Origin of the sequence: Brasilonema octagenarum UFV-OR1 (assembly GCF_963888615.1) — a bacterium.
Classification (GTDB): Bacteria; Cyanobacteriota; Cyanobacteriia; order Cyanobacteriales; family Nostocaceae; genus Brasilonema; species Brasilonema sennae.
Genome location: NZ_CAWPKW010000266.1, coordinates 1 through 45421, shown reverse-complemented (window position 1 = coordinate 45421; position 45421 = coordinate 1). Strand labels below are relative to the sequence as shown.

39 protein-coding genes and 4 pseudogenes are annotated in these 45421 nt (G+C 45.1%); 8 read left to right on the top strand and 35 right to left on the bottom strand.

The genetic code is table 11. The annotated features are described in order from the left end of the window. Positions 1-332 precede the first annotated feature (332 nt). Positions 333-632 (top strand): ferredoxin, encoded by a 300-nt coding sequence (locus AC5590_RS22285; RefSeq protein WP_169265595.1) that lies wholly within the window; start codon positions 333-335, stop codon positions 630-632. A gap of 329 nt (positions 633-961) precedes the next feature. On the opposite strand, the gene AC5590_RS22280 is transcribed toward AC5590_RS22285, so the two are convergent. Then, on the bottom strand, positions 962-2632 hold the full coding sequence (locus AC5590_RS22280) for a hypothetical protein (RefSeq protein WP_169265594.1): 1671 nt from the start codon (positions 2630-2632) through the stop codon (positions 962-964). A gap of 5 nt (positions 2633-2637) precedes the next feature. Then, a complete protein-coding gene (locus AC5590_RS22275; protein WP_211178478.1) occupies positions 2638-4497 on the bottom strand; it encodes a CHAT domain-containing protein in 1860 nt (619 codons plus the stop codon). A 1014-nt stretch (positions 4498-5511) separates the two neighbouring features. On the opposite strand from AC5590_RS22275, the gene AC5590_RS22270 reads away from it, so the two are divergent. The 5 genes from AC5590_RS22270 to murD all read left to right on the top strand — a co-directional run bounded on the left by AC5590_RS22270 (position 5512) and on the right by murD (position 12718). Further along, positions 5512-7281, top strand: coding sequence for a group II intron reverse transcriptase/maturase (locus AC5590_RS22270; protein ID WP_169265593.1), 1770 nt, complete (start codon positions 5512-5514; stop codon positions 7279-7281). 251 nt (positions 7282-7532) lie between these two features. Beyond that, positions 7533-8276: a class I SAM-dependent methyltransferase gene (locus AC5590_RS22265; RefSeq protein ID WP_169265592.1), complete on the top strand. Its 744-nt coding sequence runs from the start codon at positions 7533-7535 to the stop codon at positions 8274-8276. A 149-nt stretch (positions 8277-8425) separates the two neighbouring features. Then, complete coding sequence (locus tag AC5590_RS22260; protein ID WP_169265591.1) at positions 8426-9004, top strand: Uma2 family endonuclease; 579 nt, start codon at positions 8426-8428, stop codon at positions 9002-9004. Positions 9005-9070: 66 nt separating this feature from the next. Beyond that, positions 9071-11221 carry a glycine--tRNA ligase subunit beta gene (gene glyS, locus AC5590_RS22255; protein ID WP_169265590.1) on the top strand — a complete coding sequence of 717 codons (2151 nt, stop codon included), beginning with the start codon at positions 9071-9073 and terminating at the stop codon, positions 11219-11221. Between the two features lie 81 nt (positions 11222-11302). Continuing rightward, positions 11303-12718, top strand: a complete 1416-nt coding sequence (murD, locus tag AC5590_RS22250; protein ID WP_169265598.1) for a UDP-N-acetylmuramoyl-L-alanine--D-glutamate ligase — start codon at positions 11303-11305, stop codon at positions 12716-12718. A gap of 30 nt (positions 12719-12748) precedes the next feature. Here murD and AC5590_RS22245 read toward each other — a convergent pair whose 3' ends face one another. Next, on the bottom strand, positions 12749-13807 hold the full coding sequence (locus AC5590_RS22245) for an EamA family transporter (protein WP_169265589.1): 1059 nt from the start codon (positions 13805-13807) through the stop codon (positions 12749-12751). A 206-nt stretch (positions 13808-14013) separates the two neighbouring features. On the opposite strand from AC5590_RS22245, the gene AC5590_RS22240 reads away from it, so the two are divergent. Further along, positions 14014-14406 (top strand): hypothetical protein, encoded by a 393-nt coding sequence (locus AC5590_RS22240; protein ID WP_169265588.1) that lies wholly within the window; start codon positions 14014-14016, stop codon positions 14404-14406. Positions 14407-14689: 283 nt separating this feature from the next. After that, positions 14690-15424, top strand: coding sequence for a DUF4079 domain-containing protein (locus AC5590_RS22235; protein ID WP_169265587.1), 735 nt, complete (start codon positions 14690-14692; stop codon positions 15422-15424). Positions 15425-15911: 487 nt separating this feature from the next. Here the strand turns inward: AC5590_RS22235 and AC5590_RS22230 are convergent, their stop codons facing one another. The 32 genes and pseudogenes from AC5590_RS22230 to AC5590_RS22075 form a co-directional block, all read right to left on the bottom strand. Then, the gene (locus tag AC5590_RS22230; RefSeq protein ID WP_246163070.1) at positions 15912-16277 is read right to left on the bottom strand and encodes a hypothetical protein; all 366 of its coding nucleotides are present in this window, start codon (positions 16275-16277) and stop codon (positions 15912-15914) included. A 74-nt stretch (positions 16278-16351) separates the two neighbouring features. Further along, positions 16352-17296, bottom strand: coding sequence for a zinc-binding dehydrogenase (locus AC5590_RS22225; RefSeq protein ID WP_169265586.1), 945 nt, complete (start codon positions 17294-17296; stop codon positions 16352-16354). A 58-nt stretch (positions 17297-17354) separates the two neighbouring features. Then, positions 17355-17921, bottom strand: a pseudogene (locus tag AC5590_RS22220) (SDR family oxidoreductase). Next, positions 17875-18186 (bottom strand): SDR family NAD(P)-dependent oxidoreductase, encoded by a 312-nt coding sequence (locus tag AC5590_RS22215; protein ID WP_318284402.1) that lies wholly within the window; start codon positions 18184-18186, stop codon positions 17875-17877. Before AC5590_RS22215 ends, AC5590_RS22220 begins: the two are co-directional and overlap by 47 nt. 165 nt (positions 18187-18351) lie before the next feature. After that, positions 18352-18945 (bottom strand): nuclear transport factor 2 family protein, encoded by a 594-nt coding sequence (locus tag AC5590_RS22210; RefSeq protein ID WP_169265585.1) that lies wholly within the window; start codon positions 18943-18945, stop codon positions 18352-18354. A 243-nt stretch (positions 18946-19188) separates the two neighbouring features. Beyond that, entirely contained in the window at positions 19189-19566 is a 378-nt protein-coding gene (locus AC5590_RS22205) for a nuclear transport factor 2 family protein (protein ID WP_169265584.1), read from the bottom strand. A 66-nt stretch (positions 19567-19632) separates the two neighbouring features. Next, a complete protein-coding gene (locus AC5590_RS22200) occupies positions 19633-20034 on the bottom strand; it encodes a RidA family protein (protein ID WP_169265583.1) in 402 nt (133 codons plus the stop codon). Positions 20035-20070: 36 nt separating this feature from the next. Then, a complete protein-coding gene (locus tag AC5590_RS22195) occupies positions 20071-20364 on the bottom strand; it encodes a hypothetical protein (RefSeq protein WP_169265582.1) in 294 nt (97 codons plus the stop codon). A gap of 119 nt (positions 20365-20483) precedes the next feature. Next, the gene (locus AC5590_RS22190) at positions 20484-21014 is read right to left on the bottom strand and encodes an SgcJ/EcaC family oxidoreductase (RefSeq protein ID WP_169265581.1); all 531 of its coding nucleotides are present in this window, start codon (positions 21012-21014) and stop codon (positions 20484-20486) included. 17 nt (positions 21015-21031) lie between these two features. Continuing rightward, positions 21032-21421 (bottom strand): cupin domain-containing protein, encoded by a 390-nt coding sequence (locus AC5590_RS22185; RefSeq protein ID WP_169265580.1) that lies wholly within the window; start codon positions 21419-21421, stop codon positions 21032-21034. A 51-nt stretch (positions 21422-21472) separates the two neighbouring features. Beyond that, a complete protein-coding gene (locus AC5590_RS22180; protein WP_211178477.1) occupies positions 21473-21667 on the bottom strand; it encodes a hypothetical protein in 195 nt (64 codons plus the stop codon). A 16-nt stretch (positions 21668-21683) separates the two neighbouring features. Continuing rightward, the gene (locus tag AC5590_RS22175; protein WP_169265579.1) at positions 21684-21959 is read right to left on the bottom strand and encodes a hypothetical protein; all 276 of its coding nucleotides are present in this window, start codon (positions 21957-21959) and stop codon (positions 21684-21686) included. A gap of 58 nt (positions 21960-22017) precedes the next feature. Next, positions 22018-23901 (bottom strand): amidohydrolase, encoded by a 1884-nt coding sequence (locus tag AC5590_RS22170; protein ID WP_169265578.1) that lies wholly within the window; start codon positions 23899-23901, stop codon positions 22018-22020. Between the two features lie 397 nt (positions 23902-24298). Beyond that, positions 24299-25036: a putative antibiotic biosynthesis monooxygenase gene (locus AC5590_RS22165; protein WP_246163067.1), complete on the bottom strand. Its 738-nt coding sequence runs from the start codon at positions 25034-25036 to the stop codon at positions 24299-24301. Positions 25037-25062: 26 nt separating this feature from the next. Beyond that, complete coding sequence (gene ycaC / locus AC5590_RS22160) at positions 25063-25683, bottom strand: isochorismate family cysteine hydrolase YcaC (protein ID WP_169265577.1); 621 nt, start codon at positions 25681-25683, stop codon at positions 25063-25065. A 162-nt stretch (positions 25684-25845) separates the two neighbouring features. Next, complete coding sequence (locus AC5590_RS22155) at positions 25846-26544, bottom strand: hydrolase (RefSeq protein WP_169265576.1); 699 nt, start codon at positions 26542-26544, stop codon at positions 25846-25848. Between the two features lie 58 nt (positions 26545-26602). Beyond that, positions 26603-27361, bottom strand: a complete 759-nt coding sequence (locus AC5590_RS22150) for an SDR family oxidoreductase (RefSeq protein ID WP_169265575.1) — start codon at positions 27359-27361, stop codon at positions 26603-26605. Positions 27362-27416: 55 nt separating this feature from the next. Next, the gene (locus AC5590_RS22145) at positions 27417-27824 is read right to left on the bottom strand and encodes a hypothetical protein (protein ID WP_169265574.1); all 408 of its coding nucleotides are present in this window, start codon (positions 27822-27824) and stop codon (positions 27417-27419) included. Then, complete coding sequence (locus tag AC5590_RS22140) at positions 27817-28710, bottom strand: pirin family protein (RefSeq protein ID WP_169265573.1); 894 nt, start codon at positions 28708-28710, stop codon at positions 27817-27819. Before AC5590_RS22140 ends, AC5590_RS22145 begins: the two co-directional genes overlap by 8 nt. A 275-nt stretch (positions 28711-28985) precedes the next feature. After that, complete coding sequence (locus tag AC5590_RS22135; RefSeq protein WP_169265572.1) at positions 28986-29954, bottom strand: zinc-dependent alcohol dehydrogenase family protein; 969 nt, start codon at positions 29952-29954, stop codon at positions 28986-28988. Between the two features lie 41 nt (positions 29955-29995). Continuing rightward, positions 29996-30364: pseudogene (locus AC5590_RS22130) on the bottom strand (SDR family NAD(P)-dependent oxidoreductase); the annotation flags it as partial. Positions 30365-30411: 47 nt separating this feature from the next. Beyond that, a complete protein-coding gene (locus AC5590_RS22125; protein WP_169265571.1) occupies positions 30412-31140 on the bottom strand; it encodes an alpha/beta fold hydrolase in 729 nt (242 codons plus the stop codon). Between the two features lie 108 nt (positions 31141-31248). After that, the gene (locus AC5590_RS22120; protein WP_169265570.1) at positions 31249-32019 is read right to left on the bottom strand and encodes an SDR family oxidoreductase; all 771 of its coding nucleotides are present in this window, start codon (positions 32017-32019) and stop codon (positions 31249-31251) included. After that, a complete protein-coding gene (locus tag AC5590_RS22115; protein WP_169265569.1) occupies positions 32016-32198 on the bottom strand; it encodes a hypothetical protein in 183 nt (60 codons plus the stop codon). The genes AC5590_RS22120 and AC5590_RS22115 overlap by 4 nt, the downstream gene beginning before the upstream one ends. Before the next feature lie 203 nt (positions 32199-32401). Beyond that, complete coding sequence (locus AC5590_RS22110) at positions 32402-32959, bottom strand: DsbA family protein (RefSeq protein ID WP_169265568.1); 558 nt, start codon at positions 32957-32959, stop codon at positions 32402-32404. Positions 32960-33180: 221 nt separating this feature from the next. After that, positions 33181-33261: pseudogene (locus tag AC5590_RS22105) on the bottom strand (DNA-binding response regulator); the annotation flags it as partial. 218 nt (positions 33262-33479) lie between these two features. Next, complete coding sequence (locus AC5590_RS22100) at positions 33480-34160, bottom strand: isochorismatase family protein (RefSeq protein ID WP_211178476.1); 681 nt, start codon at positions 34158-34160, stop codon at positions 33480-33482. A gap of 242 nt (positions 34161-34402) precedes the next feature. Then, entirely contained in the window at positions 34403-35032 is a 630-nt protein-coding gene (locus tag AC5590_RS22095) for a response regulator (RefSeq protein ID WP_169265567.1), read from the bottom strand. Between the two features lie 12 nt (positions 35033-35044). Next, positions 35045-41806, bottom strand: a complete 6762-nt coding sequence (locus AC5590_RS22090; RefSeq protein WP_169265566.1) for a PAS domain S-box protein — start codon at positions 41804-41806, stop codon at positions 35045-35047. Between the two features lie 177 nt (positions 41807-41983). Then, positions 41984-43075 (bottom strand): annotated as a pseudogene (locus tag AC5590_RS22085) (IS630 family transposase). A gap of 282 nt (positions 43076-43357) precedes the next feature. Then, positions 43358-44032, bottom strand: coding sequence for a response regulator transcription factor (locus AC5590_RS22080; RefSeq protein ID WP_169265565.1), 675 nt, complete (start codon positions 44030-44032; stop codon positions 43358-43360). Further along, positions 44029-45162 carry a sensor histidine kinase gene (locus AC5590_RS22075; RefSeq protein ID WP_169265564.1) on the bottom strand — a complete coding sequence of 378 codons (1134 nt, stop codon included), beginning with the start codon at positions 45160-45162 and terminating at the stop codon, positions 44029-44031. The genes AC5590_RS22080 and AC5590_RS22075 overlap by 4 nt, the downstream gene beginning before the upstream one ends. Positions 45163-45421 lie beyond the last annotated feature (259 nt).

Sequence of the window (45421 nt, the reverse complement as noted above, 5' to 3'; positions counted from 1 at the left end):
TCGCGCAGGGCTTTGGCGTGAATGCTTTCTGAGGGATAACCGCTCCCATGCTCCCGATGAAGAAAGAAATAGAATGTCTAGACTTGTCTAGGTTTTATATAGCAGTGGTATAGTCAAATCAATAGAAACTCGTTATTATAAACAAAACTTATATTTAAGAACTGACAAAATTTCATTACTAATCGAGTTGAATTTTTCGTTACATGCTTTTATTTTTCTCGTAGTATCAGAAGTGAAGCAAACTTTAACCAACGGCTGATCTGATAAGATGAGTCGTGGTTTTTGCTTCAGGATAACTTATACGATCCGTTTACAAAAGAGAGGCTGACAAAATGGCTAGTTACAAAGTGACACTGATCAACGAAGCTGAAGGGCTGAACGAAACAATTGAAGTACCAGAGGATGAATTTATTCTAGACGTTGCTGAAGAACAAGGTCTTGACCTACCATACTCTTGTCGTGCTGGTGCTTGCTCTACCTGTGCGGGTAAAATCACAAAAGGTGAAGTTGACCAGTCTGAGCAGTCTTTCTTGGATGATGACCAAATCAAAGCTGGATATGTGCTAACTTGTATTGCTTATCCAACGTCTGACTGTACTATCGAAACCCACAAGGAAGAAGCACTTTATTAAAAGTTAGGCACCCAAAATCAACCTCTTTCAAGAGTCGCGGATGTGATAAGGAGAGAAAACAAGCAACTTGTGCTGTGTCTGCTGCTTACATCTAGCTTAAAGATGGACGTAGCGGTCTAAGAGCTTCGCTGTGAGCGCTCAGCCGAACGGTGTAGGGGTTTAGGGAAAAGACATTCTTGAAAATAAGGAGTCAGGGAGTCACGGAGAAATATTTTCATGTGTTCAGTGGTTTGCAGTTCATGACAGCTACTTTGGCTGAAAGTCTAGATTCACGTTATGCAAGTAGGAATACTAGGAAACCCTACGTTTTGTTTGATCTTGATTCCAGACTAACTGTTCAATCTATCTGACGTTGCGGCTTCTTGTTTTTTCTCATCTCCTCCCGTCAAATTACTCAAACTCCGACTCGCAACATCTGCGCTCATACCCCAAATTAATAATCCTAAATAATCAGAAAAAGGGTCAGCACCAAAAGTTGACCCTTTTTGCATGTAAAGCGATCGCAACCCCACCACCGATAAACCAACCAACAACACTAGAGAAAACAATGGTCGTGCAAACCAGTATGTTGCTTGAGTACGAAACTCACTTCCAGATAAGAAAATCAGGGATTTCTGCAACCACAGCACCAATTTATCCACAGGTTTTTTCACATTAGATTTCGCTGTACTACCAACAGCTGCAACAGCATCTTTTACCCCCTTAGTCACTTCTAACAACTTTATGGATGTCTTATCTTGTCCCATCATTGTTGGAAATTGCAACTCAGCGACATCTTGCTGTAATTCTTCCAGTAAATTTTTTACTTGCTCGTCCTGTTCTAAATCAATTTGCATCCGCACGTTTTTGATTTTTTGCAGAATACCATTGTTTCCCTGAACTTGGGGATGAGTTTTGAAGGATTCTAACTTTTGTTCTATAGTGCGTAACTGTTGTAAACATTCCCAACGAGCAGTAACTTTCTCTAGTTGCGTTGTTGCTGCTTCCAATTTCATCTGCTGCACCAACTGCTCGGCTTTGGATAGCATCGGAATGAGAATTTTTTTGTCTTCTGCGTCAATCACAGCAACTTGCTTTTCTAATTCCTTAACTTTACCTAGAGCTTCAGTTTGGGGAATACCCTTTTCTTGCATATATTTAATTAATCTGCCCAAAAGAATGCCCAAAAATAACACCAGTAATGGTGTTAATGGTGCAATTCGCATCGTCAAGTTAACTGGGATGATTAAACGTTCCCTTGCACCTGATAAACTTAAGTAAACGGCTCCTGTATAGCGGTCTGAGGGAATTTTGGCTTTTTCCCAAGTTAAGGGGACTTTGACAATTTGGTCGGCTTTTAAAGTTTGGGGAATATTAGGTATTTTGATTTGGTCAGAAGTTAACTGATAGCCTGTTTGTTCACCTTTTAAAAACACCTCAGCACTCGTAACTGTTACAGATGCATCTTCTGTGTTGTCAAAAGCTAAATTCCAGTTTTCTAAAAATGCACTGGTTGGAAATAATAAACGTGCTAATCCACAATCTAACCACCAACTACATTGGGTTAATTGTAACTGTACTTGTTCGTTTCCTCGTAAAGGTGTTAGTTTTGGTCTAGCTTTTACTAATAAGCTGATATCAATAACTTGTGGTTTTTGAGCAGGAAGTTGTACTTGAATTTGTCCTTTATATGTTCCTGGTAATTGAGGATTACTAACTTTTATTTGGAAATCTTTGGGTATACCAGGTTGTAATTTAGTTTCACCTAGAAATGATACTTGCTGACGACTAATAATTTCATCACCTTCTTGACGCTTCAAGTCAGAAGCTAAAAAAGTGAATTGTTCTACCTTTGCTGGAGCAGAAAGACGTATGCTACCTACAAGGGTATTTTCCTCATTCAACCAACCTTTTATCTGTAAAGGATTATCTTTAGCATCGACTGTAATATTAGTTTGGGCTAAAGCAGATGTGGGACAAATAAGCAACAAACAGACAACAGCAAAAATCCAGCGTTTCATACATATTATAATTGTGATATTGAACAGGCTAAAGCAATCTCATGGGCAGCATATAAAGAATAAACCAAGCCAAGAGGATTATGCTGCTGTTGCAGCAATTTTCGCCGCACTGCAAGCATCGCCTGTCCCATTGTTTCACCTGCAAACAGTCGCTTAAATACCTCTGTCGCGTAGTATTCAGCAAAAGGTTCTGACACAGGACATTCTGTACCAACAACTCCACTTGCTCCCGCGTTCAAAAAATCATCAATCAAGCTGACATAGCTTTCCGGACTATAATCTCCCGTTGCACAGCCATTAAGAAATACTAACGGGTGATGTTGCCAAGTTGACTCATAACATTCCAGAAAATTGCTGTAAATTCGCTCATCGCTGAGTTCTAAATACGGTCTTTTTGGCATTTCCTCTAAACCACCGTGGCAGTAGAAGTATATTAAATCTAATACATTGCCATGTTCCTCCCAAATGCTTTCTAGCTTTAACATTTCCTCCGCAGATAGTATATTTATTGAACCAGCAGCTTCTAATTTGGGTAAATGTTCTTGCCAAAGTTGAAAATCCCGATAGACGTTAAAACTCAGTTGCAATTGTTGATTATTTTTAATTTGTCGTACTAACGCCACGGGAGAATTATGTTTACTGCTAGCCCAACATGGTAGTTGCTCGATAGAATAGCGATAACCCCAGAAAGCATGAGGGCAAATAAATTTTGGGTCACTTTTATTGGGGCAATTTGTACAATCTAAGTCATGTTCAGTAAAGCGATCACACACCCGATTCTGTTTGCTAGTTTTTATTTTCCGCTCATACAGTAGCGCCCAAGGAATTGTTACTTTTCCTAACACTGGGTTGACTTGAATCACTGTATTTGGTTGGAGGGCAGCTTGTAATGTTTCTCCTTGGTCATCTGTTAATAAACTATCTTGATTTTGTGGTAGAAGTTGACGATAGAGTTCTCGTCCGACATCTGCTAATTTTGGAAGCCAGGTGTTAAGTTGTTCGATGCTTCCCTGGACTTGTCCCCAATATCCATCGACTAAAGTTGAGTGTAGTTGTTGGCGAATTCCGGCGATCGCACTCCCCAATGCAGCAGGTTGCAAGGTTGTATCGTAAAACGCCAGTTCTTTACTACCTTGGGTTCTATCAAGAAAGCGAAAATCAATACTGCCATCTCTTTGATCAAGTTCTACCTCCACAGTTAACACTCGTTCGGGGAGTTGTGCAAGTTGTTCGTTAGTGAGTAAGTCAGTTGTGGTAAAAGTCATGCGGCTACTTTGGGGAGGACGCAAGGATTCAGGAATTTCTGCACCTGGTACAGGTATAATCAGGATTATTAGTTGCTTGCATTGAAGTAGGTAGCCACGATAAAACAATTCCACTTGGATGTAACCACGACCATCAAATTTGTTAGGTTTGACTGTGAATTGGACGTTATCAGATGCACCAGTGCGAGGTAAAGATAGTTTTTTGATAGTTGTATTAATGTTGAAATCCTTGGAAGTCACGACTACATCCAGAGATAGGGTTTCTTGTTCATTCCATACTTGAGCTAAAGCTGTATCTGGGAATGGGGTTGGTTCGCTATCTATTCCTTGTGGTTCTGGGCTGATGTTTATAAATAATGAATAAGTCTGTCCGTGAATGAGGGGTTCGGTGGGTGGAATGGTTGTTTGGTTGTTTGTGTCAGTGAAGTAGGTATTAAAGTAACGATAATTTTCTACGTACTCGGAGATTTTTTCTAAAAAAACGAGTTGCTTTGTAATTTGGTCTTGGTTTTCCGTAAGCAGGATAGTGCTGGTAATATCAATGATCTGGCTTGATTTATCGTAATTTACTAAAGATTCTCCTGGTAATTGTTCCAGCAAGGCGATCGCCTGCTACTGGTGGCTTTTGACTACGACTTAATTATTCCGATGCACCCGGATTCAATATTAAAGCCTAAAATGCATGAGCAAGGTGCATAAATTCTTTTGGGCTAGCCCTAATAAATAAAAGGAAAAAAGATACACACTATCCCTACCATCATGTGGTGGGGATTTTCATATGTACTATGCACCTCCAGTGCTTCTACAAACTTGGGAAAATTTCCCAAGTTATTTTTTTTGAACCATTTTCTCAATTTCGCCCCATAAACCGCGTTCGATCAAGACGGTATCGCACTATCAATAGCTTTACTCGCATTCTCCGTAGCTTTTAATATTTTGATACTTTCGGGATAAAACGTTACATAGAGTTTCTGTTTGTCTTGGTTGCAAGCCGGAGCGTTTATGTTTGCGAGCCGCAAGTGTGATTCGTTCTGTCGAAATGAGTAGAAACACTCGGGGATGACAGGCAAGGTATAAAGAAGGGAGAAATCTCAACTGAACCTTGATAACTCAACTTTTCGTGATGGTGTAATTCCATCCCTCCAGGTGCAGGAGTGACAGCGAGTCCCCCATTTCAGCAGAATGGTTATCTGTTGGGGTGAAGCGGGGAATCATGGTGGTAACTGCTAGCCTAATGTGGAATCCCGCCTAGCATAGTTGGTCATGGATAGGAATACAAATCTCTCGACTGAATCATCGTAATGCAAAACAAGCCAAAAGGCTGTTAGGCTTGACCCAAAAGGGAAAGGATTGGTGATTGGCTGATTAGCGGCAGACCAATAAGCACTCACAAGAAACCCGGTGAAGAGAGAGAATCCTAAAACCAGCGTCAAACGGAAATTTGGGAACGAAGTAAACCCCTCATATGCTCTCAAGAATTGGTCGAATTCTTGAGTAGGTAGCCGACCGGAAGCTATGTGGGAGAAGGATTGTCTCAGAAGCTAATGCCCTTGGTAATGCAAGGGATATGCAGACGGAGACACGGTGACTTGGATTGTAGAGGTATAAGTAGCAATGTATACGTCTAAAACGAGTTTCAAGACTACGGTGGAATGGAATGCTATCCCCTGGCGAAAGTTAGAAAGGAAAGTATTCAAGTTGCAAAAACGCATCTACAAAGCCTCGCAGCGTGGTGATGTCAAAACAGTCAAAAAACTCCAGAAAACTCTGGTACATTCCTGGTCAGCCAAGTGTTTAGCGGTGCGTAAGGTAACACAAGAGAACCGAGGTAAGAAGACGGCAGGAGTGGATGGGCTGAAAAGCTTATCCCCAAAAGCACGTCTCATCTTGGTAAAATCCCTGAGATTAGGGAGTAAAGCTGCACCTACTCGAAGGGTGTGGATACCCAAACCTGATTCAGAGGGGGAAAAAAGACCGCTCTCGATACCTACAATTTACGACCGTGCCTTGCAGACGTTAGTCAAAATAGCGCTAGAACCAGAATGGGAAGCCCGCTTTGAGGGGAACTCGTTTGGGTTTAGACCGGGAAGAAGCGCCCATGATGCAATTGAGGCAATATTCCTCACAATTAGGTTTAAGCCTAAATACGTGTTGGATGCCGATATTGCACGTTGCTTTGACCGAATTAACCACAATGCTCTGCTGTCAAAATTAAACACATTCCCCACCATTCGCCGACAAATTCGCGAATGGTTAAGAGCGGGAGTGATTGATTTTGCTGCCTATTCTAATAGGCAGAAAACCTACAGCAGAACATCCGAGGGTGCGCCACAAGGCGGATGTATTTCGCCGTTGTTAGCGAATATTGCCCTCCACGGTATGGAGAATCAAATTAAACAATTTGCTCTCACGTTACCCGGAAGTAAAACGGCTAACCGTCAGGCAATAAGCTTAATTAGATTTGCAGATGATTTTGTCATCCTACACGAAAACCTTACCGTTGTTCAAAGATGTCAGCAGATTATTGCGGAGTGGTTAAGCGGAATTGGACTGGAATTGAAACCAAGTAAAACGCGGATATCTCATACTCTTAATAAGCATGAAGATAACGTAGGTTTTGATTTTCTGGGTTTCACCATTAGACAATTTGCTGTAGGCAAAGGTCATAGTGGTAAAAACAGAGGCGGAATATTACTCGGTTTCAAAACCATAATTACCCCAAGCAAAGCAAAACTAAATGCACACACGTATCAGATAGGGAAAGTGATTGAGAGCCATAAGTCAGTACCTCAGTTTGATTTAATTGCTCACTTAAATCCCATCATTCGTGGATGGACATCCTATTACGCAAGTGTCGTTAGTAAACGCATATTCAACAAAGCTGATTCAATACTATTTAGCCAATTGAAAGCATGGGCAGAACATCGCCACCCCAATAAATCTTCTCAATGGAGTTGTCAAAAATATTGGCAAACTATTGGGTCTGATAATTGGGTATTCACATCAATTAATCGGGGAATTCGCCTCCTGAAGCACCGCGAAACTCCTATCGTGAGACACACAAAAGTGCAAGGAAGCAGAAGCCCATTCGATGGTGATTGGGTTTACTGGAGTTCTAGAATGGGTAAACATCCCGAAGCACCAACGAGGGTGGCAACACTCTTGAAAATGCAAAAAGGAAAGTGTGCCCATTGCGGACTATTTTTCCACGACGGAGATTTGATGGAAATCGACCATAAAACTCCTCGCTCAAAAGGCGGTAAGGACAGTTATGACAACCTTCAATTACTCCACGGACATTGCCACGATGCTAAAACGGCAGCAGATAATGTTGCCATTAAAGTTCCAGAGATAGATGAGGATTATCACCTTAATCCCTTCTAACTCGGAATTTATAGGTGTGTTTGACAAACACCAAGTCATTGAGGAGCCGTGTGAATCTAACGATTCATGCACGGTTTTGTAGCCGAGTCAGGAGGGCGACTTCCTGGCTTAGGCATCCAAATATAGGTTAACTTAAGTGGGTGTGTTTGTCACAGAGGTAGGCTATCGCTTCCCTTGGACTCACTCACCAGTGCGTAGATGCGAAGCGAAACCAGCCTGTAGCGTCGTCCAAATACTTTTTCTAAGATTATATGAGCGAACTTATTCATAATCATTATCAAACAATAGCAGGTATGTATGAAGATTTATGGTTTTATTCAGAGGATTTTGTTCAGTTTATTACTAACGAAATCATTGAACATTTATGTCTAAAAAATACAGATATACTTATAGATTTAGGATGTGGTACAGGAATATACGCTAAAGAAATTAACAATCAGATGCAGTTATATAATCCGATTATCTGTGTGGACTCCTCGAACAAGATGCTTGAGCAAATCCCTAATAATCTTAAGTATAAATGCGTGGAAATGGATGCAATAAACTTTTCGGCTTCGTCTAGAACATACAATAAAATTATTATTAAGGAATTAATGCATCATATTAATGAAGAAAAACTGTTATTAAGTAATCTCTTCCAAAGATTGACCTGTGGTGGTATTTTACTGCTAATACTTCTTCCGCCAAAAATTGATTACCCGTTATTTAGTAAAGCTTTGCGTAAATATGAAGAAGTCCAACCCAATTATAATAATCTTGCTAGCTTACTGGAAAAAATTGGTTTTCATGTAGCGGTGGATTTTGTAGAATATCCTTTGGCAATTCCTAAGTCTAAATATTTGCAGATGGTACAAAATCGTTATATGTCTTTGCTTTCAACTTTTGATGATGAACAACTTGCTCTTGGTCTAGCTGAAATGGAACAAAAATATGCCCAGCAATCTATTCTTAAATTCTCAGACCGCTTTGTTTTTATCACAGCAAGTAAGACCTGATGCGTAAAACTATTGGATAAAGACAAGCGCGAGTACTAGCTATGTTTGACTTCTGCAAATTAGCCCAAGGACGGTTCTGACGAACTAACACCCTCACCCAGAACGCTACAATCAAACCAAACCTAAAAAAGTCCTGGCGTTCAAAGATTATGCTAGCTGTCACCCAACAACCCCAAAAAATGACCGTTGAGGAATATCTCGAATGGGAACCTCAGCAAGACGTTCGCTACGAATACGTCAACGGCAAAGTCTTTGCCATGACAGGTGTTACAATTCCCCACAATGACATTGCACTTAACTTTTACACTCCCTTACGCCCACATCTGCGTTCTAGAGGTTGTCGGGTGAATGTGTCAGACGTGAAAGTACAACTCAGTCCCCAAAGCCAGTACTACTATCCTGATGTTATCATCAGTTGCGATCCTCAAGACCTCAACGCCCGCAAATTTATTCAGTTTCCTAAACTCATAGCGGAAGTCCTCTCCCCAGGTACAAGCAGCAAAGATAGGGGTGATAAATTCACTGATTATCTAAAAATCCCCACTTTGCAAGAGTATATATTGATAGACTCTGAAAAAATTTCTGTTGAGCGTTTCTGTCGGGGAGAGGGAAGAATGTGGCTTTACTATCCCTACACTGCTTACGATATTATCACTCTATCAAGTATTGAATTTGAGTTTCCTATTGAATTGCTGTATGAAGGTGTTGCATTTGAAACAGAAGCATAACAAGCACGGTAAACTGGTTCAATTGACTAATATAATTAAGCCCAGCTTTCCTTGAAAAATAGTCCTATGCCTTCATTTTTATTAGAAGTTGGTACAGAAGAACTCCCTGCAAGTTTCCTGAGTAGCGCTATCTCGCAGTGGAAATCTCGCATTCCTCACACTCTGGAAGAAAACAGCCTGACTTACGATGCTGTGGAAGTTTACGGAACTCCCCGCCGCTTAGCGGTACTCATCAAAGGTTTACCCTCGCAGCAGGCGGATCGCGAAGAAGAAATTAAAGGTCCCCCCGCACAAGCAGCGTTTAAAGATGGGAACCCAACACCAGCAGCACAAGGCTTTGCTAAAAAGCAAGGTGTGGAAGTCTCTGCGTTGGAAGTTCGCCCGACTGAAAAGGGAGATTTTGTCTTTGTCCGAAAAGTGACTCGCGGTCGTCCAGTTGCTGAGATAATAACAGAACTTGTTCCTCAATGGATTTTCAAACTCGAAGGAAAGCGGTTGATGCGTTGGGGTGATGGGGATAAGACATTTTCTCGTCCCATCCGCTGGATTGTTGCTTTGTTAGATGAAGCGGTGCTGCCAATAGAATTGGATAATGGTTCTGAGACGGTAAAGAGCAATCGCATCTCTCAAGGTCATCGTGTTTTGCATCCAGAACCTGTGACAATATCCCACGCGAATGATTATGTCACCACCCTTCGCTCTGGATCTGTTGTGGTTGATACGGATGAACGGGTAAATACGATTACGCAGCAAGTCAAAGAATCTGTCCAAAAGTTAGGCGGTTATGTAGAAATTTACCCAGATTTATTGCAGGAAGTCACAAATCTTGTAGAATTTCCCTCAGCTGTTATTGGTAAATTTGAATCAGAGTTTTTGAACTTGCCTACAGAGGTGATTACCACTGTGATGGTAAGTCATCAGCGTTATTTTCCTGTGTTCCAAAGTTCAAACACCAAAGACTTACTACCTAATTTTGTCACAATCTCTAACGGTGACCCCACAAAATCAGACATCATTGCTGTGGGAAATGAAAGAGTCATTCGTGCACGTTTAGCCGATGGTCGCTTTTTCTACGATGCTGATTTAGAAAAACCTTTGGAAAGCTTTTTACCTCAATTGGAAACCGTCACTTTTCAAGAGGATTTAGGTTCGCTGCGAAAGAAAGTCAACCGCATTTGCAAAATTGCCGCACAAATCACAGAACAGTTGCAATTAAGCGAAAAAGAACGCGAAAACATCAAAAGAGCAGCTCTTTTATGTAAAGCTGATTTGGTCAGTCAAATGGTGTATGAATTCCCGGAATTACAGGGAGTTATGGGACAAAAATATGCTCTTGCAAGTGGAGAAGAGGAAGCAGTTGCAACGGCAATTTTTGAACATTATTTACCTCGTTCGGCAGATGACATATTACCCGAAACTTTAACAGGACAAGTTGTCGGTTTGGCAGACAGACTTGACACATTAGTCAGTATCTTTGGATTGGGGATGATACCCACGGGTTCTTCTGACCCCTTCGCTTTGCGACGGGCAGCAAATGCAGTCGTGAATATCACATGGGCAGCCCATCTACCTATCAATTTACAACAGTTACTGGAAAAAGTTGCAACAGATTTCGCGAGTGAATATCACAAAGATGGGAATCAATTAGTTGCTGCGTTACAAGAATTTTTCCTGCAACGCATCCGTACTTTACTGCAAGAAGAAAAACACATTGACTATGACTTAGTGAATGCTGTTTTGGGAGAAAATGACCGAGAATATACACAAAGGGCGTTGAAGGATTTATTGGATGTGGGCGATCGCGCAACTTTCCTACAAAAAATCCGCGCCAATGGTACATTAGATAACATCTACGAAACAGTGAATCGTTCCACTCGTTTAGCGGCTCAAGGAGATTTGGATACAAAACAACTTGACCCTAAAACTAGTGTTCGTAAAGAACTCTTCCAAAAATCATCCGAGGAAGCATTTTACAATGCGATTGTGGAATTAGTGCCACAAACTCAAGCTGCACAAGAGTCACGAGATTATGGACAGCTAGTAACAGGATTAGAGCAAATTACCCCCACCGTTAGCAACTTTTTTGACGGTGCGGAAAGCGTTTTAGTTATGGACTCCAATCCAGAAATCAAACGCAATCGGTTAAATTTACTGGGATTACTTCGTAACCATGCTCGTGTTTTAGCGGATTTTGGGGCGATAGTCAAAAATTTGTAGCATGAGTAAAAAAAAGTTGTGTGATTTTTGCAAATAAACGCTACCATAATGGTGCTTAACCAGGGACCTCTGCCACAGTCTATGCCCAAAGCCCACGTCATTGGATTAGGAAAATCAGGTATTGCTGCGGCGAGATTGTTGAAACGGGAAGGTTGGGAGGTGGAACTCGGCGATCGCAACACCTCCTTAGACTTCCTAAAGCAACAACAAGAACTTGCCATAGAACAAATTACTGTAAAATTGGGGTATACTCTAGAACTCAATGATTCAGACTTACCTCAATTGATAGTAGTTAGTCCTGGCGTGCCTTGGGATATACCCGTGTTAATTAAGGCACGAGAATTAGGTATTGAAACCATCGGCGAGATGGAACTCGCTTGGCAACATTTGCAATCCGTCCCTTGGGTAGGAATTACTGGCACAAACGGTAAAACCACTACCACAGCCTTAATTGCTGCAATTTTTCAAGAAGCAGGACTACACGCTCCTGCCTGCGGTAACATTGGCTACGCTGCGTGTGAAGTTGCCCTGTCTGTGGAGAATCAGGGACAAATCAATTCAGAAGTCTCCCCCTCATCTAACAATCAAATAGACTGGGTGATTGCAGAACTCAGCAGCTATCAAATAGAATCATCTTCTTCTCTTGCGCCTCGCATCGGTGTATGGACAACTTTCACGCCAGATCACCTCAGTCGCCATAAAACCTTAGAGAACTACTACAACATCAAAGCGCATCTGCTGCGTCAGTCTCAGTTACAAGTGTTTAACGGTGATGATCCATATTTAAGGAAAGTCGGTGCAAGTGATTGGTTTGACGCCTATTGGACAAGTGTCAAAGGTAAAGATGATTTAATCGGTTCTAAAGGCTATTACATTGAAGATGGCTGGGTTGTAGAAAAGTTGAATGCAAACTCTCAACCCGAACGCATTGTGGAAGTTTCTGCTTTACGGATGGTAGGAGAACACAATCAGCAAAATTTACTGATGTCAGTTGCAGCCGCGCGTTTAGCGGGAATTGATCAAGATGCTATTGTTCGTGGTGTAAATGGATTTCCTGGTGTTCCTCATCGTTTGGAACACATTTGTACTTGGGAAGGCATTGATTTTATTAACGACAGCAAAGCCACTAACTACGACGCTGCTGAAGTTGGCTTAGTCTCAGTCAAAAGTCCGGTTATATTAATTGCTGGTGGTGAAGCCAAAGCAGGTGATGACACTGGCTGGATAGCAAAAATTAAAGACAAAGCCGCCTGTGTATTGCTGATTGGCACTGCTGCACCGGCTTTTGCTAAAAAATTGCAACAAGAAGGATATCAGAATTACGAAATTGTAGAAACAATGGAAAAAGCGGTTCCTAAATCAGCAGAATTAGCAAAACACTATCAAGCATCTGTGGTGCTGCTATCTCCTGCTTGTGCAAGTTTCGACCAATACGCTAATTTTGAACAAAGGGGCGACCATTTTCGGCAGTTGTGTTTGGAGTTGGATAACGGGTGATATCATGTCCGGTTAAAGACTTATCATTTTTCACATACCCTTAAAGCCCATACCAGTTTCTACCTCTTGTTCTCCTTGGGTAGAATCCATGCCGGAAAATACAGTGGTGCGAGAAGTTTCTTGCCTTTTGCCAATTTGACTCAATAAGACGCCAGTTAAAATAACGCTGCCGCCGACATATTGAGCGAAGGTAGGGGCTTCGCCTAAAATGAAATAGGCTGCCAAGATTCCTACGATTGGAGAAAACGAGCCAATTAAAGAAGCCATAGACACCGTCGAAGCTCTCAAGCCCATACTCCAGAAAAATTGACCTAGCACCACAATCACCGCAGCATACACAAACATCCACTGCCATAGGAAAGGCGAGAACACATCCATAAAATGGTTGCTGCCATATAGCTCTAAAGCAATAAAGAAAAAGATTAAGGTTCCTAAAGCAGTACGAAAGATATTGTAGATTCCCAAAGGGATTTTGGCGAGAGATCGTTTGCCAATAATCGTGGAAGCGCCTGATGCCACGGCTGCTGCGGCTGCCAAAATTTCCCCAATGCCCACACTGAAACCCCCCATATTCATCATGGTTTGTCCTGGGGGTTGAAGGATGATGGTTAGGATAACGCCGACAAACGCGGCGATCGCTCCCATAACTTCCCAAAGATTCACCCGTTCCTTCAACAACCAAAGTGATAAAGCCAGAGTCAGCGGCGGTTCCAAACGTCCAACTAAAATGACATTGTTAACTTGGGTTAACGCCAATGCCTGGAAAATTAAACCAGGGGCAAGTGCTCCAGATAGAATCGCTATTGCCACAAGACAGTACCAATCCTTCCTTGATAGTTGTTTCAAAGCCCTAAGATTCCACTGTCGCCAGTAAATTGCTATGAAAATTATCAAGGCACACAGGTTTCCCACGAACAAAACATTACATAGAGAAATTGGATTGCGATCGCCCATAAAGTTTTGGGCACCGATTTGTGTCAACTTCCGAGTCACTGCGCTAGATGTTCCAAAAATCAGCATTGCTAGCCAGAGATAGATTTGTCCTGGAATTCTTGGGATAAGACGATGTGTTCTTCTGTATCTGGTCACAATAACACCATTGTTATGAAAGCACTGTTAACGATAGTGAACTTTTCTCTTTAACTCAGGGTGAGGTGAATCTGAGAAAAAGCTGAGTAAAAATTGAATTTTATCCAGGGATAAATTCAGAAAATTCATGGTTTGGTTTCAGATGAGTCTCACTACCAACTGGGATACTTTGGACAGTTGAGATAAATCAAAGATAAGGAGTCACAATGAAATTCGCTTCGTCACTACTTGCAACTGTTGCCCTCGCTGGTTTGGTTACGGTTTGGGATGCTCCACTAAGCTTTGTGAATCCTTCACTGGTTCAAGCATCAGCCCAGGAAACAAAACAAAACATGAAAGATGTCACTGGCTTGACGACTCAACAAAAAATTGACATGCTTACCAAAAGTAAAGGTAAGTTTGGTAGTGGTGACCAGCTGCGGCGTTACTTTTTTGGCGATCTTGAGCCAATTGCCGTACAACCAGGAGGTGCAGGCATGGTTGTGAATCTCTACAACAAAGCTAACGATATCACAATTTCCTACTGTGCAACTTACGGCGTGATAGTTGCACTTAAGAAAGGCAAAATTACTGCGTTTGCTCCGAACGAAGTTAAATAATTATCAACAAAAGTCAGAATACCGCATGCCCGTTTGCGTAGCGAAGGCAGGCATAGTTAGCGGTTTCATTGAAGAAAAATCCAGGAGTCAGAATCAAATGTATGGTATTCAAACTGCTCATATAAAGAACTGGCTCCCGTGTAGACAGTTTACCGTGAGCGGAGCCGAAGCACGCTGGAGTTTTCAACCCATCTATTGAACTGAGCGTTGTACAGAATGCATTCTGTATTATGACTCCTGACGAATGATTCTGCTGTAGATATCTTCAAAACAGAGGTTTGCTATGGAATTGAGAGATGCGATTTTGCTGTTGCATCCAGCGATCGCTGTGATTGTCGTCTTCCCTTTAATCGGTATTGTCGTCAACCGCGCTTTACAGACTCGTCAGCGCCGATTGGAAACTAAGGCAACGGGTAAAAGTAAAATTACCCCAGTTGCAGGACAGGAGCATGTCCAGCTAGGTCGCTATTTGACAGGTGGTGTTGTAGGAATTGTTTTAATAGCTCTAGCTTACGCTATTTTTAGTAAAATTGTAGACAAAAATATTTGGACTAAAACACCCTTTCAAGTCATCTTTATTGGACTATTATTTGCTGCTACTCTTGCTTCCTTGATTCTACTCTATCAAACAAGAGAACGAAATTGGCGTGCTATATTTGCTACTCTAACTGGGATGGGTTTAGTGGTACTTGGTTGTCAGGATGGTGTTTATCGCAAAACTAATCAGTGGTATATCTCTCATTACTACTATGGGTTAATCGCCGCCCTGTTGATGATTTTTTCTTTAGCAATTTTGCCAGAAATCTATAAAGACAAGAAAAATCGCTGGCGTAAGGTTCACATCGCTTTGAATTGCATTGCCCTTTTAATCTTTCTGGGATTGGGAATTACAGGAACACTGTCATTGTTGGAAATTCCCCTCACTTGGCAAGAATCCTATGTCAATATGCTTTATAAGCAAAAATGTGACACTAAACCCTGCATAATTCAGGCACCTTCTTTCCCTCAAAAACCTTGATACATTTGCTTATAAAAGAAGTTTAATACAATGCCACAAATCAATACCCACCTAAAGAAAATGTAGGTGGTTTTTTGCTTTGTTATTAAACAACTGGTGTTTAGACTAAAAGCAGGCGATCGCCAAAAAATAGTTATTTTGTACTAGGACGAAGGCGGGAATGTACTGGTGTCAAAAAATAGAGGGTTATCTGCGGTTACTGGAGTTTAGACTAAGCAATAAGAAACGACCCAGTAGGGCTGAGTTAATAAAACACAAGCTTCAAAGATAAAGATATTTGAGATTAAGCAGATTTTTGTTGCTCTTTCAGAGGCTTTGTTGCAGTCTTTTTAACAATTGGATAACGGATTCTACGGGTACGGGCTTTACCTGGTGTCCACCCAAGGGATTTTCCCCGAGGTTTAGGTGCAGAGGTAGGAGTACCAATCGCCCTTCGGGTTCGCAGTCGCTACAACGGGGGGAACCCCCCTTCGGGTTCGCCAGATGCCTACGGAGGGAAACCCTCCTGCAGCACTGGTCTCACCGCAACGCGCTGCGAACCGCTAAAACTCCACCCATAGCTTGAGCCACTCGTCCAGTTCTGACTTTGAACCTCCCAGATCATCCAAATAATATTGAATCCAATCACCAACCAGGGGAGAATTACGACTGAATTCTGTCTGCGATAGACACGGATTGTCATCTCACGCCAAAATGAGAAGGTGCTGAGGAAGCAGACGATGTAGGACGCTCCTGCACTGATCAACAAGTTTGTTTGAAGACTCGAACTCAGGTTTGGGTATCCAAGCGCGATCGCCGTTAGACAAACTCCCAGCGCGAGATACAGGAAAGTAAACGAAGTAAATCGTTTCATTTCATTCTTTGTAAATAAAGCTCAGCGATAATCTATTCCTATGTGGCTGACATGACTCAGCCGATGAACAACAATTAGTCCACATGCAGCACAGCCTTACCTGAAAATCTGCGCCCGATCAAATCAGCCGACGTAACGTCTGCTTCACGCCATGAAACTGCTCGATCAATATGCGTTTTGAGCCGCCCCTGCTCAACTAACCTCAGCAGACGAGCCAGCCCAGAACTAGCACTTTCCAGCTCTACTTCGGTGTACAGCGTGAACCCGTAAAGCGTGCGCTGTCCTCCATTCTCGGAATAGAAGTCTGCCAGGGACAGCTTCATCTCGTTGCCGCTACTACTGCCATAACAAACGCAGGTGCCTCCTTGAGCCAAAAACGCAGTTAGCTTCCCGACCAATTCACCTCCTACTCCATCGACAATCAGTCGATAAGGCGCGAACTGCTTGGCTTCTTGCCCGGTTTCGGTCATCACCACTTCATCCGCGCCGTAATCTCGCACAAATGCTTCTTGCGCTGGCTGACGAATTTGGGCAACGACGCTGCCTCGCATCATCCGAGCAAGCTGCATGGCGAAGAGTCCCACTCCCCCTGTTGCCCCTGTGATCAGCACCCGACTTCCTAGTAAACGAGATCCCTTTTCCACTGCATACAGTGCTGTTAACCCCGCGACGGGCAGTGTGGGGGCATCGGTATATGATCCGCTCTGGGGAATGATAGCCAGAAAGCGAGTCGAAATTGCTACATATTCTGCCCAGCCTTCCGAGCGGATGGAGAGGGCGACAATTTTTGTCCCTGTGGGTGGACCACTACCGTCCTGTGCTGTTTGTTCAACAACACCAACGACATCCCAGCCAATTGGAGTGCCAAGTGGGTCATTTTGCGATCGCTTAAGTTCGCCCCGATTCATCGAAAATGCCTTGACGCGAATCAAGCACTCGTTGGCCTTCGGAGTAGGAACTTCAGTGTCTTGAAAGGTGAGGTTGCCAACGGCATCTGGTGAAGTCACGAGTCTACGCATCGCCATATCCTTGTGTGTAGAGGGCTATAGTTTTATGTTCTAGATAGAACTGTTTCAATCAACTTGCTGTATATCCACCATCGATCGCTAAAGGTTGTCCCGTAATATAGCTGGCAGCATCAGAGCAGAGAAACACAACCGCTTGAGCAATTTCTGTTGCCTGACCGATCCGACCCATCGGAACCATCGTTCCTAAATCATCAAATGTGATGCCTATCTGCTCAGCACTACGAGCCATTAGATCGGTCGCAATCGGGCCAGGATTGACGGCATTAATCGGAATGCCGTGTTTGGCATAGTCGAGAGCTGCCGATCTGCGCTTCGCAGCAGCGCTTCGCTATCGTGTCAGCCCCATCACTGCGTGTTTGCTAGCAACGTAGGGAGAGATTCCTGGAAGCGCAACGAGACCATTCGTTGATGAATTGTTCACGATCGCGCCTGCGCCCTGAGTTAACATCTGTTGAATTTCATATTTCATGCACAGAAATACCCCTCGTGCATTGATTGACACGATCTGGTCAAAATTCTCGATCGATTGTTCGTGCAGTGGTTTAACAGCAAGATCGATGCCAGCATTGTTAAAGGCACAATCGAGTCTGCCGTAGGTGGCGTTCGCGAAGCGCAAGCTGTACCCAGCTTATCGCTTTCTGCACCAATTCCCGGACATCCGCCTCACTCGATACATCTGATTTCACGAACAAGCATTCCGCCCCAGTCTCGCGAATCAAATCAGCAGTTTCTTCACCTTCTACACCGCGTATGTCCGAGAAGAGCACTTTGGCACCCGCAGCACCGGAGGCGATAACTTCGTTAAGCTTCGCTAACGCAGTTGCTCGACCGATGCCCGATGTTCCGCCAGTCACCAAAGCAACTTTGTCTTTCAGCATCATGATAGTTACCTGTTGTTATGAATGGCTGTGTCATTTTGTCAAAAACTCAATGAGCAATACGTGTAGGAGCCAGCAATAAGAAGCGCCTTAATATACAACCAGGATGAGTAACATCCTGGTTGCAAAATGGCGGGTTTGGGCATTGATATTTGCTGGCTTTTACACTTAGTCGCGATCGCTGGCACGATCGATCAGTGCGTTTGAGGGCAAGCTCGGATTGAGTACCTTGCGCGCACTGTCAACCCCTACAACGGGCAGTGTACTCGGATCGAGCATGCCGAGTTGAACCAATACACTTGCCTGATCCCAATAAATGTGTTCATGGGCTAGCTTGCCATCACGGAACTGGACAATCGCTACCACTGCCACTTCAACCCGTTTAAGAGTCGGAGCAATGCCAGGTAGCATCCAGTCCATCTGGATGGTATGAGTGAACTTAACCAGCATTTCATCGACGAGTTGATTGGTCCCGATCGTGCGCGAGATCGGAGTCAGCTCCATGTCCGGCGGCATCTGTGGAATGAAGTACTTGGAATAAAACTCACGCAGTGCCGATTTCCCTACTCCTCCAGTCATTACCGGAATGTCGTTAACGTAAGCATCCTCAACCATCGTGGCGAGAGTGTCTTCGGTGTTGTGAGTGTCAAACTCAAGCCGCAGATGCTCATCCCAGAGTGCTTGTAAGGCTTCCTGAGCGGGTGTCAGGTTGGGGGTTGCCTGTACATTTGCTTGTTTGTCTACTGTTTGCTCTTTGACCATGTTAGATGCTCCTGGTTCTTTCTATCTCAACTGTATTGATTCCAATGCTTAATTTCTTTGGTGATTCTTACAATAATTCGTTGAATTCTTACGAGTTCCGCGTCTGTCCGACGCATCACACGAAGGATACCATCACCGGAACCGTGGGCAGGTTGACAACGACGGAATGATGACGGCAGGCTAGACCGATCAGACCTCAGCGGTATGCCGCGTCAATTACAAATCGGGTTCGCGTCAATTTATTTACGCCGCGCTGCTGGTTTCATCCTTGATTTCGGTTTTGATGACGAAAGCCCTTAATTCGACAATCTTGTCGCCACGAAAGCGCCAGATGTCGCAGTACGAGTAATCAGATGCCTTCCCGTCTTTGTCCTTCAGAGTGATGTTGCCCAGTGCCGTGACGAAATCCCCCTCAGCGATTAAGTTTGCGACGATATTCAAAGGTGGTTCCACATACTCTGTTACCATCCATTGACGAACGGCATCTTTTCCGTTCAATGTTTTGTCGCCAACGAATGTCCATTTCGTGTCGTCGGCGCAGAACGACAAGAATCCTTCATAGTTGCCTTGGGCGATCGCCGCGTTTGCCGCTGCTAAGATTGCTTTATTGTTCTCTGACATCTGAATCTCTCCTCTGTTCAAGTGGATGCTTTAACGAAGCGGTTTCTGCTACCATTGATGCAAAGCTCACGGAACAATTGCAGTCACGCGGATTTCGATCCGCATCGCTGGTAGTGCAAGCGCCGCGACTCCTACCGCTGTCCAAATTGGGGCGCGATCGGGCATATAATGATGAAATAGCCTGACCATCACCTCGTTCACCTCTGGGGGAAACCCGTCAACATGATAAGAATTAACGTGAACAACATGCTCCCAACTCGCACCAGCAGTCGCTAAGGTTCGCTCTACGTTCTGAAATGCTTGAGCAATCTCGTCTGCGAGTGATTCGGGAATTTGCAGATTGTCATCCCAGCTGCCTTGTCCGGATGTCTCCACTCGATCGCCAATTTTTACTGCTTGCGAGTAATGCAATTTATTCAGCATATATTCCCCATAACCGGGAGTGATAAAAAACTCAGGCTTATTCATGGTGTTCCTCTGTTCATTACAATTCAGAACTTATTTCTAAGGACTGGTAAACGACTGACATTGAATCGCCTTCACATTTCGCAGATAGTTCAACTGTGGCTCGAAGTTAGTGGGACAGAAAACATAAACATTGTCTTGAGGTCGGCTAATGACTAAACGGTAGCTGGGTGGAATCCCCTCGGAACTTTCGTTCGCTTCGACTCTGGGAATCACTTGTGGACTGACTTGAGCCAAGGATGGAAAATTGAACGGTAACAGTACGCCGAACAGAATCGTGATTGCGATCGTGATTGTGGTTATGATTGTGGTTGGAAGAATCTTTCGGTTCATTAGAAATCTCTTGCGGCTTGTGGTTGTGTAATGTTCTATCTACCCGAAGTGTAATGAGTGAAACTGCTTGATTGCTTTCAGATTCTTATTTCATTCGCGATCGTTGCCGAATTCTTTGTTTACTCCTGCGATTGAAGCGAAGCCTGCTTGATAACTGTAACGAGATCGGTTACTTGACGTTGAGCCTCTTCACTCAGCGAGTCAAACTCGTCCAAGAAAAATTGCCCTTCTAGCGTCAACTTCCGGGCATTGAGTAGCCCTTCAATCCGCCAATCTTCATCACGTTTCATCACGACGAATAGCTGCATCGAATCTCGTGACGGTGAAGTTTCGGGTTGTCCGGGCAGCATTACCCTGACAACTCCGTTCATGAGAGCAAGTTGAGGATTCAGGAAGTGGACGAAATTCACCTCACCCTCCAGGCGTGTTCCGTTGACAACCGTGTCGAAAGCTTGCTGATTAAATGCAGCGATCGCTTTTCGACCCTTGAGATGCGTTCCCTCGAACGCGATGAAATCGGCAGTTTCGCTAAACGGAGCAGCGAAGTCTTCACCGCTGCCTCGATTCCAAGCATCAATCATCTGATGATGGAAAGTACGGATTGCGGACTCGTCAGCAGCAGTTGTGGTTTGAGCTGTTTGTGAATTCATAGTTTTGAGCGATTGGATTAGAGTGATGCGGTTGCCTCAATTTCAGGTGCATAAATCGTTTCGTCTTCTTTGCGCCAAGCTGGATCGACTAGACAAACGAAAACAATGGGTTCGTCGCCGTAGTTGTGAAGGAACTGGATTGCATTTGGAGGAATGTAAACCGCATCGCCTGGTTCAATGCGACAAACTTCACTGTCGATCGACATTTCTCCAACACCGCTAATGATGTAATAAACCTCAGAAGTCTTTAGAGAATGGGGAATCGAAGTTTTGCCAACAGGCAAGATCGCATACGCCAAACTGTAACGCAAGTTGATGTCTTGTTTGTCAGGATGAAGCAGTTCGCGCAGAACAGTTCCATCTCCAGCGATAATTTCTTCACAGTCGTTTAGTTTTTGGATCAGCATAAGTTTAGGTTTGCAATTACACAATCGGAGCAAGTTCAGAATCTGTGAATTTTAGAGGAGAAATTTGCCTGTTCCACGTGCTGTTGAATCACGTACTGATGGGGCGAAATCCCCATTGTTAACGATCGTCGTAGGTTCATGGCTGTTCAAGTTGGTAAACTGATAAGGCTGGTGGTCAATCAGTACCAGGATGCTATTTTCTGGACGAAGCAGTCCTTCGAGTCCGATTTTTGGATTTTTAGACATCGCTATAAGTCTCCATTCAATGTTTACTTTGCAAATACGCTCTAGCGTGTGAGCCTGACTCAACTGATGAATCATAGAGTTTTTTCACAAGAATGAACTTGTATTCTGGCTCAATTGCTCGAATCGAAATCGTCTCAACTGAATTGATGTCCCTTTTTACTGCAAGATGAAATTGCTGAAGTAGCTCACTAACCTCTTGTGCAACATGGGTGAGTGCAACATTCAAATGGGAGTTAGAGGGTTGTGGCGACAAGCTCCGCAGCACAGGACTATTGATAGGAGATCGTTCCATAAGTAACCTGATGTGCAACTTTCCAAAATGAAAATCTCACCCTTCATCATTCCTGCTTTTAAAAAGCAAAGCAGTCACAGCCCATACCACCCCAGAAGCTAGACAAAGAGCCAGCGGTGTTGAGCGTAGAGGATGCTGTGCGACAGGTCACTTTATGGATGTGGTTACATAGGGCAGTACAGAGGTGAATGGCTTTTGCAGCAGTGGGAACAGCAGGCGTTGAGTAATATCCGCCATAGGTTGCAACGGGCGACCACTCAGGCAGCACGGGCAACAGCGGCGGATCCAAATCACGGAACTCGTCACTTGCGTACACAATCTTGCCACCTACAACCGTCAGAACTGATTCCAAACTCTTAATCCGTTGTTCTGGAATCGAGAAGAAATCGTCGGACAGCACTGCTAAATCTGCCAGTTGACCGGGGGAGATTGCCCCTTTTTGCCCTTCCTCAGATGAGAACCAACTACTGCCCACCGTGTAAAGCCGCAGTGCCTCCATTCGAATCAGGCGATTCTGCTCTGGGTAAAGTGCTGTCCCACCGACGGTCTTACCGCTAACGAGCCAGTAAAGGGCAACAAACGGATTATAGGAAGCCACTCGCGTCGCATCGGTTCCAGCTCCCACTGGGATGTCCATTTCTAGCATGCGGGCGATCGGAGGTGTCTGTTCAGCAGCAGTTTCACCATAGTGATCAACAAAATACTCACCTTGAAATGCCATGCGATGTTGAATAGCAATGCCACCGCCTAATGCTTTGACTCGTTCAAGATTGCGTTCAGAAATCGTTTCAGCATGGTCAAAGAACCAATGCAGTCCATTGAAGGGGATTTCCCGATTGACTTGCTCAAATACATTCAAGAAGCGCGTGATGGACTCGTCATAAGTGGCATGCAGACGGAATGGCCAGCGATTCTGTGCGAGCAGCGTCACAACATTCCTCAATTCCGTTTCTAAAGAGTCAGCTAGATCTGGACGGGGTTCTAGGAAGTCTTCAAAATCTGCCGCTGAGAAGACTAACATTTCACCTGCGCCATTCATGCGATAGAAGTCATCACCCTGACCCGGCTTAACAATTTTCGCCCAGCCTGAGAAATCCTCTAGTTCCTGTTTGGGGCGTTGCGTGAACAGGTTATAGCCAATACGAACTGTGAGCTCACCCCGTTTGTGGAGGTTCTCAATCACTTGATAGTCGTCAGGATAATTTTGATACCCACCTCCAGCATCAATCACGCTAGTAATGCCGAGGCGATTCAGTTCTCGCATGAAGTGGCGTGTGGAATTCAGTTGATGGTCGTAGGGCAGTTTCGGACCTTTCGCCAAGGTGGAATACAGGATCATGGCATTCGGTCTGGCAATTAACAGTCCGGTTGGGTTCCCGTAGCTGTCGCGTTGGATCTCACCTCCCAATGGGTTCGGAGTGTCTTTGGTGTACCCAACTGCTCGGAGTGCCGCACGGTTTAGAAGAGCCCGATCATACAGGTGCAGAATAAATACAGGCGTGTTGGGTGCAATTCGATTAATTTCATCCAGCGTTGGCAGCCGTCGTTCGGCAAACTGAAACTCAGTCCAGCCACCGACAACCCTTACCCATTGATTTGGAGGCGTTCGGTCAACCTGTTCTCTCAGCATCCGTAAGCCGTCTGCTAGAGATGGTACGCCATCCCACCGCAATTCCAGGTTGTAATTGAGGCCACCGCGAATTAGGTGGATATGAGAATCATTGAGACCAGGAATAACGGTGCGACGACTCAGATCAATTACTCTGGTATTAGCTCCTTTGTGAGACATCACCGCTTTGTCGGTTCCGACCGCGACAAAGCGCCCGTCTTTAATCGCGGTAGCGGAAGCAAAGGAGCGGCGCTCGTCCTGTGTGGCAATTCGACCGTTGAAGAGAATGACATCGGCGTTGGTGTCGTTACTGGCAAGTGTGTTAGCGTTCATGCGATTTACTCCTAAAAGGTACGAGGAAGCCCCAACCGCAGTAGCCAGTTGTAAAAAACGTCTGCGGCCATTCGTGAGAGGTTAAGACAATATTCATTTTGTCAATTAGGAATTATGCTGAAAAGTGAGTGAAAAACAAAGTATTAAACTAAGCTTAGTACTGACTTTTCAGCATCAAAGTGAATCATGAGTCATTTGGTTACGCCATTGCTGCCACAAAAATTATGTTTCCTACCACGTTTTTGGTAGTATTTTTAAGTTTTTTTACTTATTGACAAAATTACCATAACCTTAACCTATCACGGTTGGTCTGCGGCTTGCTTGAGGGTGACTACTCATAATTCCTCCACTTGACGAAGGTGTTGATATCAAGAAAGAATGGATGCAGCGCTTAAACTTAGGAAGCCGGATACAGCCATTGGCGAAACAACTGCGTCAAACGCGGCATGATCAAATAAGTGAGAAAGGCTACGACGAGTCCAGTTGTGATCAATTGATTGAGCAATACAGGTAACTTGGACAGAAATGGTGCTAGTAGACGACTGAGAATCGCAAGAGTGATAAACACGCCCAGCCATGTCACTAGTGCCATTTTGTAACGAGGTGGGGGAGCCTTGAGGGGCTTGTTGGGCAGGGTGAACCAGGTTTCTAATCCAGTGAGAGTTTGCACTTCTTCCGGTTTTTCAATCAGCGGTCGCAATCGTTCAATCCATTCTCGCCGCACATCAGACTCCAGCCACTGTTTGAGGTTGGTGTACCGATCAAACCTGAGAATTGCTACATATTCAGGATGGGCGTGATCGCAAGGTTGAATGATACTTACACCCCTATGTCCCTTAAACTTCTTGGCGGCGGCAATAATTCCACGTAACCACTCCTCATACCCCTGCTCACGCCCTGGTCGGACAACATGAGAGATAATGGCTGTAACCTGCTGACTTTCTTCATCCGTACCGATTTCAAGAGGCTCTTCCAACATAAATGCGACCTTTCGTAATGTTGCGGCGGTGTACACAAACTCAATATTGGTAATGCCCATAAACCTAACAATCAGCCGTAGATAGGGCATTTGCAGATCATAAGCAGGGGCAGGGCTGCCCTCAGGATAGGTGCCTCCCTGTGACAGAATAAACAACCTCTCATCTGCAACCCGGTAGATTTCTACTGCTTCACGGCATAACTGGTCATCAGATTTTTGTAATCAGGAATGTAACCTGCCAACAGATTACCTAAACCTGTGACATCATTACGCCAGTCACGATGCAGCTCACACGCAACGCTGAACCAGTTTACTAATTGAATTCCAGCACGAGACATACGCTCCCAAGCGGCGTAGCGGCAAGTTTCATCAAATGTGCCAGACGCATCAGTGACGACAAAAACGTCATAACCGGCTTCGATCGCTGACAGAGCACAAAACGCGACACAAACATCCGTGACGATCCCAGCGATGATCAATTGTTTTCGACCCGTCTGAGCTACCGCCTTAACGAAATCTTCATTGTCCCAGGCGTTGATTTGTCCGGGGCGAGGAATATATGGAGCATCAGGAAACTTCTCTTTCAGTTCGGGCATGATAGGACCATTCGGACCTTGCTCAAAACTGGTCGTCAAAATCGTCGGAAGACCAAAAAACTTGACTGTACTTGCCAGCGCTAGCACATTATTTTTGAAGTCGGCGGCACCAAAATCACGCACGAGTGAGAACAGTCCAGTCTGGTGATCGACCAGTAGAGCCGCAGCATTATCTTTATCCAGACGGTTGTACTTGAACGTAGACATGAAGTATATCTCCTAATTGAGTATTAGTGAATGAATTTGTTGCAGGATGGAATCAGGGATAAGAGAGTATCTGTCCTTAACCTGCTCTTTGTCATAGCGGGGACGAAGACTGTGTTTAGAGAGGATTTCCCTCGCTAATCCTCTAGTGGCAATGGGATTTTACTATCGACCCGTGAAGATGGAGGAATTGCTGACCTGGACAGGTTTGCCGTCCGCTGGAGGGGTTGTTGCAAGGAGCTGAAGTTCCCATGCAAGAGCCACCGCACTAGCACCGCCATGCTCAAGAACAATATCTGATACACCCTCAGTTGTTTCTGTGCGTGCCCAGTCACGTTGCCATTCAGCAAGTACAGCCATCCAATTGATTGGAACTGCACCAGCTTGAACCATACGGCGAACAGCCATGTCATGAGCTTCCGCAGTAACACCGCCCGAAGCATCGGTAACGATGAATACTTCATAACCCTCACCAAGCGCCTGGATTGCTGGCATTGCCAGACAGATCTCGGTGTAAAGCGCAGCAAGTATAAGTTGCTTGCGGCCACTTTTCTTCACTACATCTGTAACGTTTGGATCTTCCCAGGTATTGATGAAAGTGCGGTTGATCGGTTTTTGATCAGGAAAAACATCCTGTAGTCCCTTAATGATATAACCCCCTCTTTCTTCAATTACTGTGGTCAGGATTGTGGGTACGTTAAACACCTTTGCCGATTTGGCAAGACCAATAACATTGTTAATGATCATCGTAGGTTCATGGCTGTTCAAGTTGGTGAACTGATAAGGCTGGTGGTCAATCAGTACCAGGATGCTATCTTCTGGACGAAGCAGTCCTTCTAGGCCGATTTTTGGATTTTTAGACATCGCTATAACTCTCCATTCAATGTTTGCTTTACAGACATACCCTGTACGCGTTCAGGGGTCACTTCAGTCCGAAACCGCCGCTTGCTTCAATGTACTGACCTGTAACCCAACCTCCATCCTCTAGGGCGAGAAAGGCTGCAACACTGGCAATGTCTTCAACCTTTCCGATTCGTCCAAGCACAGTCATAGATGAAATCGTTTCTCTCACCGTTGGATCTTGCAAAATTTTGGCATTAGCATCGGTATCTGTGTAGCCAGGAGCGATCGAGTTCACAGTAATACCCCGCTTACCTAGCTCACCTGCCAACACTAGAGTGAAGTTATCGATCGCCGCTTTCGTCATCCCGTAAACTGCGATGTCTGAGAGAGGACGGCGTGAGGCTCCCGAAGAAAGATTGATGATTCTGCCACCATCACGGAGCCGGGGCAGAGTCATCTGAGTGATAAAGAAAGTGCCTTTGACATTGACGGCAAAGAGTCGATCAAACTCTTTTTCAGTTGTTCCCTCAACCGTCGTGAAGATTCCAATTCCGGCATTGTTGACGAGAATATCAAACTGGTTAGTTCCAGTCCGTTGAGTCAGTTCAACGTCGAGCTTGTCGTAAAACTTTTGAATCTCGGCGACCAAGCCAACATCTCCTTGCACTGCGAAGGCAGAACCACCATCGGCTTGAATCTCAGCAACGGTGGTTGCCGCTGCTTCAGCATCTCTAGCGTAATTGATCGCGACTAATGCACCCTCCTTCGCAAGGCGTTTGGCAATAGCTCGACCAATACCACGGCTAGAACCTGTAACCACAGCCACTTTGTCTTTCATAAAACCTTCTCCTTGGTTGATAGAAAAATTGCTTCTCCCACTTGTCTATCAAAGGTTAAATACTGTCAGAAGTCAGCAACATCATGACATCTGCATGAGCTAACACGACATCGGGGTGGCGTTGCAACGCCGTGTTATACTTCATGGCAAACTCATCGCCCAATTCATCGGGGCTGAGCAGTGTACGAATGTCACGGTCGATCGCTTCAATTACCTCTTGCGTAACAGGTTCATCAGTATGAAGCAACTCATCGATTTGGATAATCAATGCTGAGAGTCGATGCAACCAGGCAAACTGCTCATGACGAATCACCAGTTGTAGCAATTCACCTCTAGAAACTTGCCCTCGAACTTGCTGATAGGTAAGACGCTCAGTCTCTAGTAAAAGCTTGTGCAAACGCAGTAGTTTGATTCGTAACTCACTCAAGCGTTGATGTTGACTAGATTGAAGTGTGTTAAGCATAAATCCGTCCCATCCTTCCTGCTTGGTAGTCGTTGATTGCCTGGGTAATTTCAGCTTCAGTGTTCATCACAAACGGCCCGTAGCGCACGACTGGTTCGTTAAGGGGTACACCTGCAATCAGCAAAAGATCTAGAGGACGTTGAGCATCAGCAGGGTTGGAGATCACCACATCTTCTCCATCTTGAGAAAAGAGTACCATCTGCCCATCCTCACCGGGCGCTGGCTCTGTCCCAAACAACCCAGACCCCTCCAGTACATAGACAAAGGCATTGTACTCTTTCGGTACAGGCTGGATCATCGTTGCCCCTGGTTGCAGTGTGAAGTGGAGGTAAATTATCGGCGTGCGCGTCTGAATGACGGCTTCTGCCCCTAACGCTTCTCCCGCAATTACCCGCACCGTCACAGACCTATCTTCGGTTTGAGCGACCGGAATCTGAGCCGTTGGAATTTCCTGATAGCGGGGCGGCATCATTTTGTCTCGTTGTGGCAGATTGATCCAGAGTTGAATGCCGTGGAGCCGTCCACCTGTTTGGGTAAACATTGACTCTGGCATCTCGGAATGCACGACCCCAGCACCTGCTGTCATCCACTGGACATCACCCGGATTGAGTAGCCCAGCGTGCCCCGCAGAATCTTTGTGTTCTAACCGTCCATCCAAGATATAGCTGACGATTTCAAAGCCCCGGTGCGGATGATCGGGTGCGCCTTTTGCCTGACCCGGCTTTAGATGAATCGGCCCCAACTCGTCGAGGAGGAGAAACGGGTCAAATTCAGAGAAGCTACTTTTGGGAAAGGGGCGACGGACAAGAAATCCGCCCCCTTCGAGTGTTTCAACGCTGTTGATTACTCCGGCAACGGTTCGAGATGTTTGAGTGGGGACAGTCATAGAATTACCTCTTCAGAACTAGACAGATATAGATATCATTTGAGCCTGATTCAACTGATGAATCACAGAGTTTTCTCACAAGTGAAAAATGCAGCAGGTCTTGTGTTCGGTGCATTATGCTGTCGCTAATACACCCTACTGGCTGATGTGTCTGTGCAAGATTGTGAGAATGCTCCAAGGATTAGGTCGGCTTTCGCTTGTTTCAATCAATATTGACCTTCAGCACACAATCAAACTCCAATCTGTTTAGCAATTACCAACGCCGTAAAGCTGGTCTAATTTTCTGTAAATTTCAGCACAATTTTGCCCCGTGTTCCTCCCTGCTCTAGACGCTGATGTGCCAGAACAACCTGATCCCAGGGCAATACTGAATCAATTACTGGGCGAAGCTGATGACGCTCGATGAGTTTTGTCAAAGCCTCTAATTTTGCTCGGTACTGGGGTGAAAGAACAAAATGAATTGTCAGATTCTTGCCCCATGCTTCAAGCAGCGATTGCGGTATTGCAATGTCTACAATGCTGATAAGCCTACCGAAGGGACGAATGATTCCTAGACTACGCTGAATTGTTTCTCCGCCGATCGTATCTAGAACTAAATCCACACCCAGTCCATTTGTTGCTTGATGAATGACTTCTACGTAATCTTCATTTTTGTAATCAATCACTCGATCTGCGCCCAGCTCTGTCACGAAATCTCGGTTTCTAGAACTACAGGTCGCAAAGACGTATGCCCCTGTCGCTTTGGCGAGTTGAACTGCGATCGAACCAACTCCACCCGCACCCGCATGGATGAGAACTGTTTCACCAACTTGTAGATTGCCCCTGGTCACTAGACAATCCCAAGCAGTTCCGCCTGCAAGCGGCAAAGAAGCTGCCTCAACGTGCGATAGATTTGCAGGCTTCAATGCAACAATTGCTGCATCAGCCACATGATACTGAGCGTAGCTACCGAATTCTCCAAAAACTTGCGGCGAGTAATATACGTTGTCTCCTACCTTGAAATCAGTCACAGCTTCGCCAATTGCCTCAATCACCCCTGAAACATCGACTCCAAGGATGGCGGGTAATCGAACCAGTTCCTTGTAATCACCACGACGAGTTTGGTAATCGACCGGGTTAATCGAGGTTGCACAAACTCTGACTAACACCTGATTCGCCTTCAGTGTTGGTATGGGAACAGTTTGAATCTCAAACTTGTCAGCATCACCAAACGCAGTTAATACGGCTGCTTTCATAGATTCCATCTGTGCCAACTCTCCTTGATTTAGAATAAACAGTGACGGGATTTCATCGACAACCAAACGCCTTTGATATTGACATTCATAGTGCGATCATATTCAGCTTCTGTTTGCTCAATCAATGAGGGATTTTCGCCAACCGTTCCTGCATTGTTAAAGGCAATATCTAACCGACCTAAAACGTTAACCGTCTTATCAATCATTGCCTCAACATCGGCTTCTTTCGTGACATCTGCTTGCACAAAGATAGCCTCTCCGCCAGCTTCCTGAATCAATCGAACCGTTTCTTCACCTTCATCCATTCGACGACCCACCACCACCACCTTTGCTTGTTGTTGGGCATAAGCGATCGCCGTTGTTCTACCGATTCCTGATGTTCCGCCAGTCACTAAAGCCACTTTATCTTGCAGTATCATCCTGTTTCTCCTGTTTCAATCAATAAACACAATTGCAAATTCTGCTGCTAGTCGCGCCCTGCCACAATAATCTTTTCTGCTAAACCGATCGGGTTAGAAAACATTACCTCGTGACTACCGGGCATTTGTACAAGCCGAAATAGCCCCAAGCGGTTAGACATTCTCGGATGCCAACCCCACTGTTCGCCTTGAGGGAGGACATTATCTTCTGTACAGTAGAGGTAACTTTTAGGAATGGGCAGCGAGTAAAACTGCTTCAAGTCCAGCTTGTCAAGGAACGGTTGATACGGTTCAGGGGATAATTGTGCGTAACTTGATCGAGCCAGGTCGAGGTCGGCATCGTTGATAAACGCTTCTCGCCAAACCTCAGAAGGCAGCATCATCGTATTATCGTCCGATTCTCTCGCTAGCTTGTCGAATAACGCTTGAGAGTCGGGTGGGATGTTATCTGTGAGGCGATCGCCATCATTGAGGACAAATGCATTGAAGAAGATCAGCCGTTTAATACGATCGCTAACCGCTTCAGCAACTTTCGCAATAATTGTTCCGCCAAAACTATGTCCTAGTAAGACAATATCCGTTAGGTCTTTGCTAACAATATAATCAACGATCGACTGTGTACATTGAGCATGGTTAACGTTCTTATTCACGCCTTTGCCATGACCTGCGATCGTCGGAGCAAACGCTTGATGCCCTTTCGCTTCTAGCTGTTTGATCACTTCGTTCCAAGCAGAACCCTCGTGCCATGCGCCGTGAACCAAGACAAAAGTTGACATAGAATTGCTCTTTAAAGTGATTCAGCGTTCTAATATTGACCTTCAGCACAAACTCAAACTAACTGTGTCGATCGCTACTTGGTCGCAACGTTTCGCACCGCTGATCGACTACTGCGCTACATACCCACCATCTACCATCAACGTTTCACCTGTTACGAACGATGCCATCTCAGATGATAAAAACAGGACTGCATTTGCAACTTCAAGCGGTGTTCCAACTCGTCCGATCGGGTGAAGTCCTGCCAAGTAAGCTTTGGCTTCATCCTGAGCGGATTCAAACATATCTGTTGCGATAGACCCTGGTGCAACGACATTGATGCGAATACCTGCTTTGGCATATTGGAGCGCAGCGGCTTTTGTTAAGCCTACTACTGCATGTTTACTCGCGGTGTAGAGGGGGATACTAGGAAGTGCAACCACTCCAACCGCAGATGCCGTATTGACGATGCACATAGTGCCGCCAGAGGCGAACGAACCACTTCCCTGTTTCAACATCTGAGCGATCTCATGCTTCATTGACAACCAAACGCCTTTGACATTAACGTTCATCGTGCGATCGTATTCCGCTTCTGTTTGCTCAATCAATGAAGGATTTTCGTCGGCCGTTCCTGCATTATTAAAGGCAATATCCAGCCGACCAAAAACGTCAACCGCTTTATCAACCATTGCTTTAACATCGGCTTCTTTCGTGACATCTGATTGCACAAAAATAGCCTCTCCGCCAGCTTCCTGAATTAATCGAACTGTTTCTTCACCTTCATCAATTCGACGACCAACTACCACTACCTTTGCTTGTTGTTGGGCATAAGCGATCGCTGTTGCTCTACCGATTCCTGATGTGCCGCCTGTAACTAATGCCACTTTATCTTGCAGTATCATTCTGTTTCTCCTGTTTTAATTTCATCAGTTTGTATCGGGTAAGCTTGTCTCAGCAACTCAGTGACTTCTTGCGCGATCGCAATCAGGGCAAGATTAACTGAGGAGTCCTGAAAAGAATCAGTCTGAGGTGTACCTTCATGCCCAGGATTATTCTTGCCTTGTACTAGTGAATGCGTCATAGAACTATCCTCAATGAAACACTGATTTGTAATTGACTAAATCAATACCTAGGAATTCAGTTGTTGGCATGGTAACTGTTGTCATGATTCAAAAAGTGGCAATTTTGTTCAGTGAAACAGGCAAAATCCTAGCCATCAAAATTAGATAACTTACAGCACTTACAGACAAGTCAGATATGAATTGGGAGCAGAGATCGGGGAACTTAACGACTTGCAGCAATCATGGCAGCCATTAAGACCGTCGTGTTCCAGCGCTCGGTATACCGAATTCCATTGATAAACAGGGCTGGGGCAGTCGTCACTCCACTCTGCATTCCGCCTTCAATATCTTCGTTGATATGATCGACATGCACTTGCTTAGACAATTCTTTGAGAAATTGAGGAATGTCAAGCCCTAAATCATTGGCGTACTCGACAAGATAACCATTCTCCAACTTTTGTTGATGGGTAAATAAAGTATCATTCATTAACCAAAACTGTCCTTGGGCAGCGGCGGCTTCGGCAGCTTGGGCTGCCCGTTGAGCATGAGGATGAATTTGTGTTTGCGGAAAATGGCGGAAGATAAAGCATAAATAATCCTCTCCTAAAGAAGCACTAAGCTCCCGTTTAATCACTTTAATCAGCTTGTAAACGTCTGCACTTCTAGGGCATTGATAGTCTCCATACATCACCAGTACTACCTTGGCACTCAGCACACCTTCCATCCAATCTTGGGTTGAAGGCAAGACAAGTAAGGAACTGTGGCTGCGATCGTCGTTCATCTTTCTACATCTGCATCAAGCATGGAACCTTGCAATTAACTTGCTCAATTCATTGCCTGCATAACTGTTTGCATAAATTCAATATAGGCGATCGCCTTCAAGCCGTCGTCTATAACGAGTTAAAATTTTTACCGTACAAATTGATAGAACAACCACACCATCGTGGAGTAGAAAGCTGGTTCTAACTTAAGTTAGAATCCAAATTTGATCGAAAGTACACCCTACAGACTGACAATGCCGCGTTTAACGGCAACAATCACAGCTTGGGTGCGTTCGCTCACATCCAACTTATCCAAAATCCGTTAGTTGATCAAGGTTGTTTGCACGTCTTCATGAACCGCCCATTGCAACCCGCACGATGGGTGGGGTGTGGGCAGGAGAAACACCTGCCTCGACCCGATTAGCCTGCTTGTTGGGGCGTTACGGACACTCTTATCGGGAATGCGGGGCGAGGAACTGATAACCAACTCCTCGCCTTCACTTTTTTTATTTTGTGCGTGCACGTTGCAATTAGGTGCTTTTACACAGGTGCCATTTGCCGATCGAGCTTGGTCTCTCGTCCATCTCGTTGCACAGATTGAGCTTTGTCATAGCTCTCCATCAGGGCGCGGTAAGGCGGTATGATGTGGTCAACCGCAACAGCGGCAAACTCCATTGCGTCCGGACGGTTCCACGTGTTCATGAGTTCGCTGATTACTGCGAAAGTGTCGATGGGCATCGCTCCTGCTTGGACGACCCGGGCCAGAGTGAGGTCGGTCGCCATCTGGCTCCAGTTGCCGGAAGCGTCAATGATCGTGAAGACCTTGTAGCCGGCGGCCAGTGCGCTCAGCGTCGGAAACGCCATGCAGACGCTGGTGAGAGTTCCAGCGATGAGAAGAGTCTTTCGCCCAGTCTTCTCGATCGCGTCTACCCAAGCCGGGTTATCCCAGGCGTTAATCTGGCCTGTGCGCGGAATGTAAACCGCCTCAGGATTGTGCTGGTGGATTTCGGGAATCAGGGGACCATTGGGACCATCGGGCACCGAAGCAGTCGTGAAGGTCGGAATCTTGGCGAGTCGCGAGATCTTGGCGAGCGCCGTAACATTGGAGCGGAGGACTGGGAGTTCGATGTCACGCACAAGTTGGAAGAGTCCGCTCTGATGATCAATCAGCAGCAGTACGGCGTCGTTGGGATCGATCATTGTGTCGATGGTGTTGCTCACGGGTTTGTCTCCTTTTTCATTTAAATTCAGTCAATGTCATTTTTTCCTAGCTATCTGGGGCGTGTCCAGTTCTAGTACTCAGCTTCTTTCAGAATAAGTTCAGTATAGGAGATCGCCTTCAAGCCGTCGTCTATAGCGAGTTAAATTTTTTACAGTACAAATTGATAGAGTAACCATTCCATCGTAGAGTAGAAGGCTGGTTATAACTTAAGTTAGAATCCGAACTCGATCGAAAGTACACCCTACAAACTGACAATGCCGCGTTTAACGGCAACAATCACAGCCTGGGTGCGATCGCTCACATCTAATTTATTCAAAATTCGATTGACATGGGATTTAACCGTGCCTTCACCAATACTCAAAGCATCAGCAATCTCGGCATTGCTCATCCCCTGTGCCAGTGAGCGGAGTACCGCCAGTTCTCTTTCACTCAGTTCTGGATTGCTGAGGCGCTGTACCAACTTTGCTCCCACATCGGGCGGAATATACTGCCGACCCCGATGAACGGTACGAATGGCATTTAGAAGTTCGTCAGGTTCAGTTTCTTTCAACAGGTATCCTTTTGCTCCTGCCTGCAATCCCCGATAAATATCTTCGTCACTATCATATGTTGTCAGTACAATAATCCGAGCAGATTTAGCGGTAGCACGAATTGCACCGATGGCGGCAACTCCTTCAACTTCAGGCATTCGCAGATCCATCAGCGTTACATCCGGTTGGTGTTCCCGAAAGGCGGCGATCGCCTGTTCCCCATTTTCGGCTTGGGCAATCACCTTCATATCTGGGTCACGGTTAATAATCGTGGCTAATCCTTGCCGAAAAATGGAATGATCGTCTGCAATCAAAACCCGAATTGTCGTGGTTTGGCTCATCGTGATGCTCACTCAAGGGTTGACGGTGACAATAATCTCTGTTCCTTGCCCAGGTTGACTCCTAATCGTCAGTTGTGCGCCGATGCGCTCTGCTCGTTCGCTCATGCCTAATAAGCCAAAACCATTAGAGGATGGAACACTCCCAACTCCAAAGCCCTGCCCATTGTCTTTCACGCGCAAGCAAAACCGATTACGATCATATACTAGCTCCACTCGAATCTCCTCAGCATTGGCGTGTCTGGTAGCATTGGTTAATGCTTCCTGCCCAATTCGCAGTAGGTTACTCTCGACTTCAGTTGGTAGAGAATACACTGCACCCTCGATCTCATAATATAAAGTAGTATCCATTGCGGCAGTTCTGAGTTGAGCGACGAGACGATGTAGAGCGCTCTGTAAACTGCCCTCCTCCAAAAGCTGAGGACGGAGCGCTACTACCGATCGCCGCGCTTCAGTCAGTCCAGTTCGCGCCAATTCTTTGATCAGGTCTAGATGTGCCTGAGTTGCTTCTAAATCATCCGTTAGCACCTGGTTTGCAGCTCCTACCTGAGCCAGAATGCCTGTAAACGCCTGAGCGAGTGTGTCATGAATTTCGCGTGCCATGCGGTTACGTTCTTCCAAAATTGAGGCGGCTTCTGCTTGCTTCAGCGCCGTAATATCTCGCGTTAGCCAAATCACCTGATCGTGGTCGATTGGTGCAATGCGAGCCGAAAACCACGCTTCTCGTCCATTTAGAAACGTACTGTACTCGACTGTGAGGATTTGTTGGGTTCTCAGCACCTGCTGAATATAACTTAGAAATTCATCGGCTTGTTCCTTTCCGAGTTGATGCATGGTTTTACCAATCATCTCCTCAATGGGTTGCCATAGCAGATTTGGTTCCAGTACGATTATTTCAAGGAATCGCCCTTCAGCAGTCAGTACAAATAATGGATCGGGAATTGCCTCAATTAGAGTCCGTAGCTTTGACTCTGAGGCTTGTAGGGCTTCTTCTGCTTGCTTGCGATCGTCTTCGATGCGCTTGCGATCGCTGATGTCCCGCTGTACCCCGAATTGTCCGATGATTCTGCCTTGACTGTCATACAGGCAGATATAATTTCCCTCAATCCAGATTGCCGTTCCATCCGATCTGCGTTCATCCGTTTCGATACATAGCTTCCCAGCATCAAGAAATTCCCGCCACACCCGTTTGCCATAGGCTAGATCGTGGGCATACAGGTCGTTGGGAGTAAAACCAATAAACTGCTCCTGGCTAATCCCATACTGAGCGAGTATGGCATCGTTGGCTTTTGTAACCCTCTGGTGGGCAAAGACATAATCCAAAACCTGATCCTTATCAACGCTGCTATCCCACTGCACGGGTTGATCCAGCATCATGATGAAAAATCCGTCAAGGGAATGAGAGAAAGATACATCCAAAAGTTGCTCACTTTCACGCAGTGCCTCTTCTGCTCGTTTGCGATCGCTGATATCCGCAATCACGCCTTCGATGTATCCATCGGTTGCATTCAGATAAGAAGAGAAAAGTACCCAAAACACTGTCCCATCTCGTTTTCGCATCTGTGCTTCATAGCTTCGCACTTCCCTATCACGCTTCAGCAACTCAAGGAATTGTTGGCGATCGCTGGGATTTACATAGTAGTCTGTGGCGTGTTCAAGCCCAATGCTCTCCTCTGGTGAATCAAAGCCAAACAGATTGGCATGGCGTTGATTGGCATCGAGAAGTAATCCATCCGAGAGGCGGGTTCGGAAGATGCCGACCTGCGAGTTTTCAAAGATAGTTCGGAACTTGGCTTCACTGCGTTGTAATGCCTCTTCTGCTTGTTTGCGCTGGGTGGTGTCATTACCAACCGATAAGATTTCAACTACATCTCCCTGTTCATTGAAGATGGCTTGATTAGACCAGGAAACCCAAACTCGCCGACCGTCTCGACACAGGTTTTCACCCTCGCCTTGCGGGTACGATTGAGGATTGCGAAGTAAATCGTGAACAAATGGTTTGACATCGCGTCCAGAGGTTTCGATGTCTGGAATGATTGTTTCAAATAAGGTTCGCCCTAAAATCTGATGTTCTTCATAGCCCAAGAATTTCACCCCATAATCGTTGATGTATCGAATCCGTCCTTGTGGATCATAGCGAATGATGACTGAATTCGCGGTTTGTAGCAAGTTGCGATAATTCGCTTCACTTTGTCTCAATGCGGCTTCGGTTTGTTGACGTTCAGCGATCTCCTGCTGTAAGGCTTGAGTTCGCGCTTCTACTTTCCTTTCCAGTGTTTCGGAATAATCTGCTAACCGTTCATACAACCGAGCATTTTCTAGTGAAATCGCTGCCTGAGCAATCAACAGTTTGAGAACTTGCAAGCGATCGCTGGTAAACACTCCAGTGCTGAGATTGTTCTCTAAATAAAGGATGCCAATCAGTTGACTTTGCTTGAGAATTGGCATACAAAGGAGCGATCGCGTCTGTTGGCGTTGAATATAAGAATTAGTTGAAACAGACGCTTCGCTGACTGCATCATCAAACACTAGAGTTTCTTGAGTGCGTTCTACCGATTGAATGACGGAAACAGGAATTGTTGCACAGCCAGCAACAGTGGTCTTTTCCAGGTTGCACTGTCTACTCCCACTGCACTGAGCCACGACAGTGAGCTGATCGTCTTCCAGGAGAATCAGAGCGCCAGTTTCGGCTCCGGCATTTTCTATCACCACCTGCATCAACGTGGCAATCAATTGATCGAGATGGATGATTTCTGAGAGGGCTTGAGCCGCTTTCATCACCGCAGCCAAATCGATCGCCGCAGTCGAATGACTGATTGTTCCCTCGATCAAGATTGAATTCGATTGCCGAATTGGGTTGGAATTGAGTAGTTGCGGATAGCGTTTTTCTAAGTCTTTAACTTTAGCTTTTGCACCCCAGCGATCGTAGCAATAGTGCGCCTCTTTCATGTAGGTTTGAGCAATTTTTTCTCGACCTCGCGCTAGATAATGTTTAGCCGCTAATTCATAAGCCAATGCTTCTTCTTGGATAAACTCATTTTCAGCAGCACCTGCGATCGCTCGTTCATAAAACTCTTCAGCCTCAAGAAATTGCCCTAAGACTCGCGCTTTCTCTGCCTCGACTAGATGAAATTTATGTAGATAATTCATTGGGGCGTGTTCTGCCCATTTTTGCATCTTTTCTTGGTTGGTACTAACACAACTCAGCCAAGCTGCTTTTTCAGCGCTCGAAGCATCAAGCGATAGGCTCAAAAGCGCCAGAGAATGGTAGAAACAGAATACAGGTAAAACCGTTATTGCTGTCACCTCTTCAAAATATTGCCTTGCTAAAATGGCAGTCTGTACAGCTTGATGATATTCTTCAAATAGATAACACAGTATAACTTTGTGCAGATACAGCATTTGAATTGCAGTTCCATCTTTAACTGCAATAGCGTGTGGTAACGCCTGCTCTTCATTACATAGCCTACCAACTAAGCGGCTGGGATTAAGAGACCTATCTAGCAAATTAAGAATGGTCTGCCACAATATTGCAAGCCAATTCGAGGGGCTTTCCCGTCTGATTTGGTCGATCGCTTTGCTGTAAGTTGCTGTTTTTTGTTCCAGTTGGGTAAGTTCCTCTCCAGCAAAAAACGAGTTATGGCACACGTAATATGCAGCATAACCAGCTATTTCAAAGTCTCCAGTTTCCACTCCATTCTGATAAGCATCAGCCAGCATGGGTATTGTGTTCTTAAGATGCACCTTCCAGTGCATGATATGGACACTCGAAAACATTAATGTTTTAGCATTTCCTCTGGTATTCAATCGTTCTGCCAAACCCAGAGCCAATTTGCCTAACTCATAACCGAGTTCAATGTCTTGAACAACTCCACATAAAACAAACCCGTAGCAAGCATAATACAGTGATGACCAGATAGCATTCCCGTAGTTGATTGATAAATTTACCGTTTTGAAAGTAATCAGTATCCACAGTGCTGGTAACATTATAAATGCAGCAGACCCCATATTCGCTAGGATTGACATAGCTGCCAGGGGTTCTGGTGCAGTCATCTCTGGTAAATTAATCAAGTCTTCGATTTCTCGTTCAGCGAGTAGTGCACCCGTTGACTCCAATTCCCTTTGAATATCTGCCTGACTTGGATTTTCTATTAAATCTATTCCCAAGAGCTTTAACGCTTCCAATCCAGTTTTTAGTGCTTCTTTCAGGTTGCCCTGTGACAAATATCCTTGAATTCTGCTATCGTAAGCCTGCACTTTGTCAACCACTGTTTTGGCACGATCGAGTACCACTTCTACCAACTGTTCCATCTCATCAAAGCGACCCTGGAGATACGCCGCTTCTGCTGCTTCTGAGTACAGCGCTAAGGTGAGGTCATACTCACTCTGCCAACTCTGTTTCTTGAGGAGTTGAAGCCCTGTAGTGAAATACTTAAAAGCTGCTTCATAAGCCGTTGCTGCCTTTGCTTTCTGACCTGCCATTAAATTCAATCTAGCAATTTCAGTTCGTTCTGATTGAGCAGTGACTAGCTCAACTCCCTGATCGAGATGATCTACAATTGCAAACAGTCGATCGGATCGTTGCTCTGGTAAAGTTTTTTCGAGTAAATTGCGACCGATTTGGAGATGAACCACTTGTTTGCACGACTCATCAATCAAGGCATAAGCGGCTTGCTGGACGCGATCGTGCGAAAACTTATACTCTTGCACTAATAAGTCTTCGTCTAAGTCAGACAAGGGTTGAATTAATCCAGTTTGTATTGCTGCTAGTAAATCCTGAAAAATTGCTTTCGGTGATTTTTCGCAAACGATCGCCAAGGTTTCTAAATCAAACTCAGACCCAACACAAGCGGCGATGGAGAGAACTTGCTGTGTTGCTTCCGGCAATTTCTGCAACTGACGCAACAGCAACTCCACTACATTATCAGTGATATCTTGAACTTCAATCTCAGCCAAGTTCCATTGCCAGTTCAACTGTTGTGCATCAAAAGTCAACAGATTTTCGCCATACAGCATTTTCAAAAATTCACCGACAAAGAAAGGGTTGCCCTCGGTTTTACGTGACACAGTTTGGGCTAGGGAATGAACCGTTTCAGGATTGTGATGTAATGTCTCAGCTAACAGTTGACTCAACGATTCCAATGTTAAGGGGGTCAGAATGATTTCCTGAAGAATTGCTCCCTGGTTTCGCAGGTTCTCTAGCGTCAAAACCAATGGATGCGTTGGAGACACTTCATTATCTCGATAAGCTCCGATCAAAAACAGATATTGGGTTTGCTCGTCAAGTAAGATGAGTTCGATTAACTTCAGCGTCGCAGAATCGATCCACTGTAGATCATCTAAGAAGATGACCAGGGGATGCTCTTTTGCACAAAACGCCCGCATAAACCTTTGAAAAGTTAGATTGAAGCGATTCTGTGCTTGGGTTGCTCCAACTTCTGGTACGGGCGGCTGCTTGCCAATGATTAACTCAACTTCTCTTATGACATCAATGATGATTTGTCCATTGCTTCCCAAAGCGGTGAGCAGGCGCTCTTGCCATTGTTGCAACTGCTCATCTGGTTCCCCCAGTAGTTGCTGCACCAATTTTTGCAGGGCATGGGCGATCGCGCTATAAGGAATATTGCCCCCAAATTGGTCAAATTTACCTGATATGAAATAGCCGTGCTTTGCCGTGATGGGTTTGTAGAGTTCCTGCACCAATGCTGTTTTGCCAACGCCAGCGTAACCAGCAACGAGCATGAGTTCGACATTGAGTTGAGCATTTTCTATGCCTGACTCTAGTTGACAAATTTCGCCGAATGTCTGTTTTCCAGCCACTCTGTCAAACGCCGCCAATAATGCTTCAATCTGGGCTTCTCGTCCATACAGTTTTTGAGGAATGCAAAACTGTTCGGAAACATCTTGTAGTCCCAACGACATGGCGTTAATCTGACCCATTTCTGCCAGTTGTTGAGCGCAGCGTTCTAGATCCGTTTTGATGCCCCAGGCACTTTGATAGCGATCCTCCGCATTTTTCGCCATCAGTTTCAAAATCAGGTCTGAAACGGGTTGGGGAATCGTCGCGTTTAATTCGTGCGGGGGAATCGGTGGTCTGGCAATGTGGCAGTGGACTAGCTCTAGGAGATCTTTGGTGGGAAACGGCAATTGTCCCGTCAACAGTTCGTAGAAGGTTACGCCCAGCGAGTAGAAATCGGTGCGATAGTCGAGCATCCGGTTCATCCGCCCGGTTTGCTCTGGCGACAAATAGGCGGGGGTTCCTTCCAGAAGATGGAGACTTTTGAACGTGGGATTGGTGCGACCCAAGCGAGTGGCAATCCCAAAATCAATGATTTTAACAACGCCAGTGTTCGGATTAAAGACAATGTTACCAGGATTGATATCTTTATGGATGACATGAGCCGCATGGATTCTGCCCAGAGTATGGGTAATGGCGATCGCCACATCCAAAAAAATCGACAAGGGCATGGGACAGAAGTCTGATTGCTGCCGCATCCAGTATTCTAAAGACTCTCCACCAAAGTCCTCCAGGAGAATAACCAGCGTGCGCTGGTAGTCTTGCTGGCTGTATGCCTTAACTACGCCTTCGATGTTGAGGGAACGGGTAATTTCATATTCCTGCCGATAACGAGTTAATTCCCCAGAAGAAGGATAATCCTGCTTCAGAACTTTAGCGATGACTGCACAATTCTCCCGTTCTCTTATGCCCCGATACACTAGAGAAACCGAACTTTCATAGATTTTGCTATGGATGGTAACTCCAGGTAAGGCAATCATTGGATTCTCTTGGGATGAGTGTCGTCAGCCATATCACAAAGTATATCGTTTACCAAACTCCAAAAAATAATCTCTGATCGCAAATTTGCCGAAGAGGAGGTCTGAAGCAGTTGCAGAGTAATAATTTGAGATCTTGTGGTAAAAGAGCTAATATGATGTCCGGCAAATTACCGATAATTAAGCACCCAGTTCAGACCACCAAGAAAAATTGGTTAAACCACGAACAAAATCAGGTTGGTTAATGATTTGGCGACAACGTTTGATTAACGCCTCCTCAACCTGATCAAGATTTTCAAAATCTCGATTGGCGATTGGTTGATTTGTAAGTGTCCATAAACGTTGTGCGGGTTGTAATTCTGGGGAGTGGGAAGGCAAAAATTCTAAATCTATACCCTGTGGTAGTTCTACTTGGTCGCGCTTTTTGCCACCCAGCTCGATCTACAACCAAGACAACCTGCTTACGAGTCCCAATGTCAAAGTGCTGAGCAAAATCTGCAAGTACTTTGTTAAATAATTGGATGTTGAGATAAGGTAGTATCCACCAATATGTTTGCCCAGATTGTGGGTGAACAAACCCGTAAAGCCACAACCATTTAAAACGCCAATTAATATTTGCGGTTCGTACTGTCCATTCATCAACCCAAATACGTCGAATTACTGGTTTCAAGCCAACTCGTTCGCGAAGCGTTGCCGAAGGCATTTGCTCGTCCATTGCCCATACTTCTACGTCGGAGTGTGGATGTTGTTAGCTGATTTGTTCGACTTTGGTCGCCAAATTTTTTTTTCCACTCCGCCTGTTCCTCTGGGCTTGAGTGTGTATGTTCTGGTCGGGGAACTCAAACGCGAAAGCCCATTTGCTTGAGATACTCCCACCCCCTTTGACGACTGACGGGGCGACCGATTAACGCAAGCTACCAATCTGCAACTTTTCTACCATTCCACTGTCCTCCCTCAGAGGAGTCGCAATGCAAGTCCGCTCGATTGCAATGCCTGCTGTACATCATCTAAAAGCGGTTCACTGCTTCCTTGATTTGAGCTGCGTTGATCTCCTAAGGTTTCTGGCCCGATCCGGTTATAGCCCCAAACCAACTCGTAAATCCAACTCCGGCTATAGCCTGTGACTGCCACCACTTCTTCAGTCCGTGAACCTTTGGCTAACAACCAAATTATCTGGTAATGTGTCCGCTTTACCGGCTCCTTGGCTTGTCGATAACCTCTTTCCAATTCTTCTAGGCTCAGATGTGCCTCGATTGTTACTCGTCTTGGCATTGCGATCTGCGCTCCGCGCAGCAGCGAAGCTATCGCACTTCATAGCATTCTGATTTATATTATGGGTCATTTGCCGGACATCATATAAGTCAAAAAAATTGGCACTGCCTCACAAATAATATCAAGTTCGGATGAACACTTATAAAAAACGAAGAACCTCACCCCGCATTTGAGTCTCGCAAACGCTCCCCTCTGGTGAACTCGCGGAGAGGGGCTGGGGGTGAGGTCGTTTTATCGTAACTAATTAGGCGAGCTTGATATAAATAGTATTGAAATCAATCACTACTCTCTTAACGCATACCCCACACCACGCAGAGTATGAATCAAGCGTTTTTCATTATTTTCTTCCAGTTTGAGACGCAGATAACGAATGTAAACTTCAATAATATTAGAATCACCCATAAAGTCATAACCCCAAACTTTCTCTAGAATTTGGTCTCTAGTAAACACCTGACGGGGATGGCTAAGAAGATACTCCAATAAATCAAACTCTTTTGCCGTTAGCTCAATCGCTCGTTTGCTGCGAAATACTTCACGAGTACGGCGATTTAAGCTCAAATCTTCAAACTGCAATACATCCTCATCTGTTTCTTGAGTGCGACGCAGATGGGCACGGATTCTTGCCAGCAGCTCCTCAATGCTAAATGGTTTGACGACATAATCATCAGCTCCTGCGTCCAAACCTGCCACGCGATCGCTCACTTCATCTTTTGCTGTCAACAAAATCACTGGCATTTTGTTCCCGGTTGTGCGTAAGCGACGGCAAACTTCTAACCCAGATAACCCAGGTAGCATCCAGTCAAGAATCGCTAAGTCTGGTGATTCCTCTCGCGCCAGAGTTAAACCCGTGATTCCATCATGCGCCACACTGACTTTGTAACCTTCGCTACTCAGTTCCAATTCGACAAATCGCGCCAGTTTGATTTCATCTTCAACCAGGAGGATATGCGCTGTCATATTTTTGCTCCTAATGCAGGTAATCTCAGAATAAAAGTGCTGCCATAACCAGGTTCTGAGCGAATTCCAACCTTGCCTCCCATGCGCTCCACAAGGCGTTTTACTATAGATAAACCCAAGCCTGTTCCTCCAGTCGAACGGGTACGGGATGGATCTACCCGATAAAAGGGTTCAAAAATGCGAGATTGATCTGCTAAAGGAATACCACAGCCGTTGTCACTTACTTCAATCACTGCCCAACCATCAACTTGAATCAGTTGTAAAGTCACTGGCTCACCTACATCCGAGTATTGAAAAGCATTGTCAATCAAATGGTTTAACGCCTGCATTAGCTGGTTGCGTTCCGCTTTGACTTTCATCGGAAACGGAACGACTTCAAGCTGGATTGCTCGATGGTCAAATTTTTCTCTCATCTGTGCTATTTCTGCAATCAAATCATTTAGTATCAATGGTTCAGCTTGCAAGGGCATAGCACTGCTACCTGCGCGTGCCAAATCCACTAAGTCTTGCACGATGCGAGTCATTCGTTCTGCGTCAGAAACAGCCATCTCTAGAGCCTCTTTCTGGGAATCTAATAAGTTTTGACTGCGTTGCAGAGTTCTCTGCAAATATGCATAAACCATACTGAGGGGTGTGCGTAACTCATGAGCCAAGTCGTTGGTAAACTGTTGCTGTTGTTCTCTAACCTCCATTAACCTTGTTAACAACTCATTCCACGTTTGAGCTACTGCTTTCACTTCGCTTGGTGTCTGATTTAACCGTGGGTGATACGAGCTCAGTTCAGCAGCGTGGGCAGCCGCCCACTGATTCATCTGTTGTAACGGCAAGAGCGATCGCCTAATAAACACAATGGTGAAAACTATAGTGGTGGCAAGCAACACAACGCTCATAGTTTCCAGATTTTTAATAATTGCCAACAGCTTGGGGTCATCATAAGACATACCATATTGTTGATAAGTCATAATGATAAACTGTTTTATTTCCCAACTTATCCATCTAGTAAAACTACTGATTCCTACTGTAAAGATAACGATGATTCCAATACTCAGGCGAAATTGTAGCGAAGAGGGGTCAATTCTTGCTCGAAGAACTTTCGCTAATTTTCTCCTAAACTGGTCTAGAAAATTCATTAAAGTGACTCATGCTCCTGCATTTTCTTAATTTAGGTAATCACATGTATGGTGATGCGTTCAAACAATAAACAATAAACTCTTTAATATATAATTTAACTGTAAAATAAAAGTTCCTGAGAAAAATGAGTTTTTCCTGAATAGAGTTAAAGCTTTTGGTTAGAAATTGGTCAGAATCTTGATATTTTATCTATAAAGCTCTTATGACCGGGACGATTTTAGATTTTAAATTTTAGATTTTAGATTGGGGGTTGGTCGG

Coding starts and splice junctions, on each gene's coding strand:
- AC5590_RS22265 (WP_169265592.1), top strand. CDS start 7,533: ATGAGCGAACTTATTCATAATCATTATCAAACAATAGCAGGTATGTAT.
- AC5590_RS22240 (WP_169265588.1), top strand. CDS start 14,014: ATGAAATTCGCTTCGTCACTACTTGCAACTGTTGCCCTCGCTGGTTTG.
- AC5590_RS22075 (WP_169265564.1), bottom strand. CDS start 45,162: ATGAATTTTCTAGACCAGTTTAGGAGAAAATTAGCGAAAGTTCTTCGA.
- AC5590_RS22115 (WP_169265569.1), bottom strand. CDS start 32,198: ATGACGCATTCACTAGTACAAGGCAAGAATAATCCTGGGCATGAAGGT.
- AC5590_RS22230 (WP_246163070.1), bottom strand. CDS start 16,277: ATGAAACGATTTACTTCGTTTACTTTCCTGTATCTCGCGCTGGGAGTT.
- AC5590_RS22235 (WP_169265587.1), top strand. CDS start 14,690: ATGGAATTGAGAGATGCGATTTTGCTGTTGCATCCAGCGATCGCTGTG.
- AC5590_RS22200 (WP_169265583.1), bottom strand. CDS start 20,034: ATGAATAAGCCTGAGTTTTTTATCACTCCCGGTTATGGGGAATATATG.
- AC5590_RS22140 (WP_169265573.1), bottom strand. CDS start 28,710: ATGACTGTCCCCACTCAAACATCTCGAACCGTTGCCGGAGTAATCAAC.
- AC5590_RS22180 (WP_211178477.1), bottom strand. CDS start 21,667: ATGTCTAAAAATCCAAAAATCGGACTCGAAGGACTGCTTCGTCCAGAA.
- AC5590_RS22210 (WP_169265585.1), bottom strand. CDS start 18,945: ATGGTCAAAGAGCAAACAGTAGACAAACAAGCAAATGTACAGGCAACC.
- AC5590_RS22225 (WP_169265586.1), bottom strand. CDS start 17,296: ATGCGTAGACTCGTGACTTCACCAGATGCCGTTGGCAACCTCACCTTT.
- AC5590_RS22185 (WP_169265580.1), bottom strand. CDS start 21,421: ATGCTGATCCAAAAACTAAACGACTGTGAAGAAATTATCGCTGGAGAT.
- AC5590_RS22170 (WP_169265578.1), bottom strand. CDS start 23,901: ATGAACGCTAACACACTTGCCAGTAACGACACCAACGCCGATGTCATT.
- AC5590_RS22285 (WP_169265595.1), top strand. CDS start 333: ATGGCTAGTTACAAAGTGACACTGATCAACGAAGCTGAAGGGCTGAAC.
- AC5590_RS22135 (WP_169265572.1), bottom strand. CDS start 29,954: ATGGAATCTATGAAAGCAGCCGTATTAACTGCGTTTGGTGATGCTGAC.
- AC5590_RS22195 (WP_169265582.1), bottom strand. CDS start 20,364: ATGAACCGAAAGATTCTTCCAACCACAATCATAACCACAATCACGATC.
- AC5590_RS22110 (WP_169265568.1), bottom strand. CDS start 32,959: ATGAACGACGATCGCAGCCACAGTTCCTTACTTGTCTTGCCTTCAACC.
- murD (WP_169265598.1), top strand. CDS start 11,303: ATGCCCAAAGCCCACGTCATTGGATTAGGAAAATCAGGTATTGCTGCG.
- AC5590_RS22150 (WP_169265575.1), bottom strand. CDS start 27,361: ATGAAAGACAAAGTGGCTGTGGTTACAGGTTCTAGCCGTGGTATTGGT.
- AC5590_RS22270 (WP_169265593.1), top strand. CDS start 5,512: ATGTATACGTCTAAAACGAGTTTCAAGACTACGGTGGAATGGAATGCT.
- glyS (WP_169265590.1), top strand. CDS start 9,071: ATGCCTTCATTTTTATTAGAAGTTGGTACAGAAGAACTCCCTGCAAGT.
- ycaC (WP_169265577.1), bottom strand. CDS start 25,683: ATGTCTACGTTCAAGTACAACCGTCTGGATAAAGATAATGCTGCGGCT.
- AC5590_RS22215 (WP_318284402.1), bottom strand. CDS start 18,186: ATGATGCTGAAAGACAAAGTTGCTTTGGTGACTGGCGGAACATCGGGC.
- AC5590_RS22080 (WP_169265565.1), bottom strand. CDS start 44,032: ATGACAGCGCATATCCTCCTGGTTGAAGATGAAATCAAACTGGCGCGA.
- AC5590_RS22155 (WP_169265576.1), bottom strand. CDS start 26,544: ATGTCTAAAAATCCAAAAATCGGCCTAGAAGGACTGCTTCGTCCAGAA.
- AC5590_RS22145 (WP_169265574.1), bottom strand. CDS start 27,824: ATGCTTAACACACTTCAATCTAGTCAACATCAACGCTTGAGTGAGTTA.
- AC5590_RS22175 (WP_169265579.1), bottom strand. CDS start 21,959: ATGGAACGATCTCCTATCAATAGTCCTGTGCTGCGGAGCTTGTCGCCA.
- AC5590_RS22260 (WP_169265591.1), top strand. CDS start 8,426: ATGCTAGCTGTCACCCAACAACCCCAAAAAATGACCGTTGAGGAATAT.
- AC5590_RS22190 (WP_169265581.1), bottom strand. CDS start 21,014: ATGAATTCACAAACAGCTCAAACCACAACTGCTGCTGACGAGTCCGCA.
- AC5590_RS22205 (WP_169265584.1), bottom strand. CDS start 19,566: ATGTCAGAGAACAATAAAGCAATCTTAGCAGCGGCAAACGCGGCGATC.
- AC5590_RS22125 (WP_169265571.1), bottom strand. CDS start 31,140: ATGTCAACTTTTGTCTTGGTTCACGGCGCATGGCACGAGGGTTCTGCT.
- AC5590_RS22090 (WP_169265566.1), bottom strand. CDS start 41,806: ATGATTGCCTTACCTGGAGTTACCATCCATAGCAAAATCTATGAAAGT.
- AC5590_RS22120 (WP_169265570.1), bottom strand. CDS start 32,019: ATGATACTGCAAGATAAAGTGGCATTAGTTACAGGCGGCACATCAGGA.
- AC5590_RS22280 (WP_169265594.1), bottom strand. CDS start 2,632: ATGAAACGCTGGATTTTTGCTGTTGTCTGTTTGTTGCTTATTTGTCCC.
- AC5590_RS22095 (WP_169265567.1), bottom strand. CDS start 35,032: ATGAGCCAAACCACGACAATTCGGGTTTTGATTGCAGACGATCATTCC.